The organism is Bradyrhizobium sp. USDA 3311, assembly GCF_054062495.1.
Genome location: NZ_JBSSFI010000001.1, coordinates 1081039 through 1138709, shown reverse-complemented (window position 1 = coordinate 1138709; position 57671 = coordinate 1081039). Strand labels below are relative to the sequence as shown.

The window sequence follows — 57671 nt, the reverse complement described above, 5'->3', positions numbered from 1 at the left end:
CGGGCCATGACGCCGCGGTCGCACAGGCCGTGCGCAGCACCCATTCGCCGATCGGAACGATCAGTCCGTTCTCTTCGGCGATCGGAATGAATTCGGCCGGCGAGACGAAGCCGCGCGAGGGATGCTTCCAGCGCAGCAGCGCCTCGAAGCCGGTGAGCTCCGAGGACTCGAGCCGCACCTGTGGCTGGAACACCAGGTGGAATTCACGCGCCTCCAGTGCGCCGCGCAGGTCGTGCTCGAGCGCGTGCCGGCTGCGGGCCTCTTCCTCCATCTCGGGTTCGAACAGCTGATAGGCGCCGCGCCCCCTTGCCTTGGCCTGGTACAGCGCGAGATCGGCGCATTTCATCAGCTCGTCGGCATCGAGCCCGTGGTCGGGCGCGATCGCGATGCCGACGGAGACGCCGACATGGATCGACTGGCTTTCCAGCGGCGGCGGGTGGCCGATGATCTCGACCAGGCGGCGGGCGAGCTTTTCGGCCGACTGTGGCTGCGGGCCGCGCTGGAGAACGGCGAACTCGTCACCGCCGAGGCGGGCGACGGTGTCGTGCTCGCCGACATTCTCCTTCAGGCGCGCGGCGACCCAGCGCAGCAAGCGGTCGCCGGCGGCATGGCCGAGCCTGTCGTTGACGGTCTTGAAATTGTCGAGGTCGAAGCACAGCACGGCCATGGCGCCGCCGGCGATCGCGACCTGGTTCAGTCCCTCGCCCATCTTCTCGCGGAACAGCGTGCGGTTGGGCAGGTCGGTGAGTGAATCGTGCCGGGCCATGTGCGCGACGCGGGCCTGGGCTTTGTGGCGCTCGGTGACGTCCTCATAGGTGACGACCCAGCCGCCAAGCTCCATCCGCTTGTGGTTGAGCTTGATGATACGGCCGTCGCTCAAATGGCGGTGCAGCGTGTGTTCGCCCTCGCGCAGCCTTTCGACATAATCGGCATAGAGCTTGGCGCCGGTCGTGTCCGGATGGATGCCGAGCTCGCAGCTGTGATCCATGATCTCGCGCATCGAAATGCCCGGCTTCACCACGTCGGGCGACAGCCCGTACATCTCGATATAGCGGCGATTGCAGACGATCACGCGCAGGCTCGAATCGAGCATGCACAGGCCCTGGCTCATGTTGTTCAGCGCCGCGTCGAAGCGGCGATACTGTTCGCTCAGTTCCTCGATCGCGCGCTCGCGCTCGGTGATGTCTTCATAGGTGGCGACGAAGCCGCCCTCGGCCAGGGCGCAGTAGCGCACCGAGATCACGGTGTCGTTCGTCATGCGCCGGCGCATCGGCGAGGAATCGCGGTTCGCGATCTTCGCGCTGGCGGCTTCCAGGAGCTGTCGCGGACTGTATTCCGAAACGAACGCGCCGTTCGCCATCGATCTTTCGATCAACTCGCCGAGATGCGTGCCGGGCCTGGTTTCCTCCGGCGACAGCCAGTAGATCTTGCGGTAGGTGGTGTTGCAGACGCGCAGGCGCATGTCGCTGTCGTAGAAGGCGAGCCCGTGCGCCATGTTCTCCATCGCCGCGTCGAGGATGAAGTTCTGCTGCCTCAGCGTCTCCTCGTATTTCAGCCGCTCGGTGACGTCTTCGTGTACCGTCACCCAGCCGCCGTCGGGCAGGAAGCGGGAGACCGCCTGCACCATCCGCCCGTCGTAGCGCATCACCAGCAGCGTCTTCGCCTTCCGGCTGCGCACGTCCTCGAGCCTGGTGTCGTGGAATTCGTCGGCCGACATGCCCGGCGTGTTGCCGCGCGAGAGCCAGTGTTCGATGGCCGCGCTGTGCGTAACGCCCGGCTTCACGACTTCTGGGTCGAGGTTGTAGAGTTTCAGGAAGCGTTCGTTGCAGACGACGACGCGGCTGTCGGCGTCATACATGATGAGGCCGTGCGACATGTTGGCGAGCGCATGCTGGCTGCGTTCTGTCTGCACGCGCAATTCCGCCTCGAGCCGGGCGAGGCGGCTGACGTCGTCACAGATCGTCATCCAGCCGCCGCCGGGAAGCGGCTTCAGTTCGAGCGCCATGACGAGGCCAGTCGCCAGCCGTTGCTCGGTACGGAACGGCTTGCCTGCCGCGATCTGCGCGATCCGCGTCGAATACAGCGAGTCGAGCTCGCTTTCCGGAAAATTCCCACGCGTCGCGCTGTGCGCGAGCACCTCGCGATAGCTCGTGCCCACCCGCACGACATCGGCCGACATGTCGAACAGCGACAGGTAGCGTTGGTTTGACCAGCACGATCCTGTTGTCGGCATCGTAGACGCAGACACCCTGCTCCATGTGGTCGAGCGCAAGCTGGCTCAGCGCGACCAGGGCCTCCGGGCCCTGCTCGCGGCGTGCACCAAGCTCGTTGTCGCAGGTCGACGTCATGGGGTCGGCGTGATCTCGGCGGGCAATAGACTTAACGCAGCGTAATTCGAGCGCCGAGGGTAACGGAGACCCCGGAAAATTCCCTTAAGCGCAGTAGTTTACGGAGGGTGACCGGCGATGGAGAGCGTCTCCGGATTGCAAAGGTGCCTGCAAGAGTTGGCCGAGAGAGGGCGCAACATATTCTGGTGTCGTCCCGGCGAAGGCCGGGACCCACAACCATAGGGAGAGGTTTGGCGAAGACTAGTAGTGAACAGGTTTTCCCGCGGTACTAGCACCCTGCGCTTACAGACAGATCACGCGGTATGGGTCCCGGCCTTCGCCGGGACGACACTGAGTGTGGCGGCATCTGCCCTCACGGCCCGTAGAGCACGAGTTCCGTGTCGGTGAGATCGGCGAGCTGCGGCTGGTGCGGACCCTTGAAATATTTGCGGCCACGCCGCTCGGTATAAATACCGACGAGGCCGGGAACCGGGCCGTTGGCATCGACCGCCACCGAGATCTTGCCGAGCCGCAGCAGCAGCCGGCCGATGCGGCCTGCGCAGGCGGCGTATTCGGCGGCGCTGCGGCAGTAGATCAGCTTCATCGCGGGCGGCGCGATGAAGCCGCGGCGGATGCGCACCGGTTGCAGGATGAAGGGGAAGGTTCCCTGCGGCGTGCGGCAGACGAGGCTAAGGCAATTGTAGCGCGCATGCCGCGTCAGCAGTTCGGTCTCGGCCTCGGAAAGTCCCTCGATCGTCTTGGCGTGCTGCGAGATGACTTCGATCTTGCTCCAGCGCGGGGGCCGCGCCAGCGCTGGCACCGAAAAGAATATGCCGCGGCAATAGGCACGGAAGCCCTGCGTCTCGATGATCGGCCAGGTCCACGGCGCCGGGCTGATGTTGAGATAGGTCACGTCCTTGTGCCGCTGCGCGATCTTGGTCAGCAGCGGGGCGTAGTTGCGATACGCCGGATCGACATACCAGCTCGACAGGTTGCACTGGATCGCGGTCTCTTCACCGTTCTTCCGTGCCGTGTAGATCAGCAGCAGCACGCCGACCGGCGTGCCGTCATTGTCGATCATGTAGCCGAAGCGCGGATAGCCCTCCGGCACCGGCCGGAAGGCCTGCCGGCGCAGGCCCTGGATCCAATAGTTGCGCGAGCGGCCCACGAAGCCGCGCGTCAGCAAGTCCGCGATGGTATCGACATCGGACTCGGTAATCTCGCGGCATCGAACCTTGGTGTGGATCACGCTCGTCTTACCCGTGGAAATGGTCGGCCTCGTTTGGTCTATCGTTTCAGCATGATCTTTTCGGAAAACCGCTTCGCACTTTTCCGGATCATGCTCTAGCGCCAGCCTTCGCCATGGGCGCCGGCCGCAACATGCGGCTGCAGGCCCAGGATGTCCCGCACCTTGGCGGGCCAGGCGGAAAGATCGGTGCCGTGGGTGTGGAACATGGCGACCGCGAGCCGGTCCATGCCGAAGGCGACGCAGCCGGTGTGGGCCGGCTCGCCATTGGCGTCCTGGATGCCCCAGGTGGTGCCGAAATGCTCGCGGTGATAGTTGAAGCTCATGCAGGCGGTCGGCTGCTCTTCCGAGCGCAGCGGGATCAGGAGCTCGAACTTGAGCTGCTGCTGCTTCTGGCTCACCGCCTTCATCTGGCCGACGCGGCCGAAGAAGGGATCGCTGGCGTAGTCGACGCGGAAGGTCAGGCCGAGATCGCGGGCGATCGCCTGCGCGCGCACCATCCAGCGCTCGCGGAAATCGGAAACGTCGTCGGGCGTGCCGATGCAGACATATTCGCGCATCCGGAACGATTGCAGCCGGTCGAGATGCTTCGACGGCTCACGGCGGAAGCAATCGGCGGCGACGTCGAAGCGGAGACCGCCCTTCGGCAAGGGGCCGCGGCTCGCCGCGATCGGATAGACAGGGTAGCAGGCGGCCGGCGACAGCACGAGGTCGGCCGGCGACAGTGACGTGGTCCAGTCGCCGCCGGCATCGAAACGGCTCACCGCGGCGTTGATCTCACGCTCGGTGCCGTGCAGGCCGCAGACGCATCCGAGCAGGTTCGGAAAGCTCTTGAGATAGCCGGACTTCTCGAGCTGGGCGCGGCTCATCACAGGTGGGAAGCGCAGCGCTTCGGTGCCGGCTTCGCGATGGCCGGTGATCAGCGCGGCGAGCCGCTCGACGATGCCCTCATAGAGCGCGGTGCGGGCGTAGACACCGTCCGAGCCCATGCTGTGGAACAGCTTGTCGGCGAGATGATCGAGCGGATCGGCGATTTGCGGCGCGGTGTCAGGCGAGTTGGGGAGAACAGCAATGTTCATGTTCGACTTCCTGCTATCTGAAATTATTCTTGTTGGATGAAGGCACGTCGGTCTCGAAAACCTGTCAGTCCCGAAGGCTCGCCGGAATGCCGCTCATCAGCGTCGATGTCGCAGCGTTGGCCAGGATACGGTCGTTGTTGATCATGATCGGCGACGACAGCACGTCGCGCAGGTGGCGGCCCATGGTGAACTCGCCGTCGTTGCGGTAGCCGGAGAGGCCCGCGGTGCGCATCGCATGCATCACGGTCTCGACCGCGAGCTCGGATGCCTGCACCTTCAGAAGCGTGATCGACGACTGGAAGTCGAGCGAGCCGAGTGCGCGCTCGTCATGCTCGGCGCGGGCGAAGGCCTCGATATTGGCGGCGATCAGCGCGCGGAGCTTTGCCAGCGACATTTTTGCCGCGGTGAAGTGCGCTGCTGCCGGCGGCATCTGGCCCCCGGAGCTGCGGGCCGCCTTGCGGATGAAGGCCTGCGCGCGCGTCACGGCCGCGGCGGCAATGCCGGCCCAGGCCGAAGACCAGCACAGATGCGCGAACGGCGTCATCGTCTGGGCATGGATCTTGTCGTAGGCTTCCGGGAAGACGCGGTCGGTCGGGCAGTCGACCTTCAACTCGAATCCGGTGGAGCAGGTGCCGCGCATGCCGAGCGTTTCCCAGCCCAGCGTACGCTTCAGCGAATAATCGTCCTTGGCGAGCGCCAGCAGCACCTGGTCCGAGGCGGCGGCGTCGGTGGCGCGGCGGGCGATGGTGACGAGGCCGTCGGCCTCGGCGCCGTAGGAGATCACGGTGGCGTCGCGCACCAGCGAGACGGTGTCGCCGGCGACGTCGACGGCGGCAGCGCTGGCGCGGATGTTGCCGCCGTTCTGGCCTTCTGTGGTGGAGGAGGCGAGCAGCCACTGGTCGCGGGCGACCCGGCGCATCATGGTTTCCATCCAGGGAATGCCGTGGCCGTGCCTGACGACGCACGCGACTTTGGTCTGGTGCATCGCGTAGATCATCGCGGTCGAGGCGCAGGCGCGCCCGAGCGTGTAGCAGATGTCGGTGACGTCGTAGATCGAGGCGCCGAAGCCGCCGAACTCGACCGGGATCATGACGCCGAGCAATTTCTGCTCACGCGCGACGTCGAAAGCCTTGTGCGGGAAGCGGGCGTCGCGATCGACCCCGTCTGCGTCGGCCGCTGCCGCTACCGCGGTTCGGGCGACGCGCTCGATCAGGGAGGGGCCCTGCTCGAGGAGGTTCGTCTGCGTTTCGTCGACAGTGAGAACTGCTTCACGCACGTTCATGCTCGTCCGCCTCCGGTTTGCCGTTCGAGATCGCCGGCATCATTCGCGATGCCGCGTAAGCGATCCTCCGGCCATCTTTGCTTGTGAGACGAGGCTACGGATTTAATTCAAATTCGTCGATGAAATACAGGGTAAACAAAGCCAAATTCCGAACGAACAGTTAAGGTCGGGTTGTTGGCATGGCCGAAATTTCCGCGATCGCGTTAGGGATCTGGAAGATGTCCGGATTCCCGACAATCTGAGTCATCGTTTACTAAGAAACGCGAAGTAATGGTGCCGGCCATTGCGGGATCGGCCGTCCCTGACCATCGTAGGCGGCAGTCCGGACCGACTAGACAAACGGGAATTTGCCGATGCAGGCCTTCAATACCGACGTGCGCAATCGCATCATCAAGCTGGTGAAGGGCATCCTCGAACAGAACGCGCTCGCCGCGGACGTCACGCCGCAGGCCAAGCTCGTCGATGTCGGCCTGACCTCAATGGACATGGTCAATCTGATGCTCGGCGTCGAAGCCGAATTCGATTTCACCATTCCGCAGTCGGAGATCACGCCTGAGAATTTCCAGTCCGTCGAGACGCTGGAGCGGATGGTGATGACCCAGCTGCAGCCGGCGACCGCGGCTTAGCTAAGCGCACGGCTGTCTCCCCGGGGTCGTCCTGGCGAAAGCCAGGACCCATTACCCCAGGCAGGAGTTTGGCGAAGTTTGGTCGTTCGGGATTGATATCGCGCCCCATCGATGGACCTCGCGGTATGGGTCCTGGCTTTCGCCAGGACGATACCGAACGTGTTACGAGCGCCTCACGCCCCTCACGCGCATCGTTCCCCCACCCCCGTTCCAAAACCGCCGCAAAACTGGCATAGCTTAACCATGTCGCACGTAGCGGACAGGGTGGAGCAGGCATGACGCAGGCGGTATTGGGCATCATCGGTGGCTCCGGCATCTATGACCTGCCGGGCCTCGAGGGCGCGCACGAAGAGGTGATCAAGAGCCCGTGGGGCGAGCCGTCGGCGCCCCTGCGGCGCGGGACCATCGCAGGCCTGCCGATCGTGTTCCTGCCGCGGCACGACAAGGGCCACAGGCTGTCGCCCTCCGACATCAACTACCGCGCCAATATCGACGTGCTGAAGCGCGCCGGCGTCACCGACCTGATCTCGCTGTCGGCCTGCGGCTCGTTCAAGGAAGAGATGCCGCCCGGCACCTTCGTGCTCGTCGATCAATTCGTCGACCGCACCCACAAGCGCGAGAGCTCGTTCTTCGGCCGCGGCTGCGTCGCGCATGTGTCGATGGCCCATCCTGTCTCGCCGCGGCTGCGCATCCATCTTGCCGCGGCGGCCGAGGCCGAGGGCATCGCAATCGCGCGCGGCGGTACCTATGTCTGCATGGAGGGGCCGCAGTTCTCGACCTATGCGGAGAGCATGACCTACAAGACGCTTGGCTATTCCGTGATCGGCATGACCAACATGCCCGAGGCGAAGCTCGCGCGCGAAGCGGAGCTCTGCTACGCCACGGTCGCGATGGTGACGGATTTCGACTGCTGGCATCCCGACCATGACGCCGTTACCGTGCAGGACATCATCCGCGTGCTGACCTCGAACGCCGACAAGGCGAAGGCGCTGGTGGCGCGGTTGGCAAAGGATTTCCCGCGCGAGCATGAGCCGTGCCCGATCGGTTCGGACCGCGCGCTCGACACCGCGCTGATCACTGCGCCCGAGGCGCGTGATCCCGAGCTTCTGAAGAAGCTCGATGCCGTAGCAGGGCGCGTGCTACGTGGCTGAGACGAAAGGCAGAAAGCCATGAAGGTTGACGGCAAGCATTTCCGCAGCATCTGGCGCGAGCGCGACGGCTGGTCGGTCGGCGCGATCGACCAGCGCCGGCTGCCGCATGAGTTCGTCGTTGCAAGGTTGACCTCGTGCGAAGACGCGGCCGTTGCGATTCGCGACATGCTGGTGCGCGGCGCGCCGCTGATCGGCGCGACGGCAGCCTATGGCATGGCGCTCGCGATGCGCGAGGATGCTTCCGATGCGGGCCTGAAGCTTGCCTACGAGACGCTCGTCGTGGCACGCCCGACCGCAATCAATCTGAAATGGGCTCTGGATGAGATGCGTGCGACCCTCGCGCCGATCGATCCGGTTGAACGGGCCGAGGCGGCCTATGCGCGCGCCGACGAGATCGTCGAGCAGGACGTCGAGATCAACCGCGGCATCGCCGCCAACGGTTTGGCGCTGATCGAGGCGATCGCGGCGAAGAAGCCGGGCGAGGTCGTCAACGTGCTGACTCATTGCAACGCCGGCTGGCTCGCCACCGTCGACTGGGGCACCGCCACGGCGCCGATCTACCTCGCGCATGAGCGCGGCATCAAGGTCCATGTCTGGGTCGACGAGACGCGCCCGCGCAATCAGGGTGCCTCGCTCACCGCCTGGGAGCTCGGCCATCACGGCGTGCCGCACACGGTGATCCCCGACAACACCGGCGGCCATCTGATGCAGCACGGCATGGTCGATCTCGCCATCGTCGGTACCGACCGCGTCGCCGCCAATGGCGACGTCTGCAACAAGATCGGCACCTACCTCAAGGCGCTCGCCGCGCATGACAACGGCGTGCCGTTCTACGTCGCGCTGCCGTCGCCAACGATCGATTTCGCCGTCCATGACGGCATCCGCGACATCCCGATCGAGCAGCGCAGCGGCGTGGAGGTCACCGATATGACCGGCCGCACCGCCGACGGGAGGCTGGAGACGGTGCGCATCGTGCCCGAGAACTCGCCGGTCGCGAACTACGCCTTCGACGTGACGCCTGCTCGCCTCGTCACCGGTCTCATCACCGAGCGCGGTGTGCTGAAGCCCGACCGCGCCTCGCTCGCCGCAGCGTTTCCGGAGCGAATCTCCGCCGCGGCGGAGTAGGCTCTCGTAGGGTGGGCAAAGGCGCGAAAGCGCCGTGCCCACCATCTGCTTGTCCCAATGGAATTGGTGGGCACGCTTCGCTTTGCCCACCCTACAGCCTTCGCGAACTATGTCAGCTTCAACCCTGTCGCCGCCTCGAGCTCGGCAATCGCCTGGGCGCCGCTGGTGACCTTGATGGTGGTCATACCCATCTCACGCGCGGGCTTCAGATTGACGCCGAGATCGTCGAGATAGACGCAATTTCCCGGATCGACCTTCAGCGTCTCGACCATCATCTTGTAAATGCGTGGGTCGGGTTTGCGCAGGCCGATCTTGGCGGACTCGATGACGTGGTCGAACAGCACCATCACCTCGGCGATGTAGAGCGAGCGCCCGGTCATGCTGCCGATGGCGTTGGCAGGCAGGTTGTTGGTGATGCAGCCGGTCTTGAGCCCGGCCTTGATTCGCTTCAACGCTTCGACCATCTCGGGACGCAGATCGCCCTGAAGCAGCGGCAGCACGTCGCGGCCGCGCACCTCCGCGCCGAGCGCGCGCGACTCCTCCGCGAACAACGTGTCGAAGGTGTCGATGTCGACCTCGGCGCGCTCGAACCTGGCCCAGGCGTTCTCCAGATGGTTGGCCGCGTTGGTGCGCCGGATGATGTCGATGGGCAGCCCACGCTCGGTCTCGAACCGCGCGAACGCCTCGAACGGCGAGCTCGTCAACACGCCGCCAAAATCAAAGATCACCGCCTCGATCGCCAATGTCCTGCCCTCGTCAATTCCTTTCCAAGAGGGCTAGCATGCGCTATCGGCAAGAGCCAGTCCGAAGCAATCCGCCCTCACCGAGGCTGCCGCCAAAGCGTGTTCCCATGAAGAAGCTTGCAACTCCCATCATCGCGGCGCTGCTGCTCGCCACGCCCGCCCATGCCATCGTCGGCGGCGGCACGCCGCAGGCTGATGGCGTTGCGCGCGCCGTCGTCACCATCGTCGGCTCGCGCGGCAATTTCTGCACCGGCAGCCTGATCGCGCCAAAACTCGTGCTTACCGTCGCCCACTGCGTGCAGCCCGGCGCGGACTACAAGATCGTGGATCGCGGCACCGACGGCCAGCCGCAATTGCTGAACGTCCGCACCGTCGCGATCCATCCGAACTTCAACATGCAGGCGATGCAGGCGCATCGCGCCACCGCCGACGTGGCGCTGCTGCAACTGGAAATTCCACTCAAGGGAAAATCGGCGGTGCCGGTTGGCATGCCGAATATTCCAATTCAGGTCGGCAGCCGCTTCGTCATCGCCGGTATTGGCGTCACCGTGCGCGGTGATGGCAAGAGCGGCGGCGCGACGCGGGTCGCGGGCCTCGTCGCCACCGGCCAGCCCGGCACGCTTCAGATCCGGCTGGTCGATCCCGTAACCAACGGTGTTCGCGATGGAATCGGCGCCTGCACCGGTGATTCCGGCGGTCCCGTGTTCGAGGACAAGCCGAACGGCGCCATGCTCGTCGGCCTCATCAGTTGGTCCACGGGGCCGAATGGCGCGGCTGGCTGCGGCGGGTTGACCGGCGTCACGCCGCTCACGCTCTACCGCGACTGGATCTTGCAAACCGCGCGGAGCTGGGGTGCGGCGCTGTGATTTGACCGCAACTTGATCTATGTCATTTTGTAGCGGAAGCGCGATGGGCGACCATGCCTGTCGCGGAGGAAACGCGTCGCTCAATCAAGGGCGGCCACAAAAACAAGCAAGGCATAGAAGCAACAATGAATGTCGCTGTTCGCAGTCACGCCACGGCCCAACAGGTTTCAGAGCATTTCGACGTGCTGATCGTCGGCGCCGGCATCTCCGGCATCGGCAGCGCCTATCACGTCACAAAGCACCTGCCGGGCACGAGCTACGTCATCCTGGAAACGCAAGCGACGTTCGGCGGCACCTGGAGCACGCATCGCTATCCCGGCATCCGCTCGGACAGCGACCTCCACACTTTCGGTTATAGCTTCAAGCCCTGGGTCGGGCCGCCCATTGCGACCGCCGAGGAGATCCTCGCTTATATGAACGAGGTGATCGAGGACAACGATATCGCCCGCCACATCCGCTACAAGCACAAGATCAATTCCGCGAGCTGGTCGAGCGACCAAAACCTCTGGACCATCGAAGCGGTCACGACCGATACCGGTGAAGCAAAGACCTTCACCGCAAACTTCCTCTGGATGTGCCAGGGCTATTATCGCCATTCCGAGGGTTACACGCCCGAGTGGAAGGGCATGGATCGCTTCAAGGGCCGCATCGTCCATCCGCAGACCTGGCCTGATGACATCGACCTCACCGGCAAGAAGGTCGTCGTGATTGGCTCGGGCGCGACCGCAGCGACGCTGGTGCCGAACATCGCGGACGATTGCGCGCATGTCACCATGCTGCAGCGCTCGCCGACCTATTTCCGCCTCGGCCGCAACGCCATCGAGATCGCCGAGGAGCTGCGCCGGCTCCAGGTCGACGAGGAATGGATCCATGAGATCGTCCGCCGCAAGATCCTGTTCGAACAGGACGCGTTCACAAAACTCTGCGTGTCCAGGCCGGAGCAGGTGAAGAAGGAACTGATCGGCCAGATCAGCGCGGTGCTTGGTCCGGATTACGACGTCGAGACGCACTTCACGCCGAGCTACCGGCCGTGGCGGCAGCGCATCGCCTTCGTGCCCGATGCCGATCTGTTCAAGGGGATCGCCAGCGGCAAGGCCTCCGTCGTCACCGACGAGATCGAATGCTTCGTCGAGAACGGCATCCAGCTCAAGTCGGGCAAGCTGCTGGAAGCCGATATCATCGTCACCGCGACCGGCTTCAATCTCGCGGCGCTCGGCGACATCGCCTTCGAGATCGACGGCAAGCCGCTCGCCTTCGGCGACACCGTCACCTATCGCGGCATGATGTTCACGGGCGTGCCGAACATGGTCTGGGTGTTCGGCTATTTCCGCGCCAGCTGGACGCTGCGCGTCGACCTCGTCGCCGATTTCGTCTGCCGTCTGCTCGGACACATGAAGGCGAAGGGCAAAAAGAAGGTCGAGGTGAGCTTGCGCCCCGAAGACCACAACATGCCGATCCTGCCCTGGATCGATCCGGAGAACTTCAACCCCGGCTACATGATGCGCAACATGAACCTGCTGCCCAAGCGCGGCGATAAGCCGGAATGGCAGCACAGCCAGGATTACTGGACCGAAAAGGACGAGATCCCGAAGACGGATCTGGATGACAAGGCGTTCGTGTACGGGTGAGGGCTTGTTCCTGTAGGGGCGATGGCCGTCGTCACGCATGCCACTGTCGTCCCGGGGCGCGAAGCGAGCCCGGGACCCATACTCCCAGGCGTTGGTCGTAGGGCGAGCAGGCAACTCCGAGTCTTCGCCAAACGTCTCCCTGTGGTTATGGATCCCGGATCGGCGCTCCGCTCTAGACAACGCTACGCGTTGTCGAGAGCTTCGCTTGTCCGGGACGACACTGTTTGTTGGGTTAGCGATGTCCCAGCTCATCCACGCCGTAGCTCACGAATTCCACTGTCGTCCCGGGGCGCGAAGCGAGCCCGGGACCCATACTCCCAGGCAGTGGTCGTAGGGCGAGCAGGTAACTCCGAGTCTTCGCCAAACGTCTCCCTGTGGTTATGGATCCCGGATCAGCGCTCCGCTCTAGACAACGCTACGCGTTGTCGGGAGCTGCGCTTGTCCGGGACGACACCGTCTGTTGGGCGTGCGGCCCGCCGACTCATTCACGCCGCCGCTCACGAATTCCGCCTTGTCGCGCTCGTCGCAATCGCCGCCGCCGCAGTCCGGTTCTCCACGCCCAGCTTCGCATAGATCTGCTCGAGATGCTTGTCGACCGTGCGCGGGCTCAATCCCAGGATCTGCGCGATGTCGCGATTGGTCTTGCCCTTGCTGAGCCAGGCCAGCACTTCCCCTTCGCGGATGGTGAGGCCGAGCTCGCTGGTGAATTCCGGCGGCAACGCGGTGCCGGATTCCTTGGACAGCCGTAGCAGGAACTCGTTCGGCGCGGTTTCGCCCATGTAATAGAACCGGAGTTGCGGATTGTCGGGCAAGGAAGCGCCTTGCGACTTCGAGCTGCCCTTGCCCTTGGCCTGCTCCAGCCAGTGCAGCAGTGATGGCGGAAGGGCAAAGTCGTCGGCCTGGGCCCCGTGGTGATCGGACAGCAGCTTCTGCGCCTGCGGGGTCGCCCAGAGGATGCTGCCCTGCCGGTTGACCGCGAACAGGAAGCGGCCGGAGACGTCGAGCGCGGCGCGCGCGCTCTGGGTCAGGCGGGCGTTGCCGAGATGGACACGGATGCGCGCCAGCATCTCCTCGATCACGATCGGCTTGGTCACGTAGTCGACGCCGCCGGCGTCCAGCCCGCGCACGATATGCTCGGTTTCGGCGAGGCCCGTCATGAAGATCACGGGGACGTTGGCAAGGCCCGCATCGCGCTTGAGGCGGCGGCAGGTCTCGAAGCCGTCGATGCCGGGCATCACCGCATCGAGCAGCACGATGTCGGGCGTGATCTGCTCGACGATGCGCATCGCCGCCGCGCCGTCGAGCGCCACCATCACCGTCATCCCGGCGCCGTCGAGCGCGTCGGTGAGCAGCCGCAGCGTCTCGGGAGAGTCATCGACAACGAGCGCGACGTCGCGCTTCTTCGACTCAATGCTCATGCGCATGCAACGTCTTCAATGTGGTCATGTACTGGTCGAGATCGAAGCGGTCGACCAGCGATCGCATCTGGGCGACGAAGTCGGCATGTTCCGGATGCTCGCTGCCGATCTCGTCGAGCTTCAGCTGGATGCCCTTGACGTAGCCGATCTGGCCGAGCCCGATCAGTTCCTCGATGTGTCGCACCGGCGGCCGTGAGCCGCTCTCGGGCTGCCAGAACGGCACCGCGATCTCGTCCGAGCCGTATTGCCATTCGATCTTGAGGAGTTGGCGGATCGTCTCCAGCAGCCGCGGAATGTCGATCGGCTTCATCAGATAGCCGTCGTGGAACGGTTGCGCCAGCGGCGTGCCGTGAGCCTCCAGCGCGCTCGCCGAGACCATCAGGATTCGGGCCTGGTGATGGCCGCTCGCGCGCAGCGTCTCCGCGACCGTCCAGCCGTCCATGCCGGGCATGGAGATATCGAGCAGGAACAGATCGGGCCGGCAATGCTGCGCCAGCGCGAGGCAGCCCGGGCCGTCGGTGGCGCTGAGCAGGATGAAGCCGAGCGGCGTCAGCACTTCGCGCAGGAGGTCGCGATGAACGGGGTCGTCGTCGGTGATCAGGATCGTCTTGCGCGCGCCGTGATAGCCGGAGACCGGCGCCTCCACCGGCGCGATGCGCTGGGGATTGGCGACCTCCGACAGCAGGATCTTGACCTTGAACGTGCTGCCGGTGCCGACCGTGCTCATGACCTTGATGTCGCCGCCCATGACGCCGGCGAGCAGCCGGCTGATGGTCAGCCCGAGGCCCGTTCCGGTCTGCGGCTGCGAGACACCGAGGGCGCCGCGTTCGAACGGCGCGAAGATGCGTTCGAGATCGTCGCCCTGGATGCCGGGACCGGTGTCGATCACTTCGAATTCGGCAACGGGGCTGCGATAGTGCACCACGAACTGCACGCTGCCGGTCTGGGTGAATTTGATCGCGTTGGAGAGCAAATTGATCAGCACCTGGCGCAGCCGCTTCTCGTCGGCATAGACCACGACCGGCAAGTGGGCGGGACGCCTGAACACGAAGTCGATGCCCTTGGCGGCGGCCTGAAGACGGAACATGCCGACGAGCTGGTCGAGGAATTCGCTGAGGCGAACCTCGTCGCGCGAGAGATACAGTCGCCCCGCCTCGATCTTGGAGATGTCCAGGATGCCGTCGATCAGGCCGGAGAGATGATCGGCGCTGCGGCGAACCACGCGGACCTGGTCGCGCGGCTTGGTGTTGAGCGTCGTATCCTGCTCGAGGAGCTGCGCATAGCCGCTGATCGCATTCAGCGGCGAGCGCAGCTCGTGGCTGAGGCCGACGACATAGCGGCTCTTGGCGAGGTTGGCGGATTCGGCGACCTCCTTGGCGCGCTGGAGCTCGGCGTCGGTGCGCTTGTGCGCGTCGATCTCCTGGATCAGCAGCGTGGTCTGCCGCCGCGTCTCGGCCTCCGCGGCCCGCCGGCTCTGCTGCGCCAGCACGAACAGCCAGGCCACCACGCCGATGATGATGCTGAGCGAGAAGAACACCTTCCACAGCACGTCGGAGACGAGCATGTTCTCGCCATGCGCGCTCGCGGAGGTCTGGAGATAGATCAGCCCCAGCACGAGCGCGACGAGGCCGGCCGAGATCACGAACACGCCGATGTAATGGCCGAGCTGCGAATTGATCCGCTGGTAGATCGGCTGCGGCAGGATCTTGCCGAGCGTCTCGGAGAATTGCGTCTGTACGCGCGCATGCGGCTTGCAGAGGTCGTGGCAGCGGGCGTCGAGCGAGCAGCACAGGGAGCAGATCGGCCCGGCGTAAGCGGGGCAGGAGGCCATGTCCTCCGGTTCGAACGAGTGCTCGCAGATGCAGCACTGGATCGCCTCGATGTTCTGCCAGCTCCGCTTCGGCTTGCGCGCGATGTAGTATTTGCCGCCGGTCGTCCATGCGATCAGGGGGGCGGCGAGGAAGGCAACCGCCAGCGCGATGAAGGCCGACAGCGCCTTCGCGGTCGGCCCGAACAGGCCGTAGAAGGCGCTGATGGAGATAATGGTCGCGATCGTCATCGCGCCGACGCCGACCGGATTGATGTCGTAGAGATGCGCGCGCTTGAACTCGATCTGCTGTGGCCGCAATCCAAGTGGCTTGTTGATGACGAGGTCGGCGACCAGCGCGCCGACCCAGGCGATCGCGACGTTGGAATAGAGCGCGAGCGTCTGCTCCAGCGCCTTGTAGACGCCGATCTCCATCAACAGCAGCGCCACGATGACGTTGAAGACCAGCCAGACCACGCGGCCGGGATGGCTGTGGGTCAGGCGCGAGAAGAAGTTCGACCAGGCGATCGAGCCGGCATAGGCGTTGGTGACGTTGATCTTGACCTGCGACAGGATCACGAAGGTGCCGGTCAGCGCCAGCGCGAGGTCGGGCTGTGACAGCACGTATCGAAATGCTTCGAGATACATATGCGCCGGCTCGGCGGCCTCTTCGGGCGGCACGCCGTGGCTGAGCGCGAAGAAGGCGAGGAACGAGCCGGCCAGCAATTTCAGCGCGCCGAGCACGATCCAGCCGGGGCCCGCGCTCATCAGTGCGATCCACCAGGAGGTCCTGGAGGCCCGACGGTCGCGCGGCAGGAATCGCAGGAAGTCGACCTGCTCGCCGATCTGCGCCACCAGCGAAAACACGACCGAGGCCGCAACACCGAACAGCAGCAGATCGAAATGTCCGTTGAGGTCGCCGTGCTCGCCCGAGAACTTGCGCCACTCCGTGAACGAGTAGGGGTTGGCCCAGGCGATCGCCGCAAAGGGCAGGATGTGCAGAATGATCCAGAGTGGCTGGGTCCAGAGCTGGAAGCGGCTGATCAGCGTGATGCCGTAGGCCACCAGCGGGATGATGACGACCGCGCTGATGAGATAGCCGACCGGCCTCGGAATCCCGAAGCACATCTCGAGCGCGGACGCCAGGATCACCGCTTCGATCGCGAAGAAGATGAAGGTGAAGGACGCGTAGATCAGTGAGGTGACGGTCGAGCCGATGTAGCCGAAACCAGCGCCGCGCGTCAGCAGGTCAATGTCGATGCCGCATTTGGCGGCATAATAGGCAATCGGCACGCCGCAGCAGAAGATGATGGTCGAGACCACGAGGATCGCGGCGGTGGCGTTGGTGACGCCGTAGTTCAGGGTGATGGTGCCGCCGATCGCCTCCATCGCCAGGAACGAGATCGCGCCCAGCGCGGTGTTGGCAACGCGGGCGGTGGACCAGCGACGCGCACTCTTGGCCGTGAAGCGCAGCGCGTAGTCTTCCAGCGTCTGGTTGGCGACCCATTGGTTGTACTGGCGCCTGACGCGGTCTATTCGCTGCCGCCCTGCCACTTAATCCCACTCCCGATACGACCCGGATCCCTCGCAAATCCCGTACCAAAAGCCTACGTCGGCATTTTGCGGTGCAGTATACGCGATCTTGCGTATGCTTGCGCTGCACAAATTCGAGCCATCCTCACGGCACCAATCGCGTGTCCTCGAACAAAAGTGGGGTGCTCATGTCAGACGAAGCAAACAAGGGCCTGTTGTCGCCGCTCCGGCGCAAATTATTGATGGGAATGGCAGCCGTGCCGGCCATCACGATGCTGCCGCGGGCGTCTTTTGCACAGGCTCCGGCGACCTCGGCGGTCAATACCACGGGTCTCGCGGTCACCGACACCGAGGTGACAGTCGGCATCCTGCATTCGGCGACCGGCACCATGGCGATCTCCGAGACCGGCTCGATCGAAGCCGAAAAGCTCGCCATCGAGCAGATCAACGCCATGGGCGGCGTGCTCGGCCGCAAGATCAAGTTCATCCAGGAGGACGGGGCCAGCGATTGGCCGACCTTCGCCGAGAAGGCCAAGAAGCTGCTGGTCAACGACAAGGTCGCGGCGATCATGGGCTGCTGGACCTCGGCCTCGCGCAAGGCGGTGCTGCCGGTCGTCGAGCAGTACAACGGCATGCTCTACTACCCGACCTTCTACGAAGGCCTCGAGCAGTCCAAGAACGTGATCTACACCGGCCAGGAGGCGACCCAGCAGATTCTCGCGGGCCTGAACTGGATCGCCAAGGAGAAGGGCGCGAAGTCGTTCTTCTTCATCGGCTCCGACTACATCTGGCCGCGCACCTCGAACAAGATCGCGCGCAAGCACGTCGAGAACGTGCTGAAGGGCAAGGTCGTCGGCGAGGAGTATTATCCGCTCGGCAACACCCAGTTCAATTCGGTCATCAACAAGATCAAGCTGACCAAGCCCGACGTGATCTTCACTGACGTCGTCGGCGGTTCCAACGTCGCGTTCTACAAGCAGCTCAAGGCTGCCGGCATCGACCTCGCCAAGCAGCCGCTGCTGACGATCTCGGTGACCGAAGACGAAATCGACGGCATCGGTGGCGAGAATATCGCAGGCGCCTATGCCTGCATGAAGTACTTCCAGTCGCTCGACAATCCGAACAACAAGACTTTCGTGCCCGCGTTCAAGAAGATGTGGGGCGAGAAGACCGTGATCGGAGACGTCACCCAGGCTGCCTATCTCGGCCCGTGGCTGTGGAAGTTGACGGTCGAGAAGGCCGGCTCGTTCGACGTCGACAAGATCGCGGCGGCTTCGCCGGGCGTCGAGTTCAAGGGTGCTCCGGAAGGCTATGTGCGCATCCACGAGAACCATCACCTCTGGTCGAAGACCCGGGTGGGCCGCGCCAAGCTCGATGGCCAGTTCGAGCTGATCTACGAGACCGCCGATCTCGTCGAGCCGGATCCGTTCCCCAAGGGCTACCAGTAAGAAGCGCTACCAGTCAGAGCGCGGCCTCTGCCGCGTCTCCCTCGAGGCAAAACCGCTCCCTGGCGTGGATCGCAAGTCCATGCCCAAGACCCCCGCGTCGCGAACCTGCTCGCGACGCGGGACCCTTTCCCTGACGGAGGACATCGATGTTCGGCGACTACTCGATTGGCGACCTTGGCTCCATCTTCGTCATGCAGGGTTTTGCGGGACTGATCCTGTTCTCGGTCTACGTGCTGATGGCGCTCGGTCTTGCGATCATCTTCGGCCAGATGGGCGTCATCAACATGGCCCATGGCGAGTTCATGATCCTCGGGGCCTACGTCACCTGGATGACCTCGAATTTCTTCCAGTCCTATTTGCCGAGCCTGTTCAGCGGCTACTTCTTCCTCGCGATGATCCTGGCCTTCGTCGCGTCCGGCGCGCTGGGAATGCTGGTGGAATGGGTGCTGATACGGCACCTCTACAAGCGCCCGCTCGATACGCTGCTCGCCACCTGGGGCCTCAGCCTGATGTTGCAGCAGGCCTATCGTTCCGTGTTCGGCGCGCGCGAGGTCGGCGTCGAGCTGCCGCAGTGGATGCTCGGCTCGCTGCACGTGACCGACAGCATCGAAGTGCCGATCAACGGCGTCTTCGTGATGTGCCTCACCGTGCTGATCACGCTGGGCGTCGCCTATGTGATGTACAAATCGCGCTGGGGCCGGCAGGTGCGCGCCGTCGTGCAGAACCGCATCATGGCCGGCGCCGTCGGCATCAACACCGAAAAGGTCGATCGCTACACCTACGGCCTCGGCTGCGGCATCGCCGGCATCGCGGGCAGCGCCTTCACCATGATCGGCTCGACCGGGCCGACCTCCGGTCAGCTCTACATCGTCGACACGTTCCTGGTGGTCGTGTTCGGCGGCGCCGCGAGCCTGCTTGGCACCATCGCCTCGGCCTTCTCGATCTCGCAGACGCAATCCACCCTCGAGTTCTTCATGTCGGGCTCGATGGCCAAGGTGCTGACGCTGCTCGCCGTTGTCGGAATCCTGATGCTGCGGCCGCAGGGGCTGTTCGCCCTCAAGGTCCGGAAGTAAGAAAATGGGGCTGATGCAATGACCGACAATCGGTTCTTCAATCGATCGGAGCTCATCGGAATTCTGGTGCTCGCGGTGTTCCTGGTGGTGGTGCTGCCGCTCTCGCTCGATGTCTTCAGGCTCAATCTGGTCGCGAAATACCTGACCTATGCATTCGTCGCGCTGGGGCTGGTGATCTGCTGGGGCTATGGCGGCATCTTAAGCCTCGGTCAGGGCGTGTTCTTCGGGCTCGGCGGCTACTGCATGGCGATGTTCCTCAAGCTCGAGGCATCGAGCGTGGAGAACACCAAGATCCAGTCGACCCCCGGCATCCCCGATTTCATGGACTGGAATCAGATCACCGCGCTGCCGTTCTTCTGGAAGCCCTTCAACAGCCTCACCTTTACCATCGCCGCCATCATTCTCGTGCCCGGCATCTTCGCTCTCATCATCGGCACCGCGATGTTCAAGCGCCGGGTCGGCGGCACCTACTTCGCCATCATCACCCAGGCCGTCGCCGCCATCCTCACCATCCTGATCGTCGGACAGCAGGGGTACACCGGCGGCATCAACGGCATGACCGATCTGCGCACGCTGAAGGGCTGGGACATCCGGCCCGACCACGCCAAGATCGTGCTGTACTTCTTCGAGGTCGGACTGCTGTTCGCCTGCATCATGATCGCGCAGTTCGTTCGGCACTCCAAGCTGGGGCGCATCCTGGTCGCGATGCGCGAGAAGGAGGACCGGGTTCGCTTCTCCGGCTACAGCGTCGCGAACTTCAAGATCTTCGCCTTCTGCATCGCCGCGGTCTTCGCCGCGATCGGCGGCGCCATGTTCGCGCTGAACGTCGGTTTCATGTCGCCCTCTTTCGTCGGCATCGTGCCCTCGATCGAAATGGTGATCTACACCGCGGTCGGCGGCCGGCTGTCGATCCTGGGCGCGATCTACGGCACGCTGCTGGTCAACTTCGCCAAGACCAGCCTGTCGGAAACCTTTCCCGAATTGTGGCTGTTTGGCCTCGGCGGATTGTTCATCGCCGTGGTCCTGGCCTTCCCGAACGGCCTTGCCGGGATCTGGGGCGACTATGTGCAGCCGCGCATCGATCGCCTGATCTCGTCACGCAAACCGAAACCCGAGGGCTGGACCGAAAGCTCGGTCGCCGACGGCGCTCCGGCAGAGTGAGGAGATCATCATGCTCGTAGGTCACCACGATGCCGATGCCATGCTGGCAGTGAGGAGATAGGTCATGCTCGTCGGTCACCAGCCCAAGGAATTCCTGCTCGCCGTCGAAGCGCTCACCGTGTCGTTCGACGGGTTCAAGGCGGTCAATGATCTCTCCTTCTACGTGGACGAGAACGAGATCCGCGTCATCATCGGCCCCAACGGCGCCGGCAAGACCACGGTGCTCGATCTGATCTGCGGCAAGACCAAGGCCACGTCGGGCTCGATCCAGTTCCGCGGCAAGGAGCTGACGCGGATGAAGGAGAACGAGATCGTCAAGACCGGGGTCGGCCGCAAGTTCCAGAACCCCTCGATCTACGACGATCTCACGGTGTTCGAGAATCTGGAGATCTCATATCCCCGCGGCCGCTCCGTGTTCGGCGCGCTGACCTTCACCCGCGACGCCGCCGTGCGCGACCGGGTGCACGAGGTCGCCGAGATGATCTTCCTGAAGGATCGGCTCAACGTGAGCGCCGATCTGCTCAGCCACGGCCAAAAGCAATGGCTCGAGATCGGCATGCTGCTGATCCAGGACCCGGACCTCTTGATGCTGGACGAGCCCGTCGCCGGCATGAGCGTGTCCGAGCGCGCCAAGACGGCCGAGTTGCTCAACCGCATCATCAAGAACCGCTCGGTGCTGGTGATCGAGCACGACATGAAGTTCGTCGAGGACATCGCGCACAAGGTCACCGTGCTTCACCAGGGCCAGATCCTCTCCGAGGGGACCATGGAGAAGGTGAAGAACGATCCCAAGGTCGTTGAAGTCTATCTGGGTCATTAGGAGCGCGATGATGCTGGCAATTTCCGACCTCCACGTCGCCTACGGCCAGAGCGAGGTGCTGCATGGGCTCAACGTCAAGGTCGCGCCGAACGAGATCGTTGCGATCATGGGCCGCAACGGCATGGGCAAGACCACGCTGATGAAGTCGCTGATGGGCATTCTGCCGGCGAAAAGCGGCTCGGTGACCATGGACGGCGCCGAGCTCGGTGGTCTGCCGAGCTACGAGAGGGTGGCCAAGGGCCTCGCCTATGTGCCGCAGGGCCGCATGATCTTCTCGACCATGACGGTGAAGGAGAACATCGAGACCGGCCTCGTCGTCTCCGGCGGCACCGAGGTACCTGAAGACATCTACGAATTATTCCCGGTGCTGCTGGAGATGAAGGGCCGCCGCGGCGGCAATCTGTCCGGCGGCCAGCAGCAGCAGCTCGCGATTGCGCGGGCGCTCGCGACCAAGCCGAAGGTGCTGCTGCTGGATGAGCCGACCGAAGGCATCCAGCCGTCGATCATCAAGGACATGGCGCGCACCCTGAAGCGCATCCGTGACGAAAAGGGGCTCTCGATCGTCGTGTCCGAGCAGGTCCTGAGCTTCGCGCTCGAGATCGCCGACCGCGTGCTGGTCATCGAGAACGGCGAGATCGTCCGCGACGATCCGCGCGACGCCGTCGATGCCGCGCAGGTCTCCAAATATCTGTCCGTCTAACCAACCGTAGTAAAAGGGGAGCATCTCGATGCCAGAGACACTGATCAAGGTCGATCTCACCAAGTCGGCCTACGAAAATGACATGGTGCATAATCGCTGGCACCCCGACATTCCGATCGTGGCCTGGGTCAATCCCGGCGACGATTTCATCATCGAGACCTATGACTGGACCGGCGGCTTCATCAAGAATAACGATTCCGCCGACGACGTGCGCGACATCGATCTGTCGATCGTGCACTTCCTCTCCGGCCCGATCGGCGTCAAGGGCGCCGAGCCCGGCGATCTCCTGGTCGTTGACCTGCTCGACGTCGGCCCGCTCAAGGAGAGCCTGTGGGGCTTCAACGGCTTCTTCTCCAAGCAGAACGGCGGCGGCTTCCTGACCGACCACTTCCCGCTGGCGCAGAAATCGATCTGGGACATCAAGGGCCTCTATACCTCGTCCCGTCACGTTCCGGGCGTCAACTTCGCGGGCCTCATTCATCCCGGCCTGATCGGCTGTCTGCCCGATCCGAAGATGCTGGATATGTGGAACAAGCGCGAGGCCGAGCTGATCTCGACCAACCCGACCCGCGTGCCCGGCCTTGCCAATCCGCCATTCGCGCCGACCGCCCATGGCGGCCGTGCCAAGGGCGACGTCAAGGCGAAGATCGGCGCCGAAGGCGCGCGCACGGTGCCGCCGCGCGAGCATGGCGGCAATTGCGACATCAAGGACCTGTCGCGCGGATCGAAGATCTACTTCCCGGTCTATGTGCCCGGCGCCGGTCTCTCGATGGGCGACCTGCACTTCAGCCAGGGCGACGGCGAGATCACCTTCTGCGGCGCGATCGAGATGGCCGGCTGGCTGCATCTGAAGGTCGAGGTGATCAAGGACGGCATGGCGAAGTACGGCATCAAGAACCCGATCTTCAAGCCGTCGCCGATCACGCCGAACTACAAGGACTATCTGATCTTCGAAGGCATCTCGGTCGACGAGGCCGGCAAGCAGCACTATCTCGACGTCCACATCGCCTACCGCCAGGCCTGCCTCAACGCCATCGAGTATCTGAAGAAGTTCGGCTACTCCGGCGCGCAGGCCTATTCGATCCTCGGCACCGCGCCGTGCCAGGGGCACATTTCCGGCGTGGTCGACGTGCCCAACGCCTGCGCCACGCTATGGTTGCCGACGGAGATCTTCGACTTCGACGTGATGCCGTCGGCGGCAGGTCCCATCAAGCACATCACGGGCGATATCCAGATGCCGATCTCGCCGGACAAGTAATCCCTGCGCGACGGGATGCGGGACGGCGCGTATCTGCCGCCCCGCATCCGCCGCCAGGTGTGTTGAACAGGCAAGAGCGTGGGGATGATGCGATGCCGGTCTATGAATATCTCTGTGACGACTGCGGTCCCTTCAAGGACCTGCGCCCGATGGCGGAATGCGACGATCCGCAAAGCTGTCCGCATTGCGAGACCATGGCGCCGCGAGTGATCCTGACCGCGCCGAATTTCTTCTGCATGCCGGCGGAGAAGCGCAAGGCGCACGCCGTCAACGAGCGCAGCACGCACGCGCCGCAGACGCTCGCGCAATACAAGGCCTCGCACGGTCCCGGTTGCGGCTGCTGCTCCACGGGCAAGACGGTCAAGGACAAGGGCTCGGCGGACAAGAAGAAGCCGGCGCGGCTGATGACCAAGACCAGGAGCGGGGCCAAGGGTTTTCCAACGGCGCGCCCCTGGATGATCAGTCACTAACCCACGCGACCGCTCGATCGGCGGCCAACCCAGAACAACAAGTCAAGAACAGGAGCGGTCAAAATGCTTCACGGCGACATTTCCAGCAGCAACGACACCGTCGGCGTCGCAGTGGTGAACTACAAGATGCCCCGCCTTCACACCAAGGCCGAGGTGCTCGACAACGCCCGCAAGATCGCCGACATGGTGGTGGGCATGAAGGTCGGCCTGCCCGGCATGGACCTCGTGATCTTCCCCGAATACTCCACTCAGGGGATCATGTACGACTCCAAGGAGATGTATGAGACCGCCTCGGCGGTGCCCGGTGAAGAGACCGCGATCTTCGCCGAGGCCTGCCGCAAGGCGAAAGTGTGGGGCGTGTTCTCGCTGACCGGCGAGCGCCACGAGGAGCACCCGCACAAGGCGCCCTACAACACCTTGATCCTGATGAACGACAAGGGCGAGATCGTCCAGAAGTACCGCAAGATCATGCCCTGGGTGCCGATCGAGGGCTGGTATCCCGGCAATTGCACTTATGTCTCCGACGGCCCGAAGGGCCTCAAGGTCAGCCTGATCATCTGCGACGACGGCAACTATCCGGAGATCTGGCGGGACTGCGCCATGAAGGGCGCCGAGCTGATCGTGCGTTGCCAGGGCTACATGTATCCGGCCAAGGAGCAGCAGGTCCTGATTTCCAAGGCCATGGCATGGGCCAACAATGTCTATGTCGCGGTCGCTAATGCCGCCGGCTTCGACGGCGTCTATTCCTACTTCGGTCACTCCGCGATCATAGGTTTCGACGGCCGCACACTCGGCGAGTGCGGCGAAGAGGATTACGGCATCCAGTACGCCCAGCTGTCGAAGCATCTGATCCGCGACGCGCGCCGCAATGGCCAGTCGCAGAACCACCTCTACAAGCTGGTCCACCGTGGTTACACCGGCATGATCAATTCCGGCGAAAGCCCGCGCGGCGTTGCGGCGTGTCCGTATGATTTCTACAAGAACTGGATCAAGGATCCCGAAGGCACGCGCGACATGGTCGAGGCGATGACCCGCTCGACGCCGGGGACCGACGAGTGCCCGATCGAGGGCATCCCCAATGAGGCAGCAGCCAGCAACTACTGAGCTGTCGCGGATGTCGCAGGGTGGGCAAAGCGTTCGCGTGCCCGCCCCTCATCGCGAACCCGCGGACAGGGGCGCCAAGTGTGTTCGCGGCGCAGCGCCAAGCCCCGACTGGCGGGGCAGTTCTACTGTGCATGGGGTTGTTTTCGACGTTTTTGGGGGGAGGGGCGGATCAGCTCGCCACGCCTACCGCTTCTTCTGCTCGGGCTTGCGCGGTGGCCGCGGCGGCACGGGCGTGCCGGCCATCTTGTTGGCGGTCTCGCTGACGTCGAGCAGCGAGCGTCGAATGTCCTCGATGTAGCTCGCCGACTTCTTCCTCATGGTGTCGGTCAGCTCGCGCAGCCCCTGCACCGTTTCGAACAGCTCGTCGGCCCTGCCATCGACGAAGCCCGGCACTACGCCCTCGATCTTCGTGACCGCCTTGTCGAAGCCTGCGAAGGCGCTGTCGACCTTGGCCATGACGGAATCGATTTCGCCGCCCTTGCTCCTGAGGTCGGCGCTGGAGTTCTCGAATGTGCGGAGCCCCTCCTTGATCGCAGGGGCGTTGCTCACGATCGTGCGGTCGACACTGTGCAAGGTGTCGACGATGGATTCGACGTCGCTGAGATCGGCGGTGAGCACGGGAATGCCGTCCGAATCAAGCGGCACCGGCGGTGCGGAAGGCGCGCCGCCGATCAGGGAGACCGCGGCGACGCCGGTGAGACCCTGGAACTCGATTCCCGCCACGGTGTCCTTGCGGATCGGCGCGGAGTTGTCGAGCAACACCAGCGCCACGACCTTGCGGGGATTGTCCAGCTTGATCGACAGGATCTGGCCCGCGAGCACACCGTCGAAATTGACCGGGCCGCCCCGGCGCAGGCCGCTGGCGGAACCGCCTTCGAACACCACGCGCAACTGGCTGCGACTCTGGATGGTGCGCCATTTCTGTACGCCGAGCAGGCCGCCGAACGCCACGGCGATCACCGCCAGCGTCGCCGTCCCGATCACCAGATTGCTCGCGCGTGCCATGCGGGTGCGATTTTACGACCAAAGCAGGGAAGTTGGAAGGAGTCTGAACGACCGCAATGCTAACGCGAGCGGGTTAACGACTTGTCCGCCGTGGCTCGAAGAGCGAAGGCGGAAGTGTAACCCGCCACTGCTCTCCGCCGTGCAAAATGGCGCGCTAGTCCGCCCAACGCGACATCAATGCCCGGCCGCGCGCTTTGCCGCGGCATTGTTCAGCACGATCAGGGCATCGACCGCCACGCCCGTCCTGGTGTTGATCAGGAACGGATTGATGTCGATCGAGGCGATCCGGTCGCCGGCATCCGCGATCAGGTTGGACAGGCCGACCAGCGCCTTCACCGCGGAGGCCTCGTGCAAGGCCGGCTTGCCGCGATAGCCGCGCATCTTGATGCCGGCCTTGGTGCGGCCGATCAGGAGCCGCGCCTCGGCCTCGTCCAGCGGCGCGCCCGCGAGCGCGACGTCCTTCATCAGCTCGATGTCGATGCCGCCGGTGCCGAACAGCACGACCGGACCCATCTCGGCGTCGAGCGAGGCGCCGACCACGAGTTCGAGGTCGGCCTTGACCTGCTGCGCGATCAGGATGCCGTCGAGCCTCGGCTTGCCCTTCAGCCGCTTCACCCGCGCGGTGATATCGGCGAACGCCTTCCTCACCTCGGCCGCATTGCTCAGGTTCAGCACCACGCCGCCGATGTCGGACTTGTGCAGGATCTCGGCGCTGACGACCTTTGCCACGACCGGGAAGCCGATCTGTTTCGCGATCTTCACGGCTTCCGCCGCCGTCTGTGCGGTCGCTTCCTTCGAGGTCGGGATGCCATAGGCCTTCAGCAGCTTCTTCGAGGCCACTTCGTCGAGTGCGGCGCCGTTCGCCGATGTCAGCACCTTTTCCAGCACGGCACGCGCGGCGGGTTTCGAGCTCGAGACGATGTCGGGTACTTCCTTGCGTAGCTTCGCATAGGCGAGCAGTGATTTGATCGCGGTGACCGCGCGATCCATGCCCTGCATGACCGCGAGATGCGGCAGCGATTTGCGCAAGGACTTGGTGAACTCGGTGAAGCCGATCGACATCGCGCTGATGTAGATCACGGGCTTTGAGGCCCGGCTCGCCATCTCGTCGACGATGCGCAGGTTACGCTCGCGCAGCTCGTGCGGCGCCTTCGGCAGCTCGGCATCGATGATGACGATGTCGATATCGGGGTCGTCGATCATCAGCTTGATCGACTTCATGTAGACGGAGGGATCGACGACCGCGGCAAAGCCGGCGTCGAGCGGATTGCCGACGATCGATCCGGGCCCGAGCATCCTCGCCAGCTCCGAGCTGACATGCGGGCTGAGCGGCGCGAAGTTCAAGCCCTCCGCATAGAAGGCGTCGATCAGCATGCCGCGCTTGCCGCCGGACAGCGTGACCGCGGCGAGCCGGTCCCCGTTGGGTACGGCGGCGTGGACGAAGCATTCGGTGGTCTCGATCAATTCGTCGAGCCCGCCGACCCGGATGACACCTTCACGCGTTGCGATTGCGTCGAACGTCTCGATCGAGCCCGCCAGCGCTCCGGTGTGCGCCATCGCCGCGGCGCGGCCGCCCTCGGATGCGCCGAGCTTGAGCGCGATCACGGGCTTGCTCGCCGCGCGCGCCGCCTTGCAGGCGTCGCGAAAGGCCTTGGTGTTGCGCACGCCCTCGAGGTAGACGACGATCACCTTGACGCTCGGATCCTCCGCGAAATAGCGCATCAGGTCCGGCGTCTCGAGCCCGGCCTCGTTGCCGGTCGTGACCATGTAGCCGACGCCGACGCCGCGATCCTCCAGCGCCTGGCGGATCGCCATGACGATGGCGCCGGATTGCCCGGCGATCGCCACCGCGCCCTGTTCCATGGTGACGATGCGGTCGTCGATATTGGTGAAGAGCTTTTCGCCGGCGCTCAAGTTGCCGAGGCAATTCGGGCCGGTGACGGCGAGGCCGGTTTCGCGGATGGCCGCTTGCAGTTCGGCGGCGAGCTTCTGGCTCTCGTCATCCTGCAACTCGCTGAAGCCGGAGGTGACGACGGTGGCCGAGCGCGCGCCGGCCGCGGCGGCATCGCGGATAACCTGCACGGCGAAACGGGCCGGCACCAGCACCAGGACATGATCGGGCTTTTCCGGGAGGGCTGCAAAATCCTTGTAGCAGGGCACACCCCAGATCGTCTCGCGCTTGGCGTTGACCGGATAGAGCCCGCCCTCGAAGCCGTATTTGACCAGATTGTTCCAGATGCGCTCGGCATAATTGCCGGGCTTGTCGGTCGCGCCCACCAGCACGATGTTGTGCGGGTGCAGCATGGCATGGATGCCTTTTACGATGTCGCTGGCGTCGGGCGATGGAGACCATGGGCGCGGAGAGGAGAATGCAGCAGATACGCGAGCTTCCATGGCGTGATCTCACCTGTTGTTCTTCTTGGTGGCGCGTCACTCTGTTCTATGGCGAGTTCTTCGCAGTAGCAACCACATGGTATGCCGTGTGATGGAATGAGCGATGCATCGCTGCTACTCATTCGCTCCCATCAGGACGCCATGCAGGACATAACGTTCGGGACCGGACGTAACGGCGTCGAACGGCCAGCAGGTGGCGAGCACGAGCTCGACATCCTGTGTCGCGGGATCGATGCCCGATGCGTCGAAACGGACAACGGTCGCAGAATCCACGCGATAGCGGAAATGCCTGCCGTCGCGGCGGGTGATCTCGATCACGTCTCCGATCGCGACATTCCGCAAGAAGCGGAAATGCGTATCGCGATGGGCGGCATAGACGGCAACGCCGCGCTCGCCGGCATCGACTGTCCGCTCGATATGGCCGGGTCCGAAAGCAAGTGCCTGGCCGCTCGCGCCGTCCAGCACGATCGCGCTGGCGCCGATCCGCTTCACCTCGATCCGTGCGACCGGCCAGGTGTCGGCCCATGACCACGGCTTGACCACCTCTCCCGTCGCAACGCTTCGGTCGAACGCGCGCTCCAGCAGCACCTGCGCGAGCCAGGCTTTTGCATGGATGTAGGCGCCGTCGCCGAACAAGATGAGGCCGATCAGCGCGAGAACCAGGGGAGAGATGAGGCGGGGCATTGAGTATCTCTTGTTCGTCGTTCCGGGGCTCGCGTAGCGAGAACCCGGAACCTCGAGATTCCGGGTTCGGCTCTACGAGCCGCCCCGGAATGACATTCCCCAAAAAGGCGCGCGCGGCCGTTGGGTAGGGGACGGGCAGCCGCGCGCGCTAACAGAGGAGTTCGGGGAGGCTCCTCTCTCAAGCGGCGTCAGTGAGCAAGGGCTGACGCCGGTTGAACACGAACAGGATCAGGGCGAGCACGATCAGGACCAGACCTCCGATCATCTTCAGCTCGGCTGAGGTGGCGGTCTTGGGCAGGCGGATCGCGTCGGGCGCGGCGGGGGTCGGCCGCCTTGCCGCCGGCTGGTTGCGCGCATCGGCATGGCGTTCGCGCAGCTGCGTCGGCACCAGCTGCGGCCGTTCGCCGAAGATCTTCTCGAAATCCCAGCCGGCCGGCAGATTGATCGGCAATTCGCTGAGCTTGAGCGGTTCGCCTTCGGGGCGGCTCGGCGTCTTGTCGATCGCGACGAGGCTGGTGAGCCGCGTGACGATCTGATGGTCGAGCGCCAGCGCCAGGATCGCCTTGTCGGCCTCTTCCGACGTCATCTCGCGCATCGTGCGCGCCACTTCGGCGTCGCCGATCTTGCGCCTGGCCCAGAGTTTTGACAGGCCCTTGCCTTCGGCGGCATTTTGCAACGGCAGCGTCACCGACCACGGACGGTCGCCGACGCGCCCCTTGATCTCGAGCGAGCCTGCGAGCTTGTCGAGCCTGGCCGCCAGCACCAGGGGCTCGTCGCGATAGACGTCCGGAATGATCGCCGGGGTGACGTCGGCCGTGGCTTCGGAGAACTTTGCGCTGAGGCCGGTCACCGCCGGATTTTCCAGCTTCGCGAACAGGCCGCGCATGCGCTCCTCGACCTGCTCGACAGAGCCGATATGGGTGAAGGCGCCGCGGCCGAGCTCGGAAGCGCGCGTCATCAGATAGGTGTTGGGCGCGGACCCGATGCCGACCATGAACACGCGCGAGCGGCCGCGCATCGCCGTGATCGTCTCGAACAATTGCTGCTCGTTGCCGATCGCGCCGTCGGTCAGGAACACGACCTGGCGAACCATGCCGGTGTCACCGATCTTGTCGGTCAGCGCGGCGCGCATCGCCGGCACCATCTCGGTGCCGCCGCGCGCCTGCAAGGCGCTGACGAACGAGGTCGCTTCGCCGACATGGGCGGCATCCGCCGGCACGGAGGCCGGAAATAGCACGTCCATGGTATCGTCGAAACGGATGACGTTGAAGCGGTCGGCCGGCTGGAGGCGGCCGAGGGCGTAGAGCAGGCTCGCCTTGGCCTGGACGATCGAGGTGCCACCCATCGAGCCCGAATTGTCGATCACGAACACGACCTCGCGCGGCAGCGGCTTCTGCGTTGCCTGCTCGGCGCTCGGCGGCGTGACGAAGGCGAGCAGGTAATCGGCATCGCCGACATGCTCGCGGAACAGGCCGACCGACGGTGCTTTCTGAGCCGCCGGCTTCCACGTCAGTTCGAAATCGCGGTCGGCGGGCACCGCGCCGTCGGCGAGCGTGACGATGCGCGTCGCGTTGTCCGGGCTCTCGATCTTGACGTTATGATGGTGGCTCTTGACCTCGCCGAGCGCAAAGCCGGCCTTCAGACGCACTGTGATGCTGGTCGGGTTAGCGGGCGCATTCCTGACGGGATCCAGCACCGTCGGGGAAATGCGCTCGCGGTCGGGCACGGGATCGGACGTGGCGGCGCCCCAGCCGGAGCCGTCGTTGCGGAAGTCGACGCTCTGCACGATCGGCGCCGGATTGTAGCGCGGCGCGACCACCAGCGGCACGCGGAGCGAATATTCATTGCCGGATTGATGCACCGGCTCCTGATATTCGATCTGCACCAGCACGGTTTCGCCGGGACCGATATTCGCCACCGAGTTGGTGAAGATGTTGGGCCGCTCCTGCTCGGTGAGCGCGGCCTTCTGGCCGGCGCTGCGCGCCTGTTCGTAGATCACGCGCGCCTGTTGCCGCTCCTTGATGTCGCCGACGATGACGCGGTCGCCGACCACCATCTTCAGCGTGTCGACGGCGCCATTGGTCGCGAGCGGATAGACATAGGTGGCCTCGACCCAGTCCTTGGTCGGATTGCGGAACACCTGGGTGACGCGGGTGCGCAGCGTCGGGCCCGATACCGTGATGTCGATATCGATGCCGAGGCGGATCGCTTCGGTGGTGGCGCCATCTTCCTTCAGGAGGAGGGTGCCGGACCTGGCATCGCCGGGCCGGAGCAGGCTGGCCTGTTCGGTCGTTGCCGACCAGCTCGTCCCGAAGCTCACCAGCAGGGCCACGAAGGCGACCAGCATCACCGCGATGCCCTGCGCGAGAAGAAACAATCCGAGCTTGATCAGCCGGCTCAGCATGGGATGTTCGTCGCTGTCGGCTGTGTCGTAGGTATTCATTTGGCCTGCTCCCGAAGGATGTTTGCAGGCTCAGCATCCGCCGGGAGGGCCTGATTTCGCGAGCAGAATGATCGGCAATGTTCCGCCGCGGCCGGCCCGGGCGGGCGGCGGACGGGTGGCCATGTGCGGTTTTGTGCTGGTTTGTCCGCCCTGCTAGAATGGTGCTCCCAAGGCAGGGGTGACGATGCAAACGCAGGGCGACAAGCAGCTTTCGGACGAGCAGAGCCGCGAGATCGCGGAGACCATTCGCGAGGAGCTCGCCAGGCGCCGGATCTCCCGGCAGGCGCTGGCCGAGCAGGCCAAGCTCAGCCTGTCGACGCTGGAGAAGGTGCTCGGCGGCCGCCGGCCGTTCACGCTGGCGACGACGGTCCGGCTGGAGCAGGCGCTGGGTGTGTCCCTACGCAAGAGCGTCGTCGTCGTGGCGCCTGCGGCCGCGAACGATGTCGCGCCCGACAGCCTCGGCTCCTATGCGCATCGCGCGGTGACCTGGCTCGAGGATGTCTACATCACGCTGCGGCCGTCGTTTGGCGACAAGGACGCGATCTTCGCCTACCGCACCGAAATCTTGTGGGAGCCGAAGGTCTCGTCGCTGGTCTTCCGCGAGGGCGATCGGACCGATGCCGCCTATGAGCACACCGGCGAGGTCGCCGTGCCGCATCAGTCCGGCTTCATCTATCTCGTCATCATCAAGCACGGCCAGCATCGCGTGATCACGGTGTCGCGGCCGACGGTCGCCGGCGAGATGTACGGCATCATCTCGACGCTCCGCGCCGGTCCCGGCTCGCAGCTGACGCCGATTGCAGCACCGATCGCCTACGTGCCGCTCAGGAACGTTCCGACGCCGTCCTTGGGCCGGGTCGCGTCCGGCGACGCCAACTATGAGCTGTACCGAAAACACCTGCGCCGCACGGTGGAAGAGCCGTTCGCGCTGTTCTTGCCGGCATAGGTTCACCCTTGGTTCACCCTGGAGATCCGCGGACAAGGAGATGGCGGCCTCGCGGCCGCCATCCCCCATGCACGGACAGTTCGCCGAGAACTAGCCGCTCGGCTCCGCGCTGATGATGGGGCCGAACAGTTCCCACTGGCCGTTCTTGAACCGCCACATCTTGAGCTGTTCGATCGGCGCGAAGTCGGTGGGCGAGGTGTTGATCTTGATCCCCGGGATCAGCGTATCGGGGGCGAAGTCCTTCAGGCTGGCGGCCTGCTTCATCACGTTCTCGCGGGTGAGATTGTCGCCCGCCTGCTTCAGCACCTGCACCATCGTCTGGGCCGCGGCATAGCCGTAGACCAGGTTGGCGTCCGAGATGTTTGCGCCGGGCATGTATTTGTCGATGAAGGCCACGAACTTCTTCATGCCCTCGTCGTCTTTCCATTGCGGATCCGACGCGTCCTTCAGATAACCGGCCGACAGCACGCCCTCGGAGGCTTCGAGGCCGGCGGGCTTCATCACCGCGCCGATGGACACCGAGACATCAGTCATCAGGTGCATCGGCTTCCATTCCAGCTCCGCGATCTTCTTGATGGCTTGCGCCGCGAATTTCGGGGTCGAGATGTTCACGAAGACGTCCGCGCCGGTGCCCTTGAGTTTGACGATGTGTGAATCGATCGATGGCTCCGAGGTCTCGTAGCTCTCTTCGGCCACGATCAGCTTCGATGCCTTGTCGCCGAACACGTCCTTGATGCCGGCGACGTAGTCCTTGCCGAAATCGTCGTTGGCATAGAAGATCGCGACCTTCGCGTCCGGCTTCTCCTTCAGGATGTACTTGGCGAAGATCCGCGCCTCGACCCGGTAGCTCGGCTGGAAGCCCATGGTCCACGGGAAATTCTGCGGGTCGTTCCACTTGCTGGCGCCGGTGGCGAGGAAGAGCTGCGGGATCTTCTTGGCGTTGTGATATTTCTGCACGGCGGTCTGGGTCGGCGTGCCGAGCGCGTTGAACACCAGGAACACTTCGTCGCTCTCGATCAGCTTGCGGACCTGCTCCACGGTCTTGGGCGGCGAGTAGCCGTCATCATAGGAGATCCAGTTGATCTTGCGGCCGTTGATGCCGCCCTGGTCGTTGATCATCTTGAAATAGGCTTCCTCGGTCTTGCCGATGACGCCGTAAGCGGAGGCGGGGCCGGAATAGGCCTCGACATTGCCGATCTTGATCTCGGTGTCGGAGGCGCCGGTATCGTACCTCTTCTGTGCGTAAGCCCCTTGAACCGAGAGCAATGTCAGGGCCGTAGCCGCCGCGAGCAGGACGCGTTTCTTGTTTTTCATGGAAATTCCTTGGGTTTCTTGTGGGTCGGAGCAGGCACTACAAAAGGAAAAAGCGCCCGCGAGAGGGGCGCTTTGGTCAGGCGTTGGCGACTTTCTTGTCGACTTCGGAGGCCGCCGAGAATTCCTTGCGCAAGGTCGGCTTGTGGATCTTGCCGGTGGCGTTGCGCGGCAGCGCATCGACGAAGCGAATTTGGCGTGGGCATTTGAAGCGCGCGAGATTGGCCGCGCAATGTGCGAAGACGTCGGTTTCCGTCAGCCTTTGTCCTGGCTTGACCGCGACGATGGCAAGGCCCACCTCGCCCCATTGCGGATCGGGAATGCCGATGACGGCGGCTTCGGCGATGGCGCCAAGCTGGTGCAGGACGTTCTCGACCTCGGCCGGATAGACGTTCTCGCCGCCCGAGATGTACATGTCCTTCCAGCGGTCGACGATGTAGTAGAAGCCTTCCTCATCGACGCGTGTCGCATCGCCGGTGTGGAGCCAGCCGTCGGTGAAGGAGGATTTGTTCGCCTCCGGCCTGTTCCAGTAGCCGGGCGTGATGTTTGGTCCCTTCACCCAGAGCTCGCCAAGCTCGCCGACATCGGCGTCGCTGCCGTCGGGCCGCACGATCCGCACCTCCGTGTGCAGCACCGGCTTGCCGGCGGAGCCGGCCTTGCGCGCCGCATCCTCGCGGTCGAGCACCAGCACGGCCGGCGAGGTCTCGGTCATGCCATAGCCCTGCTGGAGTGCGACGCCGCGCGCCTCCCAGACCTTCAGCAGCGGCACCGGCATTGGCGCGCCGCCGACACCGCCGACGATCAGCCGGGTAAGGTCGGTCGTTGCGAAGGCGGGATGCTGCGCCATGAACTGGTAGATCGCGGGGACGCCGAAGAACACGTTGATGCCCTGCGCGGGATCGTTGATCAGGCCGAGCGCCGTGCCGGGATCGAAGGCCCGCATGATCATCACGGTGCCGCCGGCATGCAGCACCGGATTGGTGTAGCAATTCAGCCCGCCGGTATGGAACAGCGGCAGCACGGTGAGCAGCACCGAGGACGGTCCGATGCAGGCGGGACCGCCGAGATTGACGCAATTCCAGAACGTCATGCCGTGGGTGATGGTCGCGCCCTTCGGATGACCCGTGGTGCCGGACGTGTACATGATGGTCGAGACGTCATCGAGTGTGACCTCCTCGATCCGGTCGAGCGGCTTTGCGGCGGCGATGCCGGCCTCGTAGGCCCCGCCGGGGCCGAGCAGCAGGCTGGTCGCTACACCGCAGAGCTTGGCGACGCTCAGCGCCGTCTCGGCGAGGTCGGCATCATGGATCATCACCTTCGGCGCGCAATCAGCGGTGATGAACTGGAGTTCGGGAACGGTGAGGCGGGTGTTCAGCGGCACGAAGATCGCACCTAACCGCCCGCAGGCAAACTGCACCTCCAACGTATCGGTCGTGTTCAGCGCCAGCACCGCGACGCGGTCGCCGCGCGAGACCTTCAGCGTGTGACACAGGAACGAGGCGAGACGCGAGACCCTCGCATCCAGCTGCGAATAGGTGAAGCGGCGCTCGCTCGCGAGGTCGATGACCGCGACCTTGCCAGGCGTGCGGCGGCCATGATGGGCGATCCAGTCGTAGTAACGAACGGCCAAAAAACCCTCCCTCGGCGGTCTTGTACCGCCTGTATCCCTATTGCCGTGCACCATGCCCGGCGTGGCCCTGGGGCCAGCCGGAGTTTGTGCGACACGTCTTTTTTGATTTGGAGTTGGCGCGCGAGGGGCGAAAATCGTCTTGCGTTGAGTTGCTAGGTGATGGCCTGCTGAATGGCCTTACCGGGTCAGCCACTCCGCGCAAGTGAGCTGCCCAGGTTCCAGCCATGGTGGATGAGACGAATCCGTCCGCGAGGCGAGAGTGCGATGAAGAACCCGTTCTATACCGCCGAGCACGATGCCTTCCGCGACGTGATGCGCCGCTTTGTCGAGAAGGAGATCTCGCCCTTCGCCCATGAATGGGACGAGGCCGGCGAATTTCCCCGCGCACTCTATCGCAAGGCGGCGGAGATCGGCCTGTTGGGGCTCGCGATTCCCCGAGGAATACGGCGGGATTGCCGCCGACCAGTTCATGAAGATCGTGGCGAGCCAGGAGCTGGCGCAGGCCGGCGCCGGCGGCGTCAGCGCCAGCCTGATGAGCCACACCATCGGCTCGCCGCCGATCGCGCGTGCGGCGCGGCCGGAGGTGAAGGCGCGCGTGCTGCCGCAGGTGCTGGCAGGCGAGAAGATCTCCGCGCTCGCGATCACCGAGCCGGGCGGCGGCTCGGACGTTGCAAACCTTCGCACGCGGGCGCGGCGGGACGGCGATCACTACGTCGTGAGCGGCGAGAAGACCTTCATCACCTCGGGCATGCGCGCCGATTATCTGACCGTCGCCGTGCGTACGGGCGGCGAGGGCGCCGGCGGCGTCAGCCTGCTCCTGATCGCGGGCGACACGCCCGGCCTGTCCAGGACAAAACTGAAGAAGATGGGCTGGTGGGCCTCCGACACCGCGACGCTGCATTTCGACGACTGCCGCGTGCCGGCCGAAAATCTGATCGGCGAGGAGGGCCAGGGCTTCAAGATCATCATGCAGAATTTCAACAGCGAGCGCATGGGTATGGCGGCGGGCTGCACCGCCTTCGCACGCGTCTGCCTCGACGAGGCGATTGCCTACGCCAAGGAACGCAAGACCTTCGGCAAGCCGCTCGCCCAGCATCAGGTCATCAGGCACAAGATCGTCGACATGGCGCAGAAGGTCGCGGCCTCGCAGGCGATGCTGGAGATGCTGGCCTGGCGCCTGGAGCAGGGCGAAAGTCCGGTCGCCGAAATCTGCATGATGAAGAACCAGGCAACGCAGACCATGGCGTTCTGCGCCTCGGAAGCGGTGCAGATCTTCGGCGGCGCCGGCTTCATGCGCGGCATCAAGGCCGAGCGCATCTACCGCGAGGTCAAGGTCAACGCCATCGGCGGCGGTACCGAGGAGATCATGAAGGATCTGGCGTCGCGGCAGATGGGGCTGTGATGCACGCTGTCATTCCGGGGCGGCGCGAAGCGTCGAACCCGGAATCTCGATATTGTAGGACTCATCTCTGGATTCCGGGTTCGCGCTTCGCGCGCCCCGGAATGACGAAGGGAAAGAAATGCTGTTCACCGCCGACCACGACGACATCCGCCGCTCCTTGCAAAAATTCATCGCGAACGAGATCAATCCGCACGTCGACGAATGGGAGAAGGCCGATATCTTCCCCGCGCACGCGCTGTTCAAGAAGATGGGCAGCCTCGGCTTCCTCGGATTGAACAAGCCGGTCGAATTCGGCGGCTCGGGGCTCGACTATTCCTATGCACTGCTGATGGCGGAGGAGCTCGGGGCCATCACCTGCGGCGGCGTGCCCATGGCGATCGGGGTGCAGACCGACATGGCGACGCCGGCGCTGGCGCGGTTCGGCTCCGACGAGGTGCGGCGCGAATTCCTGGCGCCCTCGATTGCGGGTGATTTCGTCGCCTGCATCGGCGTCTCCGAGCCCGGCGCCGGCTCCGACGTCGCCTCGATCAAGACCGGCGCGCGTTCGGACGGCGACGACTACGTCATCAATGGCGGCAAGATGTGGATCACCAACGGCACCCAGGCCGACTGGATCTGCCTGCTCGCCAACACCGGCGACGGGCCCGTTCACCGCAACAAGTCGCTGATCTGCGTGCCCATGAAGGCCAAGGGCGTCACGGTCGCCCGCAAGCTCGACAAGATGGGCATGCGCTCGTCCGACACCGCGCAGATATTCTTCGACAATGTCCGCGTGCCCAAGCGCAACCGGATCGGCGAGGAGGGCAAGGGTTTTACCTACCAGATGATCCAGTTCCAGGAGGAGCGGCTGTGGGGCGCGGCCGCCTGCCTCAAGGCGCACGAATACATCATCAACGAGACCATCGAATACACCCGCAACCGCAAGGCTTTTGGCCAGAGCATCCTCGACAACCAGGTCGTGCACTTCAAGCTCGCGGAGATGCAGACCGAGGTCGAGCTGCTGCGCGCACTGATCTATCGCGCCGGTGAGGCGCTGGTGGCGGGTGAGGACGTGACCAGGCTCGCGACCATGGCCAAGTTGAAGGCCGGCCGGCTCGGCCGGGAGCTCACCGACGCCTGCTTGCAATATTGGGGCGGAATGGGCTTTACCAACGAGACGCCGGTCAGCCGTGCCTATCGCGACAGCCGTCTGACCTCGATCGGCGGCGGCGCCGACGAGGTCATGCTGATGGTCCTGTGCAAGATGATGGGTACGCTGCCCGGCAGCAAAGGGAATGCATCATGATCACGCTCTATCACTGCGATGCCGCACGCTCGTTCCGTCCGCTCTGGATGCTGGAGGAGATGGGGCTGCCGTACGAGTTGAAGATGCTGCCGTTCCCGCCGCGGGTGTTCGCCAAGGAGTATCTCGCGCTCAACCCGCTCGGCACGATTCCCTTCATGATCGACGGCGAGACGAAGATGACGGAGTCCTCGGGCATCTGCCACTACCTCGGCACCAGATACGCCCCGACGCCGCTGATGGTGGACGTCGAGGATCCCGCCTATGGCGCGTTCCTGAACTGGATGTATTTCAGCGATGCCACGTTAACCTTCCCGCAGACGCTGGTGCTCCGCTACACCCAGCTCGAGCCGGAGGAGCGCCGCAATCCGCAGGTTGCCGGCGACTATGCCAAATGGTTCCTGGGCCGGCTGCGCGCCGTTGAGGCAGCGACCGCGAATGCCGAAACCTTGTGCGCCGGCCGCTTCACCGCCGCCGACATCGTGATCGGCTACGCGCTCCGCCTCGCCGACAACATCGGGCTCGCCAAGGATTTCGGGCCAAACGTCGCAGCCTATTGGGCGCGATTGCAGCAGCGCGAGGGCTTCAAGCGCGCCGTTGCTGCGGAGCAGAAGGCTGGAGTCGAGCAGAATGTCGCGCCGCGGGTAAGGGCGTAAGGGACGCTGTCATTCCGGGCCGATGCGAAGCATCGAACTATGGTGCGCCGTTGCGCACCTGAGAATCTCGAGGTTCCGGGTTCGGTCCAACGGACCGCCCCGGAACGACTGCGCATGTTTCCCTGACAGCGCTATCCCTTCGTGACAGCGCTCAAATTTGCGCTAAGGTGATCTTCGTCCGCAGCGGCCAGAGAGCCGCGCGAGGAGGACCCCAATGGAAGATAACGGTCGCGAATCCGACCATCTGATGCTGATCACGCCGGAACGGGTGTTTTATGCCGGCCTGCTCGGCCGCCCACGCAAGCGGACCCCCGGTTGCTGCCATGTCTATGTGGCGGTCAAGGGCAACCTGCACCTGACGATCGACGATGTCCTCGCCACCGGCGAGCTGTTCGTCACCCTGCCGAACCAGCGGCATTCCATTGCCGGCGACTATCGCACTGCAATCAGCGTGACGCTCGAGCCCGAAAGCATGCCGGATGGCGTGATCGAGGCTTTGGCCGAGCGGCTGACCGGACCGGACCGGGCCGTCTATGCGCGCAAGATCCTCGCCGCCTACGCGCTGCTGCGCCAGCGCCGCTACGGCGACATCACCACCGCCGAATTCGACGAGATGTGCTTCGGCGAGGCGCTGCCGCGCCGCGTGCTCGACCCGCGGGTGATGCGCGCGGTCGCGCGCATCGGGCGCTTCTCCGGCGAGCCGGTGACGGCGGATACTTGCGCGGCAGAAGCAGGTCTTTCCGCCTCGCGCTTCCTGCATCTGTTCAAGGAGGAGACCGGCATCTCGTTCCGCTCCTTCCGCGCCTGGAAGCGCGCGCGGCACTTGCTGCATTTCGCCAACCAGGACCTCAACCTCGCCCATCTCGCGCAGGACATCGGCTATCCCGATAGCACGCATTTCAGCCACTCGATCCGCCGCTTCTACGGCTTGAAGCCGCGCGCGATCTTCGTCGGCTCGCGCGATCTTGCGATCTATCGCAGCACCGAGACGGTGAGGCTCGCGGAAGCGAGCTAGGCTCGCTCTCGTAGGGTGGGCAAAGCGAAAGCGTGCCCACCATTTTCGCCGAATACCAAGACGTGGTGGGCACGGCGCAAGAGCGCCTTTGCCCACCCTACGCACCTACAACTCGCTATTTTCCAGCTTCTCCGCGCAAGAAGCCGCATGCCGCGCGTCACATGATCGCAAGCGTTGAATTCTCAACGTGCGAGACATCCAAGTCATGAGCGTCAAGGCATGAGCGACAAGGCCGTCATCACCTGCGCGCTGAACGGCGTGCTCACCGACCCCAAGCAGCACAACGTGCCGGTGACGCCGGAGCAGATGGCGCGCGAGGCCCGGGCTGCGTTCGATGCCGGCGCCAGCATCATGCACATCCATCTGCGTCAGCAGGCGCCCAACAAAGGGCACCTGCCGTCCTGGGAGGTCAGTGTCAGCAAGGAGATCCAGCAGGCGATCCGCGAAGCCTGCCCGGGCGTGATCATCAACCACACCTCGGGCGTGTCGGGGCCGAACTACTCAGGCGCGCTCGACTGCATCCGCGAGACCAGGCCGGAGATCGCCGCCTGCAACGCCGGCTCGCTGAATTATTTGAAGGTGAAAGCCGACAACACCTGGGCCTGGCCGCCGATGATGTTCGACAACGCCGTCGAGAAGGTGAAGGACTATCTCGACGTCATGAACGCGGTCGGCACCATCCCCGAGTTCGAATGCTTCGATGTCGGCATCGTCCGCTGCGTCGGCATGTACACCCAGGTCGGCATGTACAAGGGCCCGCTCGAATATAACTTCGTGATGGGCGTCGCCTCCGGCATGCCGTCGGATCCCGACCTGTTGCCGATCCTGATCAAGCTGAAGCGTCCGGAGGCGCATTGGCAGGTCACGGCGATCGGCCGCGAGGAGATCTGGCCGCTGCACCAGCGCTGCGCCGAGCTCGGCGGTCACCTGCGCACCGGCCTCGAAGACACCTTCTATCTCGCCGACGGCACGAAGGTGACGTCGAACGGCCAGCTGATCGAAGCCGTCGCCGCCTGTGCCCGCCGCGCCGGCCGCGAGATCGCAAGCCCCGCCGAGGCGCGGAAGATCTTTGGGACGAATCGGTAAGCCATACTCCGTCATTCCGGGATGGCCCGAAGGGCCAGGCCCGGAATCCATAACCACGATCGGGAATATGGATTCCGGGCTCGCGCTACGCGCGCCCCGGAATGACGGGAAGGAGCATTAATGTCCATTCTCGAAAACACCATTTCCCCCGGCAGCGCGGCCTACCACGCCAACCGCGACGGCATGCTGGGTTTGATCGACCGCATGCGCGCGCTGGAAGAGCGCACGCGTGCCGCATCGGCCGCGGCAAAGGACCGCTTTCACAAGCGCGGTCAGCTGCTGCCGCGCGAGCGCGTCGCGCTGGTGCTCGATCCCGGCGCGCCCTTCATCGAGCTGTCGACGCTCGCCGGCTACATGTTCGACGTGCCCGATCCGAACAAGAGCGTGCCGGGCGGCGGCGTCATCGCCGGCATCGGCTTCGTCTCGGGCATCCGCTGCATGGTCAGCGCCAGCGATTCCGGCATCGACGCCGGCGCGCTGCAGCCGTTCGGCCTCGACAAGACGCTGCGGGTGCAGGAGCTCGCGCTGGAGAACAAGCTACCCTACGTGCAGCTGGTCGAAAGCGCCGGCGCCAATCTGCTGCGCTACCGCGTCGAGGATTTTGTTCGCGGCGGCAACATCTTTCGCAACCTGGCGCGGCTCTCGGCGGCGGGTCTCCCGGTCGTCACGGTGACGCACGGCTCGTCCACCGCGGGCGGCGCCTACCAGACCGGCCTGTCCGACTACATCGTCATGGTGCGCGGCCGCACCCGTGCCTTCCTCGCAGGGCCGCCGCTGCTAAAAGCCGCAACCGGTGAGATCGCGACCGAGGAAGAGCTTGGCGGCGCCGAGATGCACACCCAGGTCTCCGGCCTCGGCGACTATCTCGCTGAGGACGATCGCGACGCGCTGCGCATCGCGCGCGAGATCATGGCGGCCCTGGAGTGGGAGCGGCCGGACGGAGCTGCTCCGCAATTCAAGCCGCCGCGCTACGACCAGGACGAGCTGCTCGGCATCATGCCGATGGACCACAAGCGCCCCGTGGACATGAAGCAGGTGATTGCCCGCATCATCGATGATTCCGACTTCACCGAGATGGCGCCGAATTACGGCCCGGCAACCGTCTGCGGCCATGCCCGCATCGAGGGCCAGGCGATCGGCATCATCACCAACAACGGCCCGCTCGATCCTGCCGGCGCCAACAAGGCAACGCATTTCATCCAGGCTTGCTGTCAGACCCGCACGCCGATCCTCTATCTGAACAACACCACCGGCTACATGGTCGGCAAGGCCTACGAGGAAGCCGGCATGATCAAGCACGGCTCCAAGATGATCCAGGCGGTGACGTCGGCGCCGGTGCCGCAGATCACCATCTATTGCGGCGCCTCGTTCGGCGCCGGCAATTACGGCATGTGCGGGCGCGGCTTCCATCCGCGCTTCTGCTTCTCCTGGCCGAACGCCAAGACGGCGGTGATGGGCGGCGAGCAGGCCGCCGAGACCATGGCCATCGTGACGGAAGCCGCCGCCGCGCGGCGCGGCAAGCCGATCGAGAAGGACAAGCTCGATGCGATGAAGGCGCAGATCGTCGGCGTGTTCGATGGTCAGATGGACGTGTTCTCGACCAGCGCGCGCGTGCTCGACGACGGCGTGATCGATCCGCGCGACACCCGGGCGGTCCTCTCCGAAGTGCTCGCGATCTGCCGCGAAGGCGACGCACGCACGCCCCAGCGCATGCAGTTTTCGGTGGCCCGGCCATGAGGAACGGATCAGTGCAGCACCGGCCGTTCTTCAAGGTCCTGATCGCCAACCGCGGCGAGATCGCGTTGCGGGTGATGCGCAGCGCGCGCAAGCTTGGCCTCGGCGTCGTCGCGGTCTATTCCGACGCGGATCGCGATGCGCTCCATGTGCGGCAGGCCGATCAGGCCGTGCGCATCGGCGAGGCGCTGCCGGCGCAATCCTATCTCAACATCCCCGCGATCATTGCCGCGGCGAAAGCCAGCGGCGCGGATGCCGTCCATCCCGGCTACGGTTTCCTCGCCGAGAACGAGGACTTTGCGCAGGCCTGCAAGGACGCCGGTCTCGTCTTCATCGGCCCGTCGCCCCAGGCGATCGAGGCGATGGGCAACAAGGCCGGTGCCAAGGAGATCATGCGGAAGGCCGGTGTGCCCTGCGTGCCCGGCTATCAGGGCCTTGAGCAAGGCGACGAGGTCATGCTCGCGGAGGCCAAGAAGATCGGCTTTCCCGTGATGATCAAGGCGGTGGCCGGCGGTGGTGGTCGCGGCATGCGGCTCGTGACCGATGCTGCATCCTTCCCCGACGCGCTGCGCAGCGCGCGGTCGGAGGCGAAGGCTGCGTTCGGTGATGCCACGGTCATCCTCGAACGCGCGATCCAGAATCCACGCCATATCGAAATCCAGGTGTTCGGCGACAGCCACGGCAACGCCATTCATCTCGGCGAGCGTGACTGCTCCGTGCAGCGGCGGCACCAGAAGCTGATCGAGGAAGCGCCGTCGCCGGCCGTCACGCCGGAGCTGCGTGCGAGAATGGGCGAGGTCGCCGTCGCCGCGGTGAAGGCGCTGCGTTACGAGGGCGCCGGTACGCTGGAATTCCTGCTCGATGCGAGCGGGGAGTTCTACTTCATGGAGATGAACACCCGTCTCCAGGTCGAGCATCCCGTGACCGAGGCGATCACGGGGCTCGATCTCGTCGAGCTGCAGCTGCGCGTCGCGCGCGGCGAGCAATTGCCGGTGAGGCAGCAGGACATCCGCTTCGCAGGTCACGCCATCGAGGTGCGGCTCTGCTCGGAAGATGCCGCGCAGGATTTCATGCCGCAGTCCGGCAGCATGGCGCGCTGGCAGGTGCCGGATGGCATCCGCGTCGAGCACGCGCTGCAATCAGGCTCGGAGATCCCGCCGTTCTACGATTCCATGATCGCCAAGGTGATTAGCCACGGCGCGACACGCGAGGAGGCGAGGGGACGGCTGATCGTCGGCCTGGAGCAGCTCACCGCCTTCGGCGTGACCACCAACCAGGCCTTCCTGATGTCCTGCCTGCGTCATCCCGGCTTTGCCAGGGGCGAGGCGACGACGGCGTTCATCGGCGCGCATCGCGACGAGCTGCTGGCTCCCCCGGCGGACGCGGCGTTCGGCACGGCGCTGGCAGGCCTGCTGCTCTACGTCACAAATCCGCGCGCGCCGTCATGGCGGCGCGGCCGGAGCCTGTCGGCAACGTTTCCGCTTCCTGCGAAAATCGAGATCGCCGGCCAGGCGCGCGAACTCGAAGTTACGCGAGAGCGGGATGGTGGGTACACCGTCGCCACCGACGGCCGGCAGGACAAGTTCGAAATTGATCAGCTCGATCCTGACGCGATCCGCTTCCGTCACGACGGCATGATGGACAGCGCCAAATTCCTGCGCGATGGCGATCGGCTCTATCTCCAGCATCGCGGCTTTCCGCTCGCGGTGACCGACTTCACTCTCGCTGCGCCAAAGGCGGCGGCAACCAACGGCGGCGACGGAAAAGTCCGCGCCGCCATGAACGGCCGCGTCGTCGCCGTCCTGGTCAAGCCGGGCGACCGCGTCGCCGCCGGCCAGCCGGTGCTGACGCTGGAAGCGATGAAAATGGAGCACGTCCACAAGGCCGGCATCGACGGCGTCGTCGCCGCGATCGACGTCACCGAGGGTGAGCAGGTGACCACGGGCAGGATCGTCGCGGAGATCGGAGCGGGGTAGCGCGGCAAATTCGATTGCGAGCGCAGCGAAGCAATCCAGAATCTTTCCGCGGCGGCAGTCTGGATTGCTTCGCTGCGCTCGCAATGACGACGGAGATGCTGCCCCGAACTCAACTCGCTGCGGGTTGCTGGCCTCCGTCTCGTATGGAATCATAAATAATTTCAAAGAGATGTTAGAAATTTGCATCGATAGTGCGATTCGGATTGAACAATGTTCATTAGTGGATTACCAATACTGAACATTGTTCAAATACGGAGCTCCCATGTTGTGCGCACATGACCACGCTCAAAAGCCCAATGTCACGTTCCCCTCAACGCCCCGTCGGTTCGCCGCACCTACAGTTCGCGAAAAATACCTGATCGGCGCGCTCTTCGTTCTGACCCTGGCGGCGCTGCTGGCGCCGACACTGCCCGCCGCCGCGTGGCACATCCCGCATTTCGTCGACGCCCGCTCCTGGCTCGGCGTGCCCAATGCCGGCGACGTACTGAGCAATCTCGCCTTCCTCGCGATGGGCGTCTGGGGCTCGGAGCGGCTGCGCGCCCGCCATGATGCACCCGTGGGAGCAAGCTGGTTTTTTGTGGGACTGATCCTCACTTGCTTAGGCTCGGGCTTCTATCATCTGGACCCCGACATGCCGCAACGGCTCGTGGCCGATCGTCTCGGCATGGCGGTGGCGTTCGCGGGATTCCTGGGCATCGCGGCCAGCGAGCGCATCAGCGTGCGCGCGGGCGAGGCAGTGCTGGTGCTGATGATGGTTGCGGGCCTGCTCGCGGCCTGGGTGGCACGCGACAACCTCACGCCATGGGTGGTCGTGCAGTTCGGCGGCATGGCGTTGGCCGTGGGACTGGCGCTGACACCGCCCCGGCCTGGTGCGCTTGGCGTGCCGCTCGGCGGCGTGATTTTCTTTTATGTGCTGGCCAAGCTTTTCGAGCTCGGAGACGAGGCCGTTTTCGAAGCGACAGGGCACATCGTCTCGGGCCACACACTCAAGCATCTGGCTGCTGCGCTGGCGGCGTGGCCGGTGATCCGGGCGTTGGCGCCTGTTGCTATTGGCTCCGCCCAGTCCCGTCATTGAGCAAACACGCCACCTGGTGCCCGTCGCCCGCATCTAATAGCGCCGGCCGCTCCGTCCTGCACCGGTCCATCGCGAACCGGCAGCGCGTGTGAAACGCACAGCCGGATGGCGGATTGACCGGGCTCGGCACGTCGCCGTCGACCAGCGGCGCGAGCTTCTTCGCGAGCGGGTTGGCGATCGGCACCGAGGCGAGCAGGGCCTGCGTGTAGGGATGGCGCGGGTTCTTGAACAGCTCGTCCTTGGCGGCGATCTCGACGATGCGGCCGAGATACATCACCGCGACGCGGTGGCTGATATGGGCGACCACGGCGAGGTCGTGCGCGATGAAGAGATAGGAGAAGCCGTGCTGGCGTTGCAGGTCGATCAGCAGATTGATCACCTGCGCCTGGATCGAGACGTCGAGCGCGGAGACCGGCTCGTCGCAGACGATCAGGCGCGGCCCCAGCGCGAGCGCCCGTGCGATGCAGATGCGCTGGCGCTGGCCGCCGGAGAATTGATGCGGAAAGTTGCGCATCTGGTCGGGCCGCAGGCCGACCTGCTCGAACAGCTTTGCAGTCCGCGCTTCCAGCTCCTTGCCGCTCGCGAGCCCGTGCACGGCCAGCGGCTCTCCGACAATGTCGCCCGCGGTCATGCGCGGATTGAGCGAAGCAAAGGGGTCCTGGAACACGATCTGCATCGAGCGACGGTGCGGGCGCAGCGCCGCCTTGGAAAGATGCGTGATGTCCTCGCCCTCGAGACGGATCTGGCCCGAGGTCGGTTCGACCAGCCGCAGCACGCTGCGCGCCACCGTCGACTTGCCGCAGCCGGACTCGCCGACCAGCCCCAATGTTTCGCCGACACCAACCGTGAACGAGACGCCGTCCACCGCGTGCACGGTGCCGACCTGCCGGCGCAACACGCCGGCGCGCACCGGGTAGTGCTTCCTAAGGTCGGTGACCTCGAGCAGTGCTTCGGTCATGCGACCTCCGCGACGTCAGCCGCGCGCCAGCAGGCGGCGAGATGGCCGCCGCCCCAATCCTGCAATGGCGGGTACTCCTCGCAGCGCTTGATCGCGAGCTTGCAGCGCGGCGCGAAGGCGCAGCCCTGTGGCAGCCGCACCAGCGATGGCACGGTGCCGGGAATTTCGTTGAGCCGCGCCTGCGTCGCGGCGCCGGACGCCGGCACCGACGGAATCGAGGCCATCAGCCCGCGCGTATAAGGGTGCTTGGGATCGGCGAACAGCGCCTCGACGCTGGCTTCCTCGACCTTCCTGCCCGCATACATCACGATCACGCGCTGCGCGGTCTGCGCGACGACGCCGAGATCATGCGTGATGAGAACGTGCCCGGTGCCGAGCTCCTTCTGGAGGTCGAGGATCAGCGCCAGGATCTGCGCCTGGATGGTGACATCCAGCGCAGTGGTCGGCTCGTCCGCGATCAGCAGCGCCGGCCGGCAGGCCAGCGCCATCGCGATCATCGCGCGCTGACGCATGCCGCCCGACAACTGGTGCGGATATTCCCGCGCGCGCCGTGCCGGCTCTGGAATCCGTACCAGCCGCAGCATCTCGACTGCGATGTTCCGGGCTTCTTTGGCCGACATCACCCGGTGCAGCCGCACGGCCTCGACGATCTGGTCGCCGATCCGCATGACGGGATTGAGCGACGTCATCGGCTCCTGGAAGATCATGGAGATGCGGTTGCCCCTAACGGCGCGCATCTCCGCCTCGTCCAGCGTCAACAAATCGGTGCCTTCGAGCGAGACCGACCCGCCGACGATGCGGCCGGGCGGATCGGGCACCAGCCGCATCAGCGACAGCGCGGTGACGCTCTTGCCGCAGCCGGACTCGCCGACGATCGCCAGCGTCTCGCCGCGCCTGACGGTGAAGGAAACATCATCGACGGCCTTGAAGAGACCGGAGTTCGTGAAGAACACCGTCTTCAGGTTCTTCACTTCGAGCACGAGATCGGATTTATCAGCCATCAGCCGCGCTGCCGGGGATCGAGGATGTCACGCAGGGCGTCGCCGAACAGGTTGGCGCCGAACACGGCGAGGCTGATCGCGATCCCCGGGAAGATCACCAGCCACGGCGCGGTGCGGGCATATTCGGCAGCGGATTCCGACAGCATGCGGCCCCAGGACGGATAAGGCTCGGGAATGCCGAGGCCGAGGAAGGAGAGCGAGGCTTCGGTCAGGATCGTCGAGCCGAGCTGGGCGGTCGCCAGCACGATCAGCGGCGCCAGCGTGTTCGGTAGCACGTGGCGGAGCGCGATGCGCACCTCGCTCATGCCGATCGACTTGGCAGCTTCGATAAAGGGCAGCTCGCGCAGCGCCAGCGTGTTGGCGCGGACGACACGCGACACGGTCGGGATCAGCGGAATGGCAATGGCGATGATGACGTTCGGCAAGGACGGACCGAGTGCGGCGGTCATGATCAACGCCAGGACCAGCAATGGAAGCGCCTGGAGGACGTCGGAGACACGCTGGAACACCAGATCGACCCAGCCGGAGAGATAACCGGACGTCAGCCCGACGATCACGCCGATCGTGCCGCCGAGCGCGGTCGAGCCGATGCCGACGGCAAGCGAGATGCGCGAGCCATGAATGATGCGGCTGAAGACGTCGCGGCCGAAAGAGTCCGTTCCCATCCAGTGCGCCAGGCTTGGGCGGGCCAGCGCACGGGCGGCGTCGATCGTCAGGGGGTCATAGCGTGCAATGAAATCGGCAAAGATTGCGGTCAGCACGAACGCCGTCATGATGACGAGCCCCGCAGCGCCGAGCACATGCCGCTGCGCCAGAAACAGCACACGCCGCCAGCCCCCGGTCGCATGCATGCCGGCGCGCCTGAGTTCGAGATCATAGTCGATCGTAGCCATGTGAGCTCTATCTTCCCCCTCTCCCCGCTTGCGGGGGGAGGGTCGGGGTGAGGGGGGCTCTCCAAGGGGGAGGTGAGAATTGGACCCGCGGAGACTCCCCCTCACCCGAATTTGCGCTTTGCGCAAATTCGACCTCTCCCCGCAAGCGGGGAGAGGTGAAGGGGAGCGCGCTCGCGGCGTGAGCAATAGTCATCAGATCAATCCGTGTACCGGATACGCGGGTCGAACACCGCATACAGCATGTCGACGATGAAATTCGCGCTGACCACCACCACGGCGATCAGCATCACGAGGTTCTGCACGATCGGATAATCGCGCCAGCGGATCGCCTCGACCAGGAAGCGTGCGACACCGGGGATGTTGAACACGGTCTCGGTGACGATCAGGCCGCCGATCAGGAACGCGGCCTCGATCCCGATCACGGTGATGACGGGCAGGATCGCGTTCTTCAGCGCATGCTGGTAGTTCACCGCGGCGTCGGACGCGCCCTTGGCGCGCGCGGTGCGGATGTAATCCTGCCGCAGCACCTCCAGCATCGAGGAGCGGGTGATGCGCATGGTCAGTGCCGAACTGCGGAATCCGACCACCATCGCCGGGATGCAATAGGTTGCAACCGCCTCCCCAAAACTCTGGGGGTTGGGATTGAACAGCGGCATCTGGCCGAACATCGCCACCGACGCCGTGAGGACCAGCAGCCCCAGCCAGAATGACGGCAGCGACAGGCCGGAAAGACTGACGACGCGCAGCGCGTAGTCGAGCCGCGTTCCCTGCTTCACCGCGCTGATGACGCCCAAGGGAATCCCGATCGACGCCGAAAACAGCAGTGCCAGGCCGGCAAGCCGCGCCGTGATCGGGATCCGCGGCAGGATCTCCTGAAGCGCCGGCTTCTCCGAGACATAGGAGTAGCCGAAATCGCCGCGCAGGAAGCCGCTGATCCAGTGCCAATATTGCACCACCAGCGGCTGGTCGATGCCGAGCTCCTTCTCCAGATTGGCCTTGTCGGCGGGATCGACATAGCCGGCCGCGGCGAACAGGATGTCGACGATGTTGCCGGGCACGATGCGCAGCAGGAAGAAGATGACGACCGAGATCCCGAACAGGGTCACGAGCATCAGGAACAGGCGCCGCACCAGATAGGCAAACATCCCGCGCCCTCCCGTCGAACCGTTAGCGCGCTACTTGTCCATCCAAACGTCTTCGTACCGGTATCCATTATAGGAGCTGTTCGACATGACGGTCACGCCCTTGACATAGGGCTGCCAGCAGCTGCCGGTGCGCGCGTGGAAGATGATCGGGCGCGCGACGTCCTCCTGCAACTTCTTGTCGATGTCCCACACGAGCTTCTTGCGTTTGGCGATATCGGTCTCCTGCGACTGCACGTCGAACAGCTTTTCGATCTCCTTGTTGCAGTAGTTGGTGTAGTTGCGTTCGGAACCGCAGGAATAGTTCTCGTAGAACGACTGGTCGGGATCGTCGACTGCGTTGCCGGTCAGGTTGAGCCCGAGCATGTAGTCCTTGCGCGCGATCTTCGGAAACCAGTTCGCGGTCTCGACCACGTCGAGCTCGCCGTCGATATAGATGCTCTTGAGCTGGTCGATCAGGATCACCGCGGGATCGCGGTAGACCGGAATGTTGCGGGTGGAGATCTTGACGGCGAGGTGCTTGTCCGGGCCGTAGCCGGCCTTCTGCATCAGCTTCTTGGCTTCCTCGCGGTTGGCGTTCACATCGGGGCCATAGCCCGGAATGGTCTCGAGCATCTCCTTCGGCATGCCCCACAGCCCGTTCGGCTGCGGCAGCATGGTGCCGCCGACATCGCCCTGGCCCTCGAACATGATCGAGATGAAGGCCTTGCGGTCGAGCGCCAGCGCCATGGCGCGGCGGATGTCGATGTTGTCGAACGGCGGCGAGGAGGAGTTGACGATGATGTTTGTCGCGACATTGTTGGGCTCGACCACGCAGACCGCGTTCGGCGCCTGGGATTTCACGTCCTTGAGCAGCGGAATGCTCACCTCCGTCGGGAAGGTCATGTCGAACTTGCCGGCGACGAAGGCGAGGATGGCGGTCGAGCGGTTCGGAATGATGGTGAGCTCGATGCCGTCGAGATAGGGCCGGCCCTCGCGCCAATAGTCGGGATTGCGGGTCAGCTTGATCGATTCATTGGCCTTGAACTCGACGAACTTGAACGGCCCGGTGCCGATCGGGTGCGTACGCATGTCGCCGGGCGAGACATGGCAGGGATAGACCGGCGTATAGCCCGAGGCGAGCAGCGCCAGCAGCGAAGGCTGCGGCCGCTTCAGGTTGAAGGAGACCTCGAGATCGCCGTTGGTCGAGATGTCGTTGACCTGGTCGTACCAGGTCTTGCGCGGGTTCTGCCGGAACTTCTGCTGCGATTTGCCCATCAGCATGTCGAAGGTGCATTTGACGTCCGCAGAGGTGAACGGCTTGCCGTCGTGCCATTTGACGCCCGGGCGCAGCTTGAAGGTCAGTGTCTTGTTGTCGTTCACCCAGGCCCAGCTCTCCGCGAGCTCGGGGACGATGGTGTCCATGCTGTTCTGCGCCACGTCCTGCTTGTAGATGACGAGGTTGTTGAACACAGGCATGAAGGGAACGTTGAGCGAGTAGGTCGCGCCTTCATGGATCGAGGCATTGCCGGGGCTGTCGCGGTGATACATCCGCAGGATTCCGCCCTGCTTGGGCCCGCCGGCCAATGCGATGGTCGAAAACGCCAGCAAAGATAGCGCCGCCGTCGCGGCAAGCGCCCGCACGCTCCGCATCCTCGTCCTCCCTGGACAACAGCCTTTTGCGGCCTGTTGAAGCGACGATAGCGACGCGCGCGTAGCGAGGCAACCGGCAAGGGTGGCGGCGCTCTCGACAATTCGGATGACGGAAGGCCGCAGGTCTCACTCTTTCACAATGAAAGAGTTCCCCCGGCGTCGTCCTGGCGAAAGCCAGGACCCATTACCCCAGGGAGGTGTTTGGCGAAGATCGTCGTCCGGTATTGCGACCTACAACAATCGCGAGATCACGCGGTATGGGTCCTGGCCTTCGCCAGGACGACACTGAATGTGTGGCGCAGGATTGCCCAAAACCGCTCACACAATCCGCGACGACTTGTTCCCCCAGTAACGGTCGCGCAGCAGCCGCTTGTACAGCTTCCCCGTCGGCAGCCGCGGCAATTCCTTCTCGAAATCGACCGAGCGCGGCACCTTCTGCCGCGACAGCGATTGGCCGCAGAAGGCGATCAGCTCCTCGGCAAGCGCCTCGCCCGGCACCACGCCCGGCATCGGCTGCACCACCGCCTTCACCTCTTCGCCGAGATCGGGATTGGGCACGCCGAACACGGCGGCGTCCGCAACCTTCGGGTGCGTGATCAGCAGATTTTCGCATTCCTGCGGATAGATGTTCACGCCGCCCGAGATGATCATGAAGGTCGCGCGGTCGGTGAGGTAGAGGAAGCGGTCGGCATCGACATAGCCGACGTCGCCGACCGTGCTCATGCTGCCGTCGGCCGAGCGCGCCTCTTTCGTCTTCTCCGGATCGTTGAAATATTCGAACGGCGATGCGGTCTTGAACCACACCTGGCCCGGCGTGCCGGTCGGGCATTCCCGCATGTTCTCATCGAGAATGTGGAGGTCGCCCAGCAGCACCTTGCCGACGGTGCCGCGATGGCTAAGCCACTCCTCGCTGTTGCAGGCGGTGAAGCCGAGGCCTTCGGTCGCGCCGTAATATTCGTGGATGATCGGCCCCCACCATTTGATGATGTCGTCCTTGACGAGGGCCGGGCAGGGCGCCGCAGCATGGATCGCGATCTCGAGCGAAGACAGGTCGTAGCGCTTTCGCACCTCTTCCGGCAGCTTCAGCATGCGCGAGAACATCGTCGGCACCAGCTGGGTGTGTGTGATGCCCCATCGCTCGACGAGCTGGAGATAGCGTTCCGGATCGAAGCTCTCCATGATGATAACGGTGCCGCCCATGCGGATCGTGAGGTTCACGGCGGCTTGCGGCGCGGAGTGATAGAGCGGCGCCGGCGACAGATAGACCATGCCCTCGCGGTAGTGCCAGAGCTTCGTCAGGAAATCGAACAGCGGCAGATTGTGTTTCGGCGGCTCCTCCGGCAGCGGCCGCAGGATGCCCTTCGGCCGCCCTGTCGTGCCGGATGAATAGAGCATCGCGGTGCCGAGCCACTCATCCGCAATCGGGGTCTTCGGCAGACCGGCGGTCACTTCGGCAAGTCCGACGATGCGGTCACTCTCGCCGGGACCGTCGGCGACGACACAGAGCCTGATGTCGGGGCAGGCCTGGATCGCCTCGCGCGCGATGTCGAGCTTCGCCAGGGAGGTGATCAGGATTTTGGACTGGCTGTTGACCAGGAGATAGGCGAGCTCGCCGGGCGTGAGGAAGGAGTTGATGCAGGTGTAGTACAGCCCGGACCGCTCACCGGCGCCGCAGGCCTCGAGATAGCGCGAATTGTTCTCCATGAAGATCGAATAGTGATCGAGCCGCTTCAAACCGTGCTTGCGGAACAGGTGCGCCAGGCGGTTGCTGCGCGCCTCGAGCTCACGATAGGTGACGGTCTCGCCGGTCGCCGCCATGATGAAGGCGGGCTGGAGCGGGCGCAGGCGGGCATGGAGACCAGTGTACATCGATCCTCCGGCTTGAGATTATGCGGCGAGAAGCAGGATTTCGCGCAACTGCGCGGGGCCGTCGATCTTGCGCGGGTTGCGCGGCACCCAGGGCGTGCGCATCGCCTGCTCGGCGATGGCGTCGAAATGCTCGGGCGAGACGTGCACCTCCGCGAGGCTGCGCGGCATGCCGAGCGAGCGGATGAAGGCGTCCAGCACGTCGGCGGCGTTGTGGCCGGGAAAGCCCATGGCGGCGGCCACGATCATCTGGCGCTCGGCATTGTCGCGCGCATTCCAGCGCATTACCGCCGGCAGCATGATGCAGGAGGTGTAGCCGTGCGGCACGTCGAAGGCCGCACCCAGCACGTAGCCGATGCCATGGCTCGCCCCCATCGGCACGCCGGCCGCAAGCGCGCCCATCGACAGCCAGGTGCCGATCTGCGCATCCATTCGTGCGTCGAGGTCGGCGGGATCGGCCTTCACCCGCGGCAGCGCGTCGGCGAGCATGGCGAGGCCCTTGACCGATTGCGCGTCGGCATAAGGGTGCGTCTCGCGCGAGCAGATCGCCTCGACGCAATGGTCCACCGCGCGGATGCCGGTGGACAGGAACAGCCATTCCGGCGTGTGCACGGTGATGGCGGGATCGAGGATGGTCGCGCGCGGCACCGTGAGCGGATGCCGCAGCATCTGCTTCACATGCGTGCTGCGGTCGGTCACGCCCGCGATCGCGCTGAACTCGCCGCCGGCAATGGTCGTCGGCACGCTGATCTGCCGTACGGTCGGCGCGTTCATCTCCGGCGCGACGCCCTTGTGCACGCGGATGCGCTCGATGCCGTCGACATCGTCGATGCCGTTGGCAAGGCAGAGCTGCACCGCCTTGGCGCCGTCGGTGATCGAGCCGCCGCCGACCGTGACGATCAGGTCGGCGTCCACCTCGCGGGCCGTATTGGCGGCGGCGATCACCGCCTCGCGCGGCGTGTGCGCCGGCATGGCGTCGAACACGCCCGCACAGCGTGCGCCGAGCGCCTGTCTGATCTTCTCGATTTCGTCGGTCTGCCGGTTCAGCGTGCCGGAGACCATCAGGAAGGCACGGCGCGTCCCCAGCCGGTCCATCTGCGCGACGATGGCGCCTGCCGCAGGATGGCCGAAGACGACCTCCTCGATCGCGCCGTAAACGACACGTCCCTGGTGCACGTCTGTCCTCCCGGACAATTCGTCTTGTTCTTGTAGAGGTAATCTAGCCGAGCCTGCCCCGCCCGTCATGCGCGAAGACGCTGGCTACTCTTCTCCCTCTCCCCGCCTGCGGGGAGAGGGTTGGGGTGAGGGGGGCTCTCCGCAAGGGAGGTGACAGTTGGACTCGCGGAGACTCCCCCTCACCCGGATCGCAACTTGCGATGCGATTCGGCCTCTCCCCGCAAGCTGGGAGAGGCGAAGGAGCGCCATCTCCCTCCCTGTCAACCCGTCATCAGGCTAGGTCCTCTCGCCGAGCGTTGCGCGAGCCATCGTCTTGAAGATTTCATTATGGCAGCCCATCTTGTGTCCCCCGCGGGTAGGCGAGTACCCTGCGTTTTCTGCGGCTTTTATGCGAGGACCTGGGATGAGCGGACCGGATGGAAGCGAGCAACTTGTCAAAACGCACGATTTCGTTCGGCCGCGGCCTTACGCCATCGCCGGCCTTCTCGCCGCGGCGTTTGCACTCACCGGTTGCGGACAGCCGACCTCGCAGGCCGCGGCCCCGCCACCTCCGCCGGTGACGGTCGCCCAGCCGGTCAAGCGCACCGTCACCGATTGGGACGAATTCACCGGCCGCTTCGAGGCCGTGGAGGAGGTGCAGGTGCGCCCCCGTGTCGGCGGCTTCGTCAACTCCGTCGAATTCCAGGACGGCGCCATCGTGCACCAGGGCGATCTGCTCTACGTCATCGACCCGCGTCCGTTCGAGGCGGTGGCGGAGCAGGCGGACGGTCAGCTCTCCGATGCGCGCGCCAAGGTGGAGCTTGCCAAGCGCGAGCTCGATCGCGGCCTCAACCTGGTGCAGACCAGCGCCGTCTCCGAGCAGGTCGTCGATCAGCGCCGCCAGGCCTTGCAGGCCGCGCACGCGGCGGAAGTGCAGGCCGAAGGCGCGCTCAAGGCCGCCAAGCTCAACATCGAATTCACCCATGTGACCGCGCCCCTCACGGGCCGCGTCAGCCGCCATCTCGTCAGCCCCGGCAATCTCGTGCAGGGCAGCGATACCGGCACTTCGACGCTGCTCACCTCGATCGTCGCGCTGGATCCGATCTACGTCTATTTCGACATGGATGAGACGACGTTCATCAAATACAGCAAGCTCTGGTTCGAAGGTAAGCGCCCGAGCTCGCGCGATACGGCGAACCCGGTGCAGGTGACGCTGGCCGGCGAGACCAAGCCCTCGCATGAGGGCACCATCAACTTCCTCGACAACCGCCTCGATGTCTCCACCGGGACCCTGCGCAGCCGCGCCGTGATCAAGAACACCGATCTGTCGATCCTGCCCGGCCAGTTCGGCCGCGTCCGCCTGATCGGCAGCGCGCCCTACGAGGCGCTGCTGATCCCGGATGTCGCCGTTGCGACCGACCAGTCCCGCAAGATCGTGTTCGTGGTCAAGCCTGATGACACCGTCGAAGCGCGTCCCGTGGTGCTTGGGCCGATCGACGATGGCCTGCGCGTGATCCGCGAAGGGTTGAAGGCTGACGACCGCGTCATCGTCAACGGCATCCAGCGCGCCCGCGTCGGCGCCAAGGTCGCTCCGTCTCCCGCGCCCGCGCCGGCCGGCGGCAAGCCCGGTGACAAGTCATGAACCTTGGCCGCCTCTCCATCAACCAGCCCATCCTGGCGATGGTGCTGTCGATCGTGCTGCTGATCGTCGGCGCGCTCGCCTATACGACGCTGCCGGTCTCCGAATATCCGCAAGTCGTGCCGCCGACCGTCGTCGTCACCACGCAATATCCCGGCGCCTCCGCGCAGACCGTGTCCGACACGGTCGCCGCTCCGATCGAGCAGCAGATCAACGGCGTCGAGGACATGCTGTATCTCTACAGCCAGGCGACCTCGAACGGGCAATTGACGATCACCGTCACCTTCAAGCTCGGCACCGACCTCGACAAGGCACAGGTGCTGGTGCAGAACCGCGTCGCGATCGCGCAGCCGCAACTGCCGGACGAGGTGCAGCGCAACGGCGTCGTCACCCGCAAGAACTCGCCCGACATCCTGATGGTCGTGTTCATGCTGTCGCCCGACGACAGCTTCGACCAGCTCTACATCTCCAACTACGCGCTGCTCCAGGTCCGCGACCAGCTGCTTCGCATCGACGGCGTCGGCGACATCCAGATCTTCGGCGCGCGCGATTATTCGATGCGGCTGTGGCTCGATCCCGACCGGATCGCAAATCTCGGCCTGACCTCGACCGAGGTGCTGGCGGCGATCCGTGCCCAGAACGTGCAGATCGCGGGCGGACAGATTGCCGAGCCGCCGATCGCCGATCGCGCCTTCCAGCCGAACCTCACCTTCACCGGACGCCTGAAGGACCAGAAGCAGTTCGAGGACATCCTGATCAAGGCCGGCTCCGACGGCCGCACGGTGCGGCTGCGCGACGTCGCCCGGATCGAGCTCGGGGCGCTGGCGTATTCCACCAACAGCTTCCTGTTGCGCAAGTCGGCGGTCGCGATGCTGGTGACGCAGCGGCCGGGATCGAACGCGCTCGCGACGGCCAAACACATCTCCGACACCATGACGAAGCTCAAGGAGAGTTTTCCGAAAGGCCTCGACTACAATATCGGCTACAACCCGACCGAGTTCATCGCGCAGTCGGTCCACGAGCTGATCAAGACCATTTACGAGGCGATGCTGCTCGTGGTCATCGTGGTGCTGGTGTTCCTCCAGGGATGGCGGCCCGCGATCATTCCGATCATTGCGATCCCGGTTTCGCTGGTCGGCACCTTTGCGGTGATGGCGGCGCTCGGCTTCTCCATCAACAATCTCACGCTGTTCGGTCTCGTGCTCGCGGTCGGCATCGTGGTCGATGACGCCATCGTGGTGGTGGAGAATGTGGAGCGCCATCTTGAGCACGGCCTGAGCCGGCGCGATGCCGCGCTGAAGACCATGGAAGAGGTCGGCGGCGCGCTGGTCTCGATCGCGCTGGTGCTGTGCGCGGTGTTCGTGCCGACCGCATTTCTGGGCGGCATTTCCGGGCAGTTCTTCCAGCAATTCGCCCGTCACCATTGCGGTTGCGACCGCGATCTCCTGCTTCTGCTCGCTGACGCTGTCACCGGCGCTGGCCTCGCAGATCCTGACGCCGCACGAGGAGAAGCGGCCGCCGGCGAGCTGGAACGTCGTCGCGCGCGGCTGGAATGCCTTCACCGGCGTCTTCAACCGCACGTTCGACCGTCTCGCGCATGGCTATGCCGGCCTTGCCAATTTCGTGATCCGGCACTCGGTGGTGATGCTGCTAATCTATGTCGTGCTAATCGGCAGCGCAGGCTGGCTGATCGGGACGACGTCGCAGGGCTTCATCCCGGCGCAGGACCGCGGCTACGTCATTATCTCAGTGCAGTTGCCGGGTGCGGCATCGCTGGCGCGGACCACCGAGATTGTCCGAGAGATCGAGCGGATCTCGCTGGACACGCCAGGCATTATCCGCGTGGCGGCCTTCGCCGGCTTCTCGGGCGCGACACGAACG

42 protein-coding genes and 2 pseudogenes (2 of these 44 only partly in view) are annotated in these 57671 nt (G+C 64.6%); 24 read left to right on the top strand and 20 right to left on the bottom strand.

The features are described 5' to 3' along the window. The 4 genes from ACVWW6_RS05470 to ACVWW6_RS05455 form a co-directional block, all read right to left on the bottom strand. Nucleotides 1-2233 carry the 5' portion of a PAS-domain containing protein gene (locus ACVWW6_RS05470; RefSeq protein WP_456680306.1) on the bottom strand. The gene continues 521 nt to the left of window position 1, outside the view, so the window shows 2233 of its 2754 coding nt (coding positions 1-2233); its start codon is at nt 2231-2233; its stop codon lies beyond the left edge, outside the window. A 467-nt stretch (nt 2234-2700) separates the two neighbouring features. After that, a complete protein-coding gene (locus tag ACVWW6_RS05465; protein WP_456680305.1) occupies nt 2701-3576 on the bottom strand; it encodes an acyl-CoA acyltransferase in 876 nt (291 codons plus the stop codon). Between the two features lie 95 nt (nt 3577-3671). Then, nucleotides 3672-4652 carry an amino acid--[acyl-carrier-protein] ligase gene (locus ACVWW6_RS05460; protein WP_456680304.1) on the bottom strand — a complete coding sequence of 327 codons (981 nt, stop codon included), beginning with the start codon at nt 4650-4652 and terminating at the stop codon, nt 3672-3674. Nucleotides 4653-4716: 64 nt separating this feature from the next. Next, nucleotides 4717-5934, bottom strand: a complete 1218-nt coding sequence (locus ACVWW6_RS05455; protein ID WP_161532933.1) for an acyl-CoA dehydrogenase family protein — start codon at nt 5932-5934, stop codon at nt 4717-4719. Nucleotides 5935-6287: 353 nt separating this feature from the next. On the opposite strand from ACVWW6_RS05455, the gene ACVWW6_RS05450 reads away from it, so the two are divergent. The 3 genes from ACVWW6_RS05450 (at nt 6288) to mtnA (ending at nt 8836) form a co-directional block, all read left to right on the top strand. After that, entirely contained in the window at nt 6288-6560 is a 273-nt protein-coding gene (locus ACVWW6_RS05450; RefSeq protein WP_011083780.1) for a phosphopantetheine-binding protein, read from the top strand. A gap of 275 nt (nt 6561-6835) precedes the next feature. Next, nucleotides 6836-7711, top strand: coding sequence for an S-methyl-5'-thioadenosine phosphorylase (locus tag ACVWW6_RS05445; protein WP_456680303.1), 876 nt, complete (start codon nt 6836-6838; stop codon nt 7709-7711). Nucleotides 7712-7729: 18 nt separating this feature from the next. Next, nucleotides 7730-8836 (top strand): S-methyl-5-thioribose-1-phosphate isomerase, encoded by a 1107-nt coding sequence (mtnA, locus tag ACVWW6_RS05440; RefSeq protein ID WP_011083782.1) that lies wholly within the window; start codon nt 7730-7732, stop codon nt 8834-8836. Between the two features lie 107 nt (nt 8837-8943). Here the strand turns inward: mtnA and ACVWW6_RS05435 are convergent, their stop codons facing one another. Then, the gene (locus ACVWW6_RS05435; RefSeq protein ID WP_028172637.1) at nt 8944-9579 is read right to left on the bottom strand and encodes an HAD-IA family hydrolase; all 636 of its coding nucleotides are present in this window, start codon (nt 9577-9579) and stop codon (nt 8944-8946) included. A 107-nt stretch (nt 9580-9686) separates the two neighbouring features. Between ACVWW6_RS05435 and ACVWW6_RS05430 the strand changes: the two genes are divergently transcribed. Together ACVWW6_RS05430 and ACVWW6_RS05425 are read left to right on the top strand one after the other, a co-directional pair. Next, nucleotides 9687-10445: a S1 family peptidase gene (locus tag ACVWW6_RS05430; RefSeq protein ID WP_038965209.1), complete on the top strand. Its 759-nt coding sequence runs from the start codon at nt 9687-9689 to the stop codon at nt 10443-10445. Nucleotides 10446-10570: 125 nt separating this feature from the next. After that, nucleotides 10571-12073 carry a flavin-containing monooxygenase gene (locus tag ACVWW6_RS05425; RefSeq protein ID WP_456680302.1) on the top strand — a complete coding sequence of 501 codons (1503 nt, stop codon included), beginning with the start codon at nt 10571-10573 and terminating at the stop codon, nt 12071-12073. Between the two features lie 497 nt (nt 12074-12570). On the opposite strand, the gene ACVWW6_RS05420 is transcribed toward ACVWW6_RS05425, so the two are convergent. Both ACVWW6_RS05420 and ACVWW6_RS05415 read right to left on the bottom strand, forming a co-directional pair. Then, nucleotides 12571-13497 carry a response regulator gene (locus ACVWW6_RS05420; RefSeq protein ID WP_456680301.1) on the bottom strand — a complete coding sequence of 309 codons (927 nt, stop codon included), beginning with the start codon at nt 13495-13497 and terminating at the stop codon, nt 12571-12573. Next, nucleotides 13481-16852: a hybrid sensor histidine kinase/response regulator gene (locus tag ACVWW6_RS05415; RefSeq protein WP_456680300.1), complete on the bottom strand. Its 3372-nt coding sequence runs from the start codon at nt 16850-16852 to the stop codon at nt 13481-13483. The genes ACVWW6_RS05420 and ACVWW6_RS05415 overlap by 17 nt, the downstream gene beginning before the upstream one ends. Nucleotides 16853-17019: 167 nt before the next feature. Between ACVWW6_RS05415 and urtA the strand changes: the two genes are divergently transcribed. The 8 genes from urtA (at nt 17020) to ACVWW6_RS05375 (ending at nt 24865) form a co-directional block, all read left to right on the top strand. Continuing rightward, the gene (urtA, locus tag ACVWW6_RS05410) at nt 17020-18279 is read left to right on the top strand and encodes an urea ABC transporter substrate-binding protein (protein WP_038965210.1); all 1260 of its coding nucleotides are present in this window, start codon (nt 17020-17022) and stop codon (nt 18277-18279) included. 146 nt (nt 18280-18425) lie between these two features. Beyond that, on the top strand, nt 18426-19352 hold the full coding sequence (gene urtB / locus ACVWW6_RS05405) for an urea ABC transporter permease subunit UrtB (protein ID WP_011083789.1): 927 nt from the start codon (nt 18426-18428) through the stop codon (nt 19350-19352). Between the two features lie 18 nt (nt 19353-19370). Beyond that, nucleotides 19371-20513, top strand: a complete 1143-nt coding sequence (gene urtC, locus ACVWW6_RS05400; protein WP_028172642.1) for an urea ABC transporter permease subunit UrtC — start codon at nt 19371-19373, stop codon at nt 20511-20513. Nucleotides 20514-20577: 64 nt separating this feature from the next. After that, nucleotides 20578-21333: an urea ABC transporter ATP-binding protein UrtD gene (gene urtD, locus ACVWW6_RS05395; protein ID WP_456680299.1), complete on the top strand. Its 756-nt coding sequence runs from the start codon at nt 20578-20580 to the stop codon at nt 21331-21333. Between the two features lie 10 nt (nt 21334-21343). Next, nucleotides 21344-22033, top strand: coding sequence for an urea ABC transporter ATP-binding subunit UrtE (gene urtE / locus ACVWW6_RS05390; RefSeq protein ID WP_161532940.1), 690 nt, complete (start codon nt 21344-21346; stop codon nt 22031-22033). A 28-nt stretch (nt 22034-22061) separates the two neighbouring features. Continuing rightward, complete coding sequence (gene fmdA / locus ACVWW6_RS05385) at nt 22062-23291, top strand: formamidase (protein ID WP_161532941.1); 1230 nt, start codon at nt 22062-22064, stop codon at nt 23289-23291. Nucleotides 23292-23383: 92 nt separating this feature from the next. After that, the gene (locus tag ACVWW6_RS05380) at nt 23384-23761 is read left to right on the top strand and encodes an FmdB family zinc ribbon protein (RefSeq protein ID WP_456680298.1); all 378 of its coding nucleotides are present in this window, start codon (nt 23384-23386) and stop codon (nt 23759-23761) included. A 63-nt stretch (nt 23762-23824) separates the two neighbouring features. Then, a complete protein-coding gene (locus tag ACVWW6_RS05375; RefSeq protein WP_304550283.1) occupies nt 23825-24865 on the top strand; it encodes an aliphatic amidase in 1041 nt (346 codons plus the stop codon). 183 nt (nt 24866-25048) lie between these two features. Here ACVWW6_RS05375 and ACVWW6_RS05370 read toward each other — a convergent pair whose 3' ends face one another. The 4 genes from ACVWW6_RS05370 to ACVWW6_RS05355 form a co-directional block, all read right to left on the bottom strand. Next, nucleotides 25049-25870, bottom strand: coding sequence for an MlaD family protein (locus ACVWW6_RS05370; RefSeq protein ID WP_271557130.1), 822 nt, complete (start codon nt 25868-25870; stop codon nt 25049-25051). 174 nt (nt 25871-26044) lie between these two features. Next, nucleotides 26045-28264, bottom strand: a complete 2220-nt coding sequence (locus tag ACVWW6_RS05365) for an acetate--CoA ligase family protein (protein ID WP_456680297.1) — start codon at nt 28262-28264, stop codon at nt 26045-26047. Between the two features lie 114 nt (nt 28265-28378). Next, nucleotides 28379-28948, bottom strand: a complete 570-nt coding sequence (locus tag ACVWW6_RS05360; RefSeq protein WP_456680296.1) for a class GN sortase — start codon at nt 28946-28948, stop codon at nt 28379-28381. Between the two features lie 178 nt (nt 28949-29126). Continuing rightward, nucleotides 29127-31391: a marine proteobacterial sortase target protein gene (locus tag ACVWW6_RS05355; protein ID WP_456680295.1), complete on the bottom strand. Its 2265-nt coding sequence runs from the start codon at nt 31389-31391 to the stop codon at nt 29127-29129. A 184-nt stretch (nt 31392-31575) separates the two neighbouring features. On the opposite strand from ACVWW6_RS05355, the gene ACVWW6_RS05350 reads away from it, so the two are divergent. Further along, a complete protein-coding gene (locus ACVWW6_RS05350) occupies nt 31576-32337 on the top strand; it encodes a helix-turn-helix transcriptional regulator (protein ID WP_456680294.1) in 762 nt (253 codons plus the stop codon). Nucleotides 32338-32427: 90 nt separating this feature from the next. On the opposite strand, the gene ACVWW6_RS05345 is transcribed toward ACVWW6_RS05350, so the two are convergent. Both ACVWW6_RS05345 and ACVWW6_RS05340 read right to left on the bottom strand, forming a co-directional pair. Further along, nucleotides 32428-33651, bottom strand: a complete 1224-nt coding sequence (locus ACVWW6_RS05345) for an ABC transporter substrate-binding protein (protein ID WP_456680293.1) — start codon at nt 33649-33651, stop codon at nt 32428-32430. Between the two features lie 76 nt (nt 33652-33727). Then, entirely contained in the window at nt 33728-35278 is a 1551-nt protein-coding gene (locus tag ACVWW6_RS05340) for an acyl-CoA synthetase (protein ID WP_456680292.1), read from the bottom strand. Nucleotides 35279-35542: 264 nt separating this feature from the next. On the opposite strand from ACVWW6_RS05340, the pseudogene ACVWW6_RS05335 reads away from it, so the two are divergent. From ACVWW6_RS05335 to ACVWW6_RS05300, 8 genes and pseudogenes are all read left to right on the top strand, one after another. Then, nucleotides 35543-36680, top strand: a pseudogene (locus tag ACVWW6_RS05335) (acyl-CoA dehydrogenase family protein). A gap of 118 nt (nt 36681-36798) precedes the next feature. Beyond that, the gene (locus tag ACVWW6_RS05330) at nt 36799-37965 is read left to right on the top strand and encodes an acyl-CoA dehydrogenase family protein (protein ID WP_456680291.1); all 1167 of its coding nucleotides are present in this window, start codon (nt 36799-36801) and stop codon (nt 37963-37965) included. Further along, entirely contained in the window at nt 37962-38618 is a 657-nt protein-coding gene (locus tag ACVWW6_RS05325) for a glutathione S-transferase family protein (protein WP_011083803.1), read from the top strand. Before ACVWW6_RS05330 ends, ACVWW6_RS05325 begins: the two co-directional genes overlap by 4 nt. Before the next feature lie 214 nt (nt 38619-38832). Beyond that, nucleotides 38833-39633: a helix-turn-helix domain-containing protein gene (locus ACVWW6_RS05320; protein WP_028172655.1), complete on the top strand. Its 801-nt coding sequence runs from the start codon at nt 38833-38835 to the stop codon at nt 39631-39633. 219 nt (nt 39634-39852) lie between these two features. Beyond that, nucleotides 39853-40719, top strand: coding sequence for a 3-keto-5-aminohexanoate cleavage protein (locus ACVWW6_RS05315; protein WP_456680290.1), 867 nt, complete (start codon nt 39853-39855; stop codon nt 40717-40719). Between the two features lie 120 nt (nt 40720-40839). Next, nucleotides 40840-42456: an acyl-CoA carboxylase subunit beta gene (locus ACVWW6_RS05310; RefSeq protein WP_456680289.1), complete on the top strand. Its 1617-nt coding sequence runs from the start codon at nt 40840-40842 to the stop codon at nt 42454-42456. After that, nucleotides 42453-44429 carry an acetyl/propionyl/methylcrotonyl-CoA carboxylase subunit alpha gene (locus tag ACVWW6_RS05305; protein ID WP_456680288.1) on the top strand — a complete coding sequence of 659 codons (1977 nt, stop codon included), beginning with the start codon at nt 42453-42455 and terminating at the stop codon, nt 44427-44429. Before ACVWW6_RS05310 ends, ACVWW6_RS05305 begins: the two co-directional genes overlap by 4 nt. A 262-nt stretch (nt 44430-44691) precedes the next feature. Beyond that, nucleotides 44692-45504 carry a hypothetical protein gene (locus ACVWW6_RS05300; RefSeq protein ID WP_456683121.1) on the top strand — a complete coding sequence of 271 codons (813 nt, stop codon included), beginning with the start codon at nt 44692-44694 and terminating at the stop codon, nt 45502-45504. On the opposite strand, the gene ACVWW6_RS05295 is transcribed toward ACVWW6_RS05300, so the two are convergent. The 7 genes from ACVWW6_RS05295 to ACVWW6_RS05265 all read right to left on the bottom strand — a co-directional run bounded on the left by ACVWW6_RS05295 (nt 45476) and on the right by ACVWW6_RS05265 (nt 54172). Continuing rightward, entirely contained in the window at nt 45476-46462 is a 987-nt protein-coding gene (locus ACVWW6_RS05295; protein ID WP_456680287.1) for an ABC transporter ATP-binding protein, read from the bottom strand. The two genes, ACVWW6_RS05300 and ACVWW6_RS05295, sit on opposite strands and share 29 nt — an antisense overlap. Continuing rightward, a complete protein-coding gene (locus tag ACVWW6_RS05290; RefSeq protein WP_456680286.1) occupies nt 46459-47463 on the bottom strand; it encodes an ABC transporter ATP-binding protein in 1005 nt (334 codons plus the stop codon). Before ACVWW6_RS05290 ends, ACVWW6_RS05295 begins: the two co-directional genes overlap by 4 nt. Next, nucleotides 47463-48356 carry an ABC transporter permease gene (locus ACVWW6_RS05285; protein WP_028172662.1) on the bottom strand — a complete coding sequence of 298 codons (894 nt, stop codon included), beginning with the start codon at nt 48354-48356 and terminating at the stop codon, nt 47463-47465. The genes ACVWW6_RS05290 and ACVWW6_RS05285 overlap by 1 nt, the downstream gene beginning before the upstream one ends. A 197-nt stretch (nt 48357-48553) precedes the next feature. Continuing rightward, nucleotides 48554-49501 (bottom strand): ABC transporter permease, encoded by a 948-nt coding sequence (locus ACVWW6_RS05280; RefSeq protein ID WP_011083812.1) that lies wholly within the window; start codon nt 49499-49501, stop codon nt 48554-48556. 30 nt (nt 49502-49531) lie between these two features. Beyond that, entirely contained in the window at nt 49532-51130 is a 1599-nt protein-coding gene (locus tag ACVWW6_RS05275; RefSeq protein WP_028172663.1) for an ABC transporter substrate-binding protein, read from the bottom strand. A gap of 318 nt (nt 51131-51448) precedes the next feature. Next, nucleotides 51449-52999 carry an AMP-binding protein gene (locus ACVWW6_RS05270; protein ID WP_456680285.1) on the bottom strand — a complete coding sequence of 517 codons (1551 nt, stop codon included), beginning with the start codon at nt 52997-52999 and terminating at the stop codon, nt 51449-51451. An 18-nt stretch (nt 53000-53017) separates the two neighbouring features. Next, entirely contained in the window at nt 53018-54172 is a 1155-nt protein-coding gene (locus ACVWW6_RS05265) for an iron-containing alcohol dehydrogenase (RefSeq protein ID WP_456680284.1), read from the bottom strand. 403 nt (nt 54173-54575) lie between these two features. Between ACVWW6_RS05265 and ACVWW6_RS05260 the strand changes: the two genes are divergently transcribed. Together ACVWW6_RS05260 and ACVWW6_RS05255 are read left to right on the top strand one after the other, a co-directional pair. Further along, nucleotides 54576-55793, top strand: a complete 1218-nt coding sequence (locus ACVWW6_RS05260; RefSeq protein WP_028172666.1) for an efflux RND transporter periplasmic adaptor subunit — start codon at nt 54576-54578, stop codon at nt 55791-55793. Next, a pseudogene (locus tag ACVWW6_RS05255) lies at nt 55790-57671 on the top strand (efflux RND transporter permease subunit) (it continues 1284 nt past the right edge of the window). Before ACVWW6_RS05260 ends, ACVWW6_RS05255 begins: the two are co-directional and overlap by 4 nt.

Excerpts from the sequence above, each read along its gene's own strand:
- ACVWW6_RS05320 (WP_028172655.1), top strand. The coding sequence starts at position 38,833 with ATGGAAGATAACGGTCGCGAATCCGACCATCTGATGCTGATCACGCCG.
- fmdA (WP_161532941.1), top strand. The coding sequence starts at position 22,062 with ATGCCAGAGACACTGATCAAGGTCGATCTCACCAAGTCGGCCTACGAA.
- mtnA (WP_011083782.1), top strand. The coding sequence starts at position 7,730 with ATGAAGGTTGACGGCAAGCATTTCCGCAGCATCTGGCGCGAGCGCGAC.
- ACVWW6_RS05370 (WP_271557130.1), bottom strand. The coding sequence starts at position 25,870 with ATGGCACGCGCGAGCAATCTGGTGATCGGGACGGCGACGCTGGCGGTG.
- ACVWW6_RS05315 (WP_456680290.1), top strand. The coding sequence starts at position 39,853 with ATGAGCGACAAGGCCGTCATCACCTGCGCGCTGAACGGCGTGCTCACC.
- ACVWW6_RS05330 (WP_456680291.1), top strand. The coding sequence starts at position 36,799 with ATGCTGTTCACCGCCGACCACGACGACATCCGCCGCTCCTTGCAAAAA.
- ACVWW6_RS05305 (WP_456680288.1), top strand. The coding sequence starts at position 42,453 with ATGAGGAACGGATCAGTGCAGCACCGGCCGTTCTTCAAGGTCCTGATC.
- urtE (WP_161532940.1), top strand. The coding sequence starts at position 21,344 with ATGCTGGCAATTTCCGACCTCCACGTCGCCTACGGCCAGAGCGAGGTG.
- ACVWW6_RS05360 (WP_456680296.1), bottom strand. The coding sequence starts at position 28,948 with ATGCCCCGCCTCATCTCTCCCCTGGTTCTCGCGCTGATCGGCCTCATC.
- ACVWW6_RS05350 (WP_456680294.1), top strand. The coding sequence starts at position 31,576 with ATGCAAACGCAGGGCGACAAGCAGCTTTCGGACGAGCAGAGCCGCGAG.
- ACVWW6_RS05275 (WP_028172663.1), bottom strand. The coding sequence starts at position 51,130 with ATGCGGAGCGTGCGGGCGCTTGCCGCGACGGCGGCGCTATCTTTGCTG.
- ACVWW6_RS05365 (WP_456680297.1), bottom strand. The coding sequence starts at position 28,264 with ATGGAAGCTCGCGTATCTGCTGCATTCTCCTCTCCGCGCCCATGGTCT.
- urtC (WP_028172642.1), top strand. The coding sequence starts at position 19,371 with ATGACCGACAATCGGTTCTTCAATCGATCGGAGCTCATCGGAATTCTG.
- ACVWW6_RS05425 (WP_456680302.1), top strand. The coding sequence starts at position 10,571 with ATGAATGTCGCTGTTCGCAGTCACGCCACGGCCCAACAGGTTTCAGAG.
- ACVWW6_RS05375 (WP_304550283.1), top strand. The coding sequence starts at position 23,825 with ATGCTTCACGGCGACATTTCCAGCAGCAACGACACCGTCGGCGTCGCA.
- urtD (WP_456680299.1), top strand. The coding sequence starts at position 20,578 with ATGCTCGTCGGTCACCAGCCCAAGGAATTCCTGCTCGCCGTCGAAGCG.
- ACVWW6_RS05300 (WP_456683121.1), top strand. The coding sequence starts at position 44,692 with ATGTTGTGCGCACATGACCACGCTCAAAAGCCCAATGTCACGTTCCCC.
- ACVWW6_RS05285 (WP_028172662.1), bottom strand. The coding sequence starts at position 48,356 with ATGGCTACGATCGACTATGATCTCGAACTCAGGCGCGCCGGCATGCAT.
- ACVWW6_RS05270 (WP_456680285.1), bottom strand. The coding sequence starts at position 52,999 with ATGTACACTGGTCTCCATGCCCGCCTGCGCCCGCTCCAGCCCGCCTTC.
- ACVWW6_RS05420 (WP_456680301.1), bottom strand. The coding sequence starts at position 13,497 with ATGCGCATGAGCATTGAGTCGAAGAAGCGCGACGTCGCGCTCGTTGTC.
- ACVWW6_RS05380 (WP_456680298.1), top strand. The coding sequence starts at position 23,384 with ATGCCGGTCTATGAATATCTCTGTGACGACTGCGGTCCCTTCAAGGAC.
- ACVWW6_RS05445 (WP_456680303.1), top strand. The coding sequence starts at position 6,836 with ATGACGCAGGCGGTATTGGGCATCATCGGTGGCTCCGGCATCTATGAC.
- ACVWW6_RS05345 (WP_456680293.1), bottom strand. The coding sequence starts at position 33,651 with ATGAAAAACAAGAAACGCGTCCTGCTCGCGGCGGCTACGGCCCTGACA.
- ACVWW6_RS05460 (WP_456680304.1), bottom strand. The coding sequence starts at position 4,652 with ATGAACATTGCTGTTCTCCCCAACTCGCCTGACACCGCGCCGCAAATC.
- ACVWW6_RS05280 (WP_011083812.1), bottom strand. The coding sequence starts at position 49,501 with ATGTTTGCCTATCTGGTGCGGCGCCTGTTCCTGATGCTCGTGACCCTG.
- urtB (WP_011083789.1), top strand. The coding sequence starts at position 18,426 with ATGTTCGGCGACTACTCGATTGGCGACCTTGGCTCCATCTTCGTCATG.
- urtA (WP_038965210.1), top strand. The coding sequence starts at position 17,020 with ATGTCAGACGAAGCAAACAAGGGCCTGTTGTCGCCGCTCCGGCGCAAA.
- ACVWW6_RS05430 (WP_038965209.1), top strand. The coding sequence starts at position 9,687 with ATGAAGAAGCTTGCAACTCCCATCATCGCGGCGCTGCTGCTCGCCACG.
- ACVWW6_RS05310 (WP_456680289.1), top strand. The coding sequence starts at position 40,840 with ATGTCCATTCTCGAAAACACCATTTCCCCCGGCAGCGCGGCCTACCAC.
- ACVWW6_RS05455 (WP_161532933.1), bottom strand. The coding sequence starts at position 5,934 with ATGAACGTGCGTGAAGCAGTTCTCACTGTCGACGAAACGCAGACGAAC.
- ACVWW6_RS05295 (WP_456680287.1), bottom strand. The coding sequence starts at position 46,462 with ATGACCGAAGCACTGCTCGAGGTCACCGACCTTAGGAAGCACTACCCG.
- ACVWW6_RS05355 (WP_456680295.1), bottom strand. The coding sequence starts at position 31,391 with ATGAATACCTACGACACAGCCGACAGCGACGAACATCCCATGCTGAGC.
- ACVWW6_RS05450 (WP_011083780.1), top strand. The coding sequence starts at position 6,288 with ATGCAGGCCTTCAATACCGACGTGCGCAATCGCATCATCAAGCTGGTG.
- ACVWW6_RS05260 (WP_028172666.1), top strand. The coding sequence starts at position 54,576 with ATGAGCGGACCGGATGGAAGCGAGCAACTTGTCAAAACGCACGATTTC.
- ACVWW6_RS05290 (WP_456680286.1), bottom strand. The coding sequence starts at position 47,463 with ATGGCTGATAAATCCGATCTCGTGCTCGAAGTGAAGAACCTGAAGACG.
- ACVWW6_RS05325 (WP_011083803.1), top strand. The coding sequence starts at position 37,962 with ATGATCACGCTCTATCACTGCGATGCCGCACGCTCGTTCCGTCCGCTC.